Annotated in this window: 45 protein-coding genes (1 of these 45 cut by a window edge); 27 read left to right on the forward strand and 18 right to left on the reverse strand. The window is 54.4% G+C overall.

What is annotated here, in order from left to right:
- Window positions 1-50: 50 nt before the first annotated feature.
- Window positions 51-158 carry a type I toxin-antitoxin system toxin Ldr family protein gene (locus JM656_RS00820; protein ID WP_162382610.1) on the forward strand — a complete coding sequence of 36 codons (108 nt, stop codon included), beginning with the start codon at window positions 51-53 and terminating at the stop codon, window positions 156-158.
- A gap of 83 nt (window positions 159-241) precedes the next feature.
- Here the strand turns inward: JM656_RS00820 and bcsG are convergent, their stop codons facing one another.
- The 3 genes from bcsG to bcsE are packed head-to-tail and all read right to left on the reverse strand — an operon-like array spanning window position 242 to window position 3,665.
- Complete coding sequence (bcsG, locus tag JM656_RS00825) at window positions 242-1,921, reverse strand: cellulose biosynthesis protein BcsG (RefSeq protein WP_203359639.1); 1,680 nt, start codon at window positions 1,919-1,921, stop codon at window positions 242-244.
- Window positions 1,918-2,109, reverse strand: a complete 192-nt coding sequence (gene bcsF, locus JM656_RS00830; RefSeq protein WP_192614165.1) for a cellulose biosynthesis protein BcsF — start codon at window positions 2,107-2,109, stop codon at window positions 1,918-1,920. The genes bcsG and bcsF overlap by 4 nt, the downstream gene beginning before the upstream one ends.
- Window positions 2,106-3,665, reverse strand: coding sequence for a cellulose biosynthesis c-di-GMP-binding protein BcsE (bcsE, locus tag JM656_RS00835; protein WP_203359640.1), 1,560 nt, complete (start codon window positions 3,663-3,665; stop codon window positions 2,106-2,108). Before bcsE ends, bcsF begins: the two co-directional genes overlap by 4 nt.
- Window positions 3,666-3,954: 289 nt before the next feature.
- Here bcsE and bcsR point away from each other — a divergent pair, with 289 nt between their 5' ends.
- The 9 genes from bcsR to JM656_RS00880 all read left to right on the forward strand — a co-directional run bounded on the left by bcsR (window position 3,955) and on the right by JM656_RS00880 (window position 19,713).
- Complete coding sequence (gene bcsR, locus JM656_RS00840) at window positions 3,955-4,143, forward strand: cellulose biosynthesis protein BcsR (protein ID WP_162382606.1); 189 nt, start codon at window positions 3,955-3,957, stop codon at window positions 4,141-4,143.
- Between the two features lie 11 nt (window positions 4,144-4,154).
- Window positions 4,155-4,907, forward strand: coding sequence for a cellulose biosynthesis protein BcsQ (gene bcsQ, locus JM656_RS00845; protein ID WP_203359641.1), 753 nt, complete (start codon window positions 4,155-4,157; stop codon window positions 4,905-4,907).
- The gene (bcsA, locus tag JM656_RS00850) at window positions 4,904-7,522 is read left to right on the forward strand and encodes a UDP-forming cellulose synthase catalytic subunit (RefSeq protein WP_203359642.1); all 2,619 of its coding nucleotides are present in this window, start codon (window positions 4,904-4,906) and stop codon (window positions 7,520-7,522) included. The genes bcsQ and bcsA overlap by 4 nt, the downstream gene beginning before the upstream one ends.
- 10 nt (window positions 7,523-7,532) lie before the next feature.
- On the forward strand, window positions 7,533-9,884 hold the full coding sequence (gene bcsB, locus JM656_RS00855) for a cellulose biosynthesis cyclic di-GMP-binding regulatory protein BcsB (protein ID WP_203359643.1): 2,352 nt from the start codon (window positions 7,533-7,535) through the stop codon (window positions 9,882-9,884).
- Between the two features lie 6 nt (window positions 9,885-9,890).
- Window positions 9,891-10,997: a cellulose synthase complex periplasmic endoglucanase BcsZ gene (gene bcsZ / locus JM656_RS00860; protein ID WP_203359644.1), complete on the forward strand. Its 1,107-nt coding sequence runs from the start codon at window positions 9,891-9,893 to the stop codon at window positions 10,995-10,997.
- A complete protein-coding gene (gene bcsC / locus JM656_RS00865) occupies window positions 10,979-14,461 on the forward strand; it encodes a cellulose synthase complex outer membrane protein BcsC (RefSeq protein ID WP_203359645.1) in 3,483 nt (1,160 codons plus the stop codon). Before bcsZ ends, bcsC begins: the two co-directional genes overlap by 19 nt.
- An 81-nt stretch (window positions 14,462-14,542) precedes the next feature.
- Window positions 14,543-16,549, forward strand: coding sequence for a biofilm formation regulator HmsP (gene hmsP, locus JM656_RS00870; RefSeq protein WP_203359646.1), 2,007 nt, complete (start codon window positions 14,543-14,545; stop codon window positions 16,547-16,549).
- 157 nt (window positions 16,550-16,706) lie between these two features.
- Window positions 16,707-17,993 (forward strand): dicarboxylate/amino acid:cation symporter, encoded by a 1,287-nt coding sequence (locus tag JM656_RS00875; protein ID WP_203359647.1) that lies wholly within the window; start codon window positions 16,707-16,709, stop codon window positions 17,991-17,993.
- 223 nt (window positions 17,994-18,216) lie between these two features.
- Entirely contained in the window at window positions 18,217-19,713 is a 1,497-nt protein-coding gene (locus tag JM656_RS00880) for a pitrilysin family protein (RefSeq protein WP_203359648.1), read from the forward strand.
- Window positions 19,714-19,810: 97 nt separating this feature from the next.
- On the opposite strand, the gene JM656_RS00885 is transcribed toward JM656_RS00880, so the two are convergent.
- Complete coding sequence (locus JM656_RS00885; RefSeq protein WP_203359649.1) at window positions 19,811-20,740, reverse strand: sugar kinase; 930 nt, start codon at window positions 20,738-20,740, stop codon at window positions 19,811-19,813.
- A gap of 232 nt (window positions 20,741-20,972) precedes the next feature.
- On the opposite strand from JM656_RS00885, the gene pdeH reads away from it, so the two are divergent.
- The 3 genes from pdeH (at window position 20,973) to JM656_RS00900 (ending at window position 25,040) form a co-directional block, all read left to right on the forward strand.
- Window positions 20,973-21,740 (forward strand): cyclic-guanylate-specific phosphodiesterase, encoded by a 768-nt coding sequence (gene pdeH / locus JM656_RS00890; RefSeq protein WP_203359650.1) that lies wholly within the window; start codon window positions 20,973-20,975, stop codon window positions 21,738-21,740.
- Window positions 21,741-21,861: 121 nt separating this feature from the next.
- Window positions 21,862-23,910: an AsmA family protein gene (locus JM656_RS00895; RefSeq protein ID WP_203359651.1), complete on the forward strand. Its 2,049-nt coding sequence runs from the start codon at window positions 21,862-21,864 to the stop codon at window positions 23,908-23,910.
- Between the two features lie 533 nt (window positions 23,911-24,443).
- Window positions 24,444-25,040 carry a hypothetical protein gene (locus JM656_RS00900; protein WP_203359652.1) on the forward strand — a complete coding sequence of 199 codons (597 nt, stop codon included), beginning with the start codon at window positions 24,444-24,446 and terminating at the stop codon, window positions 25,038-25,040.
- Between the two features lie 67 nt (window positions 25,041-25,107).
- On the opposite strand, the gene JM656_RS00905 is transcribed toward JM656_RS00900, so the two are convergent.
- The 3 genes from JM656_RS00905 to JM656_RS00915 form a co-directional block, all read right to left on the reverse strand.
- Complete coding sequence (locus JM656_RS00905) at window positions 25,108-26,430, reverse strand: MFS transporter (RefSeq protein WP_203359653.1); 1,323 nt, start codon at window positions 26,428-26,430, stop codon at window positions 25,108-25,110.
- A 273-nt stretch (window positions 26,431-26,703) separates the two neighbouring features.
- Entirely contained in the window at window positions 26,704-27,732 is a 1,029-nt protein-coding gene (gene yhjD / locus JM656_RS00910; protein WP_203359654.1) for an inner membrane protein YhjD, read from the reverse strand.
- Window positions 27,733-27,812: 80 nt separating this feature from the next.
- Entirely contained in the window at window positions 27,813-28,712 is a 900-nt protein-coding gene (locus JM656_RS00915) for a LysR family transcriptional regulator (protein ID WP_203359655.1), read from the reverse strand.
- A gap of 119 nt (window positions 28,713-28,831) precedes the next feature.
- Here JM656_RS00915 and JM656_RS00920 point away from each other — a divergent pair, with 119 nt between their 5' ends.
- Window positions 28,832-29,590, forward strand: coding sequence for an SDR family NAD(P)-dependent oxidoreductase (locus JM656_RS00920; protein ID WP_203359656.1), 759 nt, complete (start codon window positions 28,832-28,834; stop codon window positions 29,588-29,590).
- A gap of 63 nt (window positions 29,591-29,653) precedes the next feature.
- Here JM656_RS00920 and JM656_RS00925 read toward each other — a convergent pair whose 3' ends face one another.
- On the reverse strand, window positions 29,654-30,181 hold the full coding sequence (locus JM656_RS00925; protein WP_203359657.1) for a GNAT family N-acetyltransferase: 528 nt from the start codon (window positions 30,179-30,181) through the stop codon (window positions 29,654-29,656).
- Window positions 30,182-30,445: 264 nt separating this feature from the next.
- Here JM656_RS00925 and JM656_RS00930 point away from each other — a divergent pair, with 264 nt between their 5' ends.
- A complete protein-coding gene (locus tag JM656_RS00930) occupies window positions 30,446-32,032 on the forward strand; it encodes an STY4199 family HEPN domain-containing protein (protein WP_203359658.1) in 1,587 nt (528 codons plus the stop codon).
- 8 nt (window positions 32,033-32,040) lie between these two features.
- Here the strand turns inward: JM656_RS00930 and JM656_RS00935 are convergent, their stop codons facing one another.
- The 3 genes from JM656_RS00935 to JM656_RS00945 form a co-directional block, all read right to left on the reverse strand.
- Window positions 32,041-33,690 (reverse strand): alpha,alpha-trehalase, encoded by a 1,650-nt coding sequence (locus JM656_RS00935; RefSeq protein ID WP_203359659.1) that lies wholly within the window; start codon window positions 33,688-33,690, stop codon window positions 32,041-32,043.
- A gap of 277 nt (window positions 33,691-33,967) precedes the next feature.
- Window positions 33,968-35,320: a glutathione-disulfide reductase gene (gene gorA / locus JM656_RS00940; RefSeq protein ID WP_203359660.1), complete on the reverse strand. Its 1,353-nt coding sequence runs from the start codon at window positions 35,318-35,320 to the stop codon at window positions 33,968-33,970.
- A 71-nt stretch (window positions 35,321-35,391) separates the two neighbouring features.
- The gene (locus JM656_RS00945; RefSeq protein ID WP_203359661.1) at window positions 35,392-36,234 is read right to left on the reverse strand and encodes a 23S rRNA (adenine(2030)-N(6))-methyltransferase RlmJ; all 843 of its coding nucleotides are present in this window, start codon (window positions 36,232-36,234) and stop codon (window positions 35,392-35,394) included.
- A gap of 292 nt (window positions 36,235-36,526) precedes the next feature.
- On the opposite strand from JM656_RS00945, the gene prlC reads away from it, so the two are divergent.
- Both prlC and rsmJ read left to right on the forward strand, forming a co-directional pair.
- The gene (prlC, locus tag JM656_RS00950) at window positions 36,527-38,569 is read left to right on the forward strand and encodes an oligopeptidase A (protein WP_203359662.1); all 2,043 of its coding nucleotides are present in this window, start codon (window positions 36,527-36,529) and stop codon (window positions 38,567-38,569) included.
- Between the two features lie 7 nt (window positions 38,570-38,576).
- Window positions 38,577-39,329 (forward strand): 16S rRNA (guanine(1516)-N(2))-methyltransferase RsmJ, encoded by a 753-nt coding sequence (rsmJ, locus tag JM656_RS00955; protein ID WP_203359663.1) that lies wholly within the window; start codon window positions 38,577-38,579, stop codon window positions 39,327-39,329.
- Between the two features lie 155 nt (window positions 39,330-39,484).
- Here rsmJ and JM656_RS00960 read toward each other — a convergent pair whose 3' ends face one another.
- Complete coding sequence (locus tag JM656_RS00960) at window positions 39,485-40,687, reverse strand: NAD(P)/FAD-dependent oxidoreductase (RefSeq protein WP_203359664.1); 1,203 nt, start codon at window positions 40,685-40,687, stop codon at window positions 39,485-39,487.
- A gap of 219 nt (window positions 40,688-40,906) precedes the next feature.
- Here JM656_RS00960 and JM656_RS00965 point away from each other — a divergent pair, with 219 nt between their 5' ends.
- Window positions 40,907-41,410: an Rrf2 family transcriptional regulator gene (locus JM656_RS00965; protein ID WP_203359665.1), complete on the forward strand. Its 504-nt coding sequence runs from the start codon at window positions 40,907-40,909 to the stop codon at window positions 41,408-41,410.
- 35 nt (window positions 41,411-41,445) lie between these two features.
- Here the strand turns inward: JM656_RS00965 and dtpB are convergent, their stop codons facing one another.
- Both dtpB and uspA read right to left on the reverse strand, forming a co-directional pair.
- Window positions 41,446-42,918 (reverse strand): dipeptide/tripeptide permease DtpB, encoded by a 1,473-nt coding sequence (gene dtpB, locus JM656_RS00970; RefSeq protein WP_203359666.1) that lies wholly within the window; start codon window positions 42,916-42,918, stop codon window positions 41,446-41,448.
- A 280-nt stretch (window positions 42,919-43,198) separates the two neighbouring features.
- Window positions 43,199-43,633 carry a universal stress protein UspA gene (gene uspA / locus JM656_RS00975; protein ID WP_125400568.1) on the reverse strand — a complete coding sequence of 145 codons (435 nt, stop codon included), beginning with the start codon at window positions 43,631-43,633 and terminating at the stop codon, window positions 43,199-43,201.
- A gap of 391 nt (window positions 43,634-44,024) precedes the next feature.
- On the opposite strand from uspA, the gene uspB reads away from it, so the two are divergent.
- The gene (gene uspB / locus JM656_RS00980) at window positions 44,025-44,360 is read left to right on the forward strand and encodes a universal stress protein UspB (protein ID WP_162383686.1); all 336 of its coding nucleotides are present in this window, start codon (window positions 44,025-44,027) and stop codon (window positions 44,358-44,360) included.
- Between the two features lie 76 nt (window positions 44,361-44,436).
- On the opposite strand, the gene pitA is transcribed toward uspB, so the two are convergent.
- Complete coding sequence (pitA, locus tag JM656_RS00985; protein WP_203359667.1) at window positions 44,437-45,933, reverse strand: inorganic phosphate transporter PitA; 1,497 nt, start codon at window positions 45,931-45,933, stop codon at window positions 44,437-44,439.
- A 230-nt stretch (window positions 45,934-46,163) separates the two neighbouring features.
- Here pitA and JM656_RS00990 point away from each other — a divergent pair, with 230 nt between their 5' ends.
- The 8 genes from JM656_RS00990 to JM656_RS01025 all read left to right on the forward strand — a co-directional run bounded on the left by JM656_RS00990 (window position 46,164) and on the right by JM656_RS01025 (window position 55,980).
- A complete protein-coding gene (locus JM656_RS00990; protein WP_203359668.1) occupies window positions 46,164-47,363 on the forward strand; it encodes an NAD(P)/FAD-dependent oxidoreductase in 1,200 nt (399 codons plus the stop codon).
- 264 nt (window positions 47,364-47,627) lie between these two features.
- Window positions 47,628-49,103, forward strand: a complete 1,476-nt coding sequence (locus tag JM656_RS00995) for an MFS transporter (protein WP_203359669.1) — start codon at window positions 47,628-47,630, stop codon at window positions 49,101-49,103.
- Window positions 49,100-50,644, forward strand: a complete 1,545-nt coding sequence (locus JM656_RS01000; RefSeq protein ID WP_203359670.1) for an FGGY family carbohydrate kinase — start codon at window positions 49,100-49,102, stop codon at window positions 50,642-50,644. Before JM656_RS00995 ends, JM656_RS01000 begins: the two co-directional genes overlap by 4 nt.
- Window positions 50,641-52,320, forward strand: a complete 1,680-nt coding sequence (locus JM656_RS01005; protein ID WP_203359671.1) for a glycerol-3-phosphate dehydrogenase/oxidase — start codon at window positions 50,641-50,643, stop codon at window positions 52,318-52,320. Before JM656_RS01000 ends, JM656_RS01005 begins: the two co-directional genes overlap by 4 nt.
- Window positions 52,317-53,873, forward strand: coding sequence for an FAD-binding oxidoreductase (locus JM656_RS01010; RefSeq protein ID WP_203359672.1), 1,557 nt, complete (start codon window positions 52,317-52,319; stop codon window positions 53,871-53,873). The genes JM656_RS01005 and JM656_RS01010 overlap by 4 nt, the downstream gene beginning before the upstream one ends.
- Window positions 53,873-54,448, forward strand: coding sequence for a glycerol-3-phosphate responsive antiterminator (locus JM656_RS01015; RefSeq protein ID WP_203359673.1), 576 nt, complete (start codon window positions 53,873-53,875; stop codon window positions 54,446-54,448). The genes JM656_RS01010 and JM656_RS01015 overlap by 1 nt, the downstream gene beginning before the upstream one ends.
- A 17-nt stretch (window positions 54,449-54,465) precedes the next feature.
- Complete coding sequence (locus JM656_RS01020) at window positions 54,466-54,780, forward strand: putative quinol monooxygenase (protein WP_203359674.1); 315 nt, start codon at window positions 54,466-54,468, stop codon at window positions 54,778-54,780.
- 33 nt (window positions 54,781-54,813) lie between these two features.
- Entirely contained in the window at window positions 54,814-55,980 is a 1,167-nt protein-coding gene (locus JM656_RS01025; protein ID WP_203359675.1) for an iron-containing alcohol dehydrogenase, read from the forward strand.
- Window positions 55,981-56,031: 51 nt separating this feature from the next.
- On the opposite strand, the gene nikR is transcribed toward JM656_RS01025, so the two are convergent.
- The 3 genes in view from nikR to nikD are tightly spaced (at most 15 nt apart) and all read right to left on the reverse strand, a layout consistent with a single transcriptional unit that may run on beyond the window.
- The gene (gene nikR, locus JM656_RS01030) at window positions 56,032-56,433 is read right to left on the reverse strand and encodes a nickel-responsive transcriptional regulator NikR (RefSeq protein ID WP_203359676.1); all 402 of its coding nucleotides are present in this window, start codon (window positions 56,431-56,433) and stop codon (window positions 56,032-56,034) included.
- Window positions 56,434-56,448: 15 nt separating this feature from the next.
- Window positions 56,449-57,246, reverse strand: a complete 798-nt coding sequence (gene nikE / locus JM656_RS01035) for a nickel import ATP-binding protein NikE (protein WP_203359677.1) — start codon at window positions 57,244-57,246, stop codon at window positions 56,449-56,451.
- On the reverse strand, window positions 57,243-57,671 hold the 3' portion of the coding sequence (gene nikD / locus JM656_RS01040; protein WP_203359678.1) for a nickel import ATP-binding protein NikD. 336 nt of this gene lie beyond the right edge of the window; only the last 429 of its 765 coding nucleotides appear in the window; its start codon lies beyond the right edge, outside the window; its stop codon occupies window positions 57,243-57,245. Before nikD ends, nikE begins: the two co-directional genes overlap by 4 nt.

The raw sequence follows: 57,671 nt of genomic DNA on the forward strand, positions 1-57,671 counted from the left end.
ACAACTCAAGGATAGCCGTGAACAGTTGCCATTGCAACACAGGCGGCTCTATGACGCTCATGCAGTTGGGCACGGCCTTCTGGCACGATCTGGCGGCTCCGATCATCGCTGGCATTATTGTCAGCCTGGTAGTGAACTGGCTACGTCACCGGAAGTAATGTGCCTTGTGGGTGTCTGCCTGCCGTGATGGCAACATGCGCCCGAACCAGGCCGCAGGGGAGACTCTGCGGCCTTTTTCGGTTTACTGCGGATAAGGAACCCAGTCGCCGCCATTCAGGCGCACATACGGTTTACCCTGATACTGAATGACCACCGCGTTGGCGTTCTCGGAGACCGGCGCAGTCTGCGGCAGTCCACCCGTCAACTGGTTCCAGTTAACGTTGTCTTCTGTAAACAGCTTCCCGTCAAGCGCACGCACCACCAGTTCGGAGATCGCCTGGTAGCTGCTCGGCTGGTTTATATCGATCGGCGCACCCTGGTGAGGGGCTTTCATACCGAAGAATTTCACCGCAGCCGGTACGTTGGTAATGGAAGGGCTCGGGATATCACGCAGACCGGAGACCTGCATTCTGTCGCCCTTCAGCGCACCGCCGTGTTCCGGCACCATCACTACCATTACTTTACGGCCAGATTTTTCCAGCTCAGTGAAGAAGGCATCCATCTCATCGAACAGTTTTTGGGCGCGAACTTTGTAATCCGCCGTTTTGCTGACGCCAGGGAAGTGGTTTCCGTCGTGCAGCGGCAGGGTGTTGTAAAACGTCGCGCTCCGTGAGTTTTGATCTTTCTCGGTGGTTTCGAGCCAACGATCGAGAACTGCGGTATCGTCATAAACCGGGGAGCCATCAAAGCCCAGAAGGGTGACAGGCAGACCTTTCTGGTCCATAAGCTCGCTCTGCATACCGCCATTCTCACGAACTTCTTTCAGGAAGCCGCCAAATTCGCCGTTATGCCCCATCATCAGGTGTTGTGTGAAACCCAACTTCGACAAATTATCGAACAGGTAGCAGTCATTACCCGCGGGTTGATACAAGTTCGTATGCGAAGGCTGACCGCAGCTGGCGCGCAGCAGGCGAATTGCCGCCGGGCCGCTGTAAGAAGTCGCGGAGTTAAAGTGTTTGAACAGAATGTCGAAATGCGCCCACAGCGGATGCGACGCCAGTCCTGCGGCTTCAACATCAGACCAGGAGAGCGAACAGATGTTGATCACCAACAGTTCGAACGGTTGAGCATCTGCAGGAAGTGAGCTCGGGAACGGCGTTTTCCGTTTCGATTCGGCATTGTAGAAGGTATTCAGCCAGGCACTCAGATTCGCGGTGGTTGGCGGCGCCGTCTGGGCCGGAATATCACCCACGACTGGCGTATCGCCCGCAGTGGCTACGGTCGCTGCCGCCGAGCCGCCGGTAGTCGTGACCGTACTGGTGGGTTGACCTGCTGGCCACAGAGAGAAGTTCGGCCCCGCCAGCGTCAGTACGTTAAGCCAAACGAGGATCGCGACGACGAAAACTGTCACCCGAATCCACTGCGACAGGAACAGCCAGGCGATCAGCAGAACGAATATCGCGCCGATCATCTGCCAGTTGATAAAACGGGTCACCAGATCGAGCATATAGTCGGCACTAAATCCGGCAACCTGCGAACCCTGGCTCATAATGCTTTCCGGGCCAGGTAGCCAAGTGTCATGCCAGAAAAGCGCAAAACCAATCGGAATAGCAATCCAGTGGCGAATGCGATGCAAACTGTACCTTGGTATTGGCATGAGCAAAAAGGCCATGAATACCAGGTTCTGTAATGGGTGGAAATTGAGATAGCCAGCCCAAAGCAGACCGAATTTCACCAGGAAGTAAAAATTCCAGCCAGAAAGCCCACGCCAGTATTGCCATAACGGCGAAGGCATTGATGAGGATTGAGTATACTGAGTCATTTGTTGTCTGCCTTGACTTTCGAAGCGCGGCGCAAGGTTCCGGCTGGTTTTACATAGCGAGGTTTGGCAAATAAAAGCCGGGCTGTGTCCCGAATACGGCGAAGCGAATGGCGTGCCAGATAGCCCAGCGGGAAGAAAATCAGTGCGCAGAAGACAATGATTTGAATGATATCATTGATATTCATCATGATGTTCGCTCCACGGCATCATCCTGCAGTCGCAATGGTTTCGGAATACGCCGCCAGACTCGCCCATCGTGTTCAGCGTTCAGTACGGGGTTCGGCCCTTGTGTTAGCGGCAGCGGTTTGCCCCACATCTCTGGCGACAGTAAGCGCATTTGCACCAGTTCGGCGCTGATCAGGCTGTCTTCGAACCAGACCATACGGTTGGAGAAAATATCGCCTGTCGGCAGCGGGAAAATATGGTTCAACGCGGTGTCCAAATCATTAACCCGGCAGAACGACAGAAACAGCACCAGACGATTGCCGCCAATGGTCATGATGTCGCCGGTACGGTTGGGACGGCATAATGTGAGCGCCTGCTCGACACGGATGCCGGGTACTGGTCGCAACGCCACCATGACGCCTTTCCCATCTGCGGGAAGCAGCGTATTAGCCATCATGTTATGCACTGCTTCGCAGAAGACATCCCATTTTTGAAAGCCACGCAGTTTTAGCGGTTGTGTCATGGAGAGAAGCGTGGTGATGTCTTCCGGTACATAACGGCTAAATTGTTGCCCCTGAACGCTTTCAATTAACGTCAGGCAGCGGGAGAGCGGTGCATTCCACGGGACGACCATGTTGGCGCCGCAGCCTAATAGCAGACGTTCGTCGGTGGCGCGTAAACTGGCGGTGTTTTCCCGCACAATGATTTTCAGCGCGCTGCCTCGCTGGCGACGCAGCGTGTGAATGCTGCGTGCCATCGGTTCGATCTGGCTATTCTGGGCCAGAGAGAAAATGATTGTCGCCGCCTGAGCGGTACGCGCTTCGTTGAATAAGGTTTCGTTATTGTCGAAAAGCATCCAGTGCTCAGAGAGCGGAGGAGCGCCTTCGAGTACGGCAACGTTGCTGAGGATCCGTTTTTCATCGCTACGGGGCTGGATCGCCGCTTCTTCCTGCTGAGCCAGTTCCCAGCGATTATCCTGATGGCGCAAGGTGAGTTGCTGACGTGCGCTGACCCCTTTTTCATTGCACCAGAATGCGATATCGAACAGATGCTGATCGCCTTGAAAACGCAAACTGGCGAGACCGAAAAGTGAGCGATATTCTCCCATCAACAATGATGACTGTTTGTCATTATTGCTCCCAGGGTTAATGACCAGCAGTGAACAGTGATGGCGTTGGGTCCATTTATTCATTTTTTCCAGCCACTGACGCAACCGCTCGGAGGATATATTTTGCCACGCGTTATTTGCGCAAATAAGGATGAAAAGATAATGAGTGGGTTGGAGGGAACAAAGTAAATCGCGGGGCAAGGAGTATAGTCCCTTTTCAGAGTTCGGCATGGAAAATAACTGAATTTTTTCCGGGCCGTGAGCCTCATCTAATTTGACCGATTTTTCCAGATCGTTCCCCATGCAAATGACCGCGACTTTCGCGTTGCCCGTTTGAGATGCAATCGTTTGATTCACCATGCTGAGGGCGTCTTCATTGCGATCAGCGTTAAGCCACCAGACACCGCCGGCTGGCATATGGCGCAGTTCATCCCATAATGATGAGATACCGATAGAAAATACGGGGTCCACAGTGTCCCTCTTGTCACTATTTTATCTGCTTATCAGTTTACTAGCGAAAGCACAGAAATAAACCTAACATTGAAATTAAAACGCATCAGATTTAGCATGTAAATCCATCCGTCAGGCAGGAAGCCTTGCGACATCGGTCTCTGAGTTTTCATTTTCATTATAAATTGCGCACCAGGAAGTTCAAAAAATGAACAATTCTCTGTGCTGAAGATTAACGATGGGAAGGGACGGAATGCTGCCAGAAAAATGTCTGAAGCGTGGCGAGTATATTCAAAAGGGATAAATCAGAATGTATAACAATGAACCAGGTACTCAGTCTGATTCAGCTTTGGGCTATACCTTCCAAAATGATTTTCTGGCCTTAAGTCAGGCATTTTCGCTGCCTGAAATAGATTACACCGATATTTCCCAACGCGAGCAGCTCTCTGCGGCGATTAAACGCTGGCCGTTGCTGGCTGAATTTGCGCAACAACAATAAGGGAGCCGTGGATGGCTATTCTGGGATTGCAGGGCGTGCGCGGTGGTGTGGGTACCACGTCGATCACTTCGGCACTCGCCTGGGCGTTGCAGATATTAGGGGAAAACGTACTTGTCGTGGATGCCAGTCCCGATAATTTGTTGCGCCTGTCATTCAACGTGGACTTTGTTCATCGTGAAGGGTGGGCGAGGGCGATACTGGATAACCGCGACTGGCGTGATGCCGGAATGCGCTACACCTCGCAACTTGATCTGTTGCCATTTGGTCAACTGAGTGCACAAGAGCGTGAAAACCCTCAGGAGTGGCAGGATCGCCTGGGCGGTATTTGCGAGGGGATCTCCGCGCTGAAAGAGAGCGGACGCTATTCATGGATTTTGCTGGACCTGCCCTCTGACACCTCTCCGGTAACCCGCCAGTGGGTGAATCTTTGCGATCATACGCTGGCCGTAGTGAAAGCAGATACCAACTGCCATATCCGTCTTCACCAGCAGGCGCTGCCTACCGGCGCGCATATTCTGATTAATGACTTACGTATTGGCAGCCAGTTGCAGGATGACCTGTACCAGATTTGGCTGCAAAGCCAGCGTCGTCTGCTGCCGATGATCATTCATCGGGATGAAGCGATGGCGGAGTGCATGGCATCGAAACAGCCGCTGGGAGAATATCGCAGTGATTCGCTGGCGGCAGAAGAGATCCTGACGCTGGCAAACTGGTGTCTGTTGCATTATGCCGATCATAAAACGCCTGTCGGGAGCCCATCATGAGTCTCCTGTCCCGGTGGTTGCTCATTCCGCCGGTTAGCGCGCGCCTGAGCGAGCGTTATCAGGGGTATCGTCGTCATGGCGCGTCATGTTTCAGCGCCGCGATGGGCTGTTTTTGGGTGATTCTGGCATGGGTGTTTATCCCGCTTGAACATCCGCGCTGGCAGCGTATTCGCGGTCAGCATAAAGCGCTGTATCCGCATATTAACGCCACCCGCCCACGCCCTTTGGATCCTGCCCGCTACGCCATTCAAACGCTCTGGCTGATGGCAACCGCACAGCGAAAAGAAAATAAACAACCGCGCTGGCGGTCGTTTGCCCGTTTCCATGGTGTACGTGGCCGCTATCATCAATGGATGGATGCGTTACCTGAGCGTGTGAGTCAACGCACTCACCACCTGGACTCGCAGAAAGAGTTAGGGCATCTCAGTACTGGGGCACGTCGATTCATTCTGGGTATTATCGTGACGTTTTCGCTGATTTTAGCGGTGATTTGTATTACCCAGCCGTTTAACCCGCTATCGCAGTTTATCTTCCTGATGCTGTTGTGGGGGGTCGCGTTGTGGGTGCGCCGACTGCCGGGACGTTTCTCGGCTCTGATGCTGATTGTGCTGTCGCTGACGGTGTCTTGCCGTTATATCTGGTGGCGCTACACCTCGACGCTGAACTGGGATGACCCAGTGAGTCTGGTTTGCGGTCTCGTTTTACTGTTTGCTGAAACCTACGCCTGGATCGTACTGGTGCTGGGTTACTTCCAGGTGATTTGGCCGCTTAATCGTCAACCTGTCCCGCTGCCAAAAGATATGGCGCAATGGCCGACCGTCGATATTTTTGTGCCTACGTACAACGAAGATCTCAGCGTCGTGAAAAACACCATTTATGCGTCACTGGGTATCGACTGGCCAAAAGATAAGGTGACGATCTGGATTCTGGATGATGGCGGGCGAGAAGAGTTCCGCCAGTTTGCTCAGACCGTCGGGGTGCAATACATCGCGCGTACCACTCATGAACATGCGAAAGCCGGGAACATTAACAACGCGCTGAAGTATGCGAAGGGCGAGTTTGTGTCGATCTTTGACTGTGACCACGTGCCGACGCGCTCATTCCTGCAAATGACAATGGGCTGGTTCCTCAAAGAGAAACAGCTCGCGATGATGCAGACGCCTCACCATTTCTTCTCGCCGGACCCGTTTGAACGCAACCTGGGACGTTTTCGCAAAACGCCGAACGAAGGGACGCTGTTCTATGGGCTGGTACAGGATGGCAACGATATGTGGGATGCCACTTTCTTCTGCGGTTCGTGCGCGGTGATCCGCCGTAAACCGTTAGATGAGATTGGCGGCATCGCCGTAGAAACTGTGACCGAAGACGCCCATACTTCGCTGCGTTTACACCGCCGTGGTTATACCTCTGCGTATATGCGTATTCCGCAGGCGGCAGGGTTGGCGACAGAAAGTCTGTCGGCGCATATCGGGCAGCGTATTCGCTGGGCGCGTGGGATGGTGCAAATCTTCCGTCTGGACAATCCGCTCACCGGTAAAGGCTTAAAACTGGCGCAACGGTTGTGCTACGTGAACGCCATGTTCCACTTTTTGTCTGGTATTCCCCGGCTTATCTTCCTCACGGCGCCGCTGGCCTTCTTGCTGTTACACGCCTATATCATCTATGCCCCTGCGCTGATGATTGCGTTGTTCGTGTTACCGCACATGGTCCACGCCAGCCTGACCAACTCGAAGATTCAGGGGAAATACCGCCACTCGTTCTGGAGTGAAATCTACGAAACGGTGCTGGCCTGGTATATCGCCCCACCGACGATGGTGGCGTTGATCAACCCGCACAAAGGGAAGTTTAACGTAACGGCAAAAGGCGGGTTGGTTGAAGAAGAGTACGTGGACTGGGTTATCTCCCGGCCTTATATCTTCCTGGTCTTGCTCAACCTGTTGGGCGTAGCGGTAGGCGTCTGGCGTTACTACTACGGCCCTGAAAACGAAATACTCACCGTGATCGTCAGCCTGGTATGGGTTTTCTACAACCTGATTATTCTCGGCGGCGCGGTGGCCGTCTCCGTGGAGAGCAAACAGGTCAGACGGGCGCATCGTGTTGAAATCTCAATGCCTGCCGCCATTGCCCGTGAAGATGGTCATCTGTTCTCGTGCACCGTACATGACTTCTCCGACGGCGGTCTGGGGATCAAGATCAACGGGCGGGCGCAGGTGCTGGAAGGGCAGAAGGTGAATTTATTGCTCAAACGCGGCCAGCAGGAATATGTCTTCCCGACGCAGGTCGTGCGCGTGCTGGGTAATGAAGTGGGGCTGCAACTGATGCCATTGACCACGAAACAACATATTGATTTTGTACAGTGCACGTTCGCCCGGGCAGACACCTGGGCGCTTTGGCAGGACAGCTTCCCGGAAGATAAACCTCTGGAAAGCCTGTTGGATATTCTGAAGCTGGGCTTCCGTGGTTATCGGCACCTCGCCGAGTTTGCCCCGTCTTCCGTCAAAGTAATTTTCCGGTCTCTGACGACGCTGATTTCCTGGATTGTGTCGTTTATTCCACGTCGCCCAGAGCGGGGCGTGGCGGTACAACAGCCGGATCAGGTTATGGCTCAACAATGATGATAACGCGATGAAAAGAAAACTTTCCTGGATTTGTGCAGTGGCAATAGGGATGAGCGCTTTCCCTGCTTTCATGACGCAGGCGACGCCTGCAATGCAACCACTGGTAAATGCTGAGCCAGCAGAGGCGCCAGCTGTGCCTGCGCCGGCAGATGAAAATCAGCCTGTCGGGCAGGTGATGCCGGGTGTGGCAGGGGCAAACGCGCCTATTGTCGCGCAGAATGCGCCTTCCCGTGACGTGAAGCTCACCTTTGCGCAAATTGCGCCGCCGCCGGGCAGCATGGTTCTGCGCGGCGTCAATCCGAACGGGGGGATTGAGTTCGGGATGCGTAGCGATGAAGTGGTTTCGAACGCGGTGTTGAACCTCGAATACACCCCTTCCCCGTCGCTGTTCCCGATACAGTCTCAGCTAAAGGTTTATCTGAATGATGAATTGATGGGCGTATTGCCTATCACCAAAGAGCAACTGGGTAAAAAAACACTGGCCCAGATGCCGATCAACCCGTTGTTTATCACCGATTTTAACCGGGTGCGTCTGGAGTTTGTCGGGCACTACCGTGATGTCTGCGAAAACCCGGCCAGCAGCACGTTGTGGCTGGATGTCGGTCGCAGCAGCGCACTGAATCTGACCTACCAGACGCTGCCGGTAAACAACGATCTCTCGCACTTCCCGATCCCGTTCTTTGACCCGCGAGATAATCGTCCTGTTACCTTGCCAATGGTATTTGCACAATCACCGGACCGGGAACTGCAACAGGCGGCGTCGATCGTCTCTTCCTGGTTTGGTTCGCGTTCGGGCTGGCGCGGCCAGCAATTCCCGGTGATGTATAACAAACTGCCGGATCGTAATGCGATTGTCTTTGCCACTAACGACAAACGTCCTGACTTCCTGCGCGAGCATCCGGCGGTGAAAGCGCCGGTTATCGAGATGATGAACCATCCGGATAACCCGTATGTGAAACTGCTGGTGGTCTTTGGCCGTGATGACAAAGACCTGTTACAGGCAGCGAAAGGGATCGCTCAGGGGAATATTCTGTTCCGTGGCGATAGCGTAGTGGTCAATGAAGTGAAACCGCTGCTGGCACGTCAGCCCTATGACGCGCCGAACTGGGTACGTACTGACCGCGCGGTGACCTTTGGTGAGCTGAAAACCTATGAGGAGCAGTTACAGTCAACGGGGCTGGAGCCTGCGCCGATCAATATGTCGCTGAACCTGCCGCCGGATCTTTATCTGTTACGCAGTACCGGTATTGATATGAACCTCAACTACCGTTACACCACGCCGCCGCAGAAAGACAGTTCGCGGATGGATATCAGCCTGAATAACCAGTTCCTGCAAGCGTTTAGTCTGAACAGCGCGCAGGAAAGCAATCGCCTGTTACTGCGTCTGCCAGTCCTGCAAGGGCTGCTGGACGGCAAAACGGATGTCGCGATCCCGGCGTTGAAACTGGGTGCGATGAACCAGCTGCGCTTTGACTTCCAGTATATGAACCCAATGCCGGGGGGATCGGTTGATAATTGCGTCACTTTTCAACCGGTACAGAACCATGTCGTGATCAGCGACGATTCCACTATCGACTTCTCGAAGTATTACCACTTTATCGCGATGCCGGACCTGCGTGCTTTCGCGAATGCGGGTTTCCCGTTCAGCCGTATGGCTGACCTGTCCGAAACCATCATGGTCATGCCGAAAACCCCGAACGAAGCGCAGATGGAAACGCTGCTGGATGTGACTGGGACGATAGGGGCGCAAACCGGCTTCCCGTCAATTAACCTGAACATCACCGACGATAGCAGCCAGATTCAGGGCAAAGACGCCGACATTATGTTAATCGGCAGCATCCCCGATAAGCTGAAAGATGATAAGCGAATCGATCTGCTGGTGCAGGCGACGCAGAGCTGGGTAAACACCCCGACGCGCCAGACTGCATTCCCGAGCATTATGCCGGATATGGCCGATCGCGCGGCGGATGTGCGTACGACCCTGACCTCCTCTGGCCCTATGGCGGCCGTGGTGGGCTTCCAGTCGCCGTTTAACGATCAGCGAAGTGTGATTGCGTTGTTGGCCGATAGCCCACGCGGTTATACGTTACTGAACGAAGCGATGAACGACAGCGGAAAACGGGCGGCGATGTTTGGTTCTGTTTCAGTGATTCGTGAGTCCGGTGTTAACAGCCTGCGGGTAGGGGATGTTTACTACGTCGGGCATTTACCGTGGTTTGAACGTCTGTGGTATGCCCTGTCGAATCACCCGGTACTGCTGGCCATTCTGGCGGCGGTGAGCGTCGTGCTTCTTGCCTGGGTGCTGTGGCGTCTGCTGCGTATCATTAGCCGCCGCCGTCTTGATCCGGACAATGAGTAATTAACGATGAACGCGCTTCGTGGATGGACGTTAACGGTGTTAATGGTGACCGCCGTGAATGTGCAGGCAGCCTGCACATGGCCTGCCTGGACACAGTTCAAAAAAGATTACATCAGCCAGCAAGGGCGGGTAATCGATCCCAGCGATGCGCGTAAAATCTCCACCTCGGAAGGGCAAAGCTACGCGTTGTTCTTTGCCCTCGCCGCGAATGACCGCCCGGCGTTTGATCTCCTGCTGGACTGGACGCAGAACAATCTGGCGCAAGGCGCTTTGCAGGAGCATCTGCCTGCCTGGCTCTGGGGGCAAAAAGATCCGAAAACGTGGAGCGTGCTGGACAGTAACTCCGCGTCTGACGCCGATGTCTGGATTGCCTGGTCTTTACTGGAAGCGGGCAGACTGTGGAAAGCGCCGCGCTATACCGACATCGGCACTGCGCTGTTAAAACGGATTGCCCGTGAGGAAGTGGTCACCGTGCCGGGGCTGGGCTCCATGCTGTTGCCAGGTAAAGTGGGTTTCGCGGAAACGGCAAGCTGGCGCTTTAATCCAAGCTATTTGCCGCCGCAACTGGCGCAGTACTTTACCCGTTTTGGCGCACCGTGGACCACTCTGCGCGAAACCAATTTTCGTTTGCTGCTGGAAACGGCCCCGAAAGGCTTTTCGCCGGACTGGGTGCGTTATGAGAAAAACAAAGGCTGGCAGTTGAAGCCGGAAAAAACGCTGGTCAGCAGCTACGATGCCATTCGCGTCTATATGTGGGCGGGCATGCTGCATGATGGCGACCCGCAAAAAGCGCGTCTGCTCGCGCGATTTAAACCGATGGCTACCCTGACAACAAAAAACGGCCTTCCGCCGGAGAAAGTGGACGTCGCCAGCGGCAAAGCGCAGGGCAATGGCCCGGTAGGCTTCTCTGCCGCTATGCTGCCTTTCCTGCAAAACCGCGATGCGACAGCGGTGCAGCGACAGCGTGTGACCGACGACTTTCCTGGCAGCGATGCCTATTACAGCTACGTGCTGACCCTTTTTGGACAAGGCTGGGATCAGCATCGTTTTCGCTTCACCCTTCGTGGTGAGTTACTACCTGACTGGGGCCAGGAATGCGCAAGTTCACACTAAGTTTACTCAGTATATCGCTCGGCCTGACGTTAATGCCGATGGTTCATGCTGCGCCTTCCGCGCAACAGCAACTGCTGGAGCAGGTGCGGCTCGGCGAAGCCTCGCACCGTGAAGATCTGGTTCGCCAGTCTTTGTACCGTCTGGAACTGATGAACCCGAATAATCCGGACGTGATTGCCGCCCGTTTTCGCTATTTACTGCGTCAGGGCGATATCGCAGGGGCACAGAAGCAGCTCGACCGACTCTCCCAGTTAGCGCCGAGCTCCACCGCGTATAAATCGTCCCGCACGACCATGCTGCTCTCCACGCCGGAGGGAAGACAGTCCTTGCAGGAGGCGCGCCTGCAGGCCACCACCGGGCATCCGGAAGAGGCGATTACCGCTTACGATAAGCTGTTCAAGGGAAATCCGCCGGACGGTGAACTGGCGGTCGAATACTGGACAACAGTGGCGAAATTACCCGCGCGGCGCAATGACGCCATTAATCAGCTCAAAAAAATCAATGCCAGCAACCCGGGCAACAACGGTTTACAAAACTCACTGGCGCAGCTGATGTTTGACAACGGACGGCGCGAAGAAGGGTTTGCGGTATTAGAACAGATGGCGAAATCCAGCAGCGGACGCAACGCGGCGGCGGATATCTGGTATAAGCAGATCAAAGATTTACCAGTGAGTGAATCCAGCGTGCAGGCACTGCAAAAGTACCTGACGGTGTTCAGCGAAGGCGACAGCGTCAATGCGGCGCGCGGCAAGCTGAATGATCAACAAAAACAGCTGGCCGATCCCGCTTTCAGAGCAAGAGCCCAGGGGATGGCTGCGGTTGACGCCGGACAAGGCGGCAAAGCCGTGTCGGAATTACAGCAGGCGGTCAGCGCAAACCATAACGACAGCGAAGCCGTTGGCGCGCTGGGTCAGGCCTATTCACAGCGTGGCGATCGCGCGCGCGCCGTGGTGCAATTTCAGAAAGCCCTTGAGATGGACCCGCAAAGCAGTAGCCGTGATAAGTGGGAAAGCCTGCTCAAAGTCAACCGTTACTGGCTGTCAATTCAGCAGGGTGACGCCGCCCTGAAAGCCAATAATCCAGACCAAGCAGAGCGTCTTTATCAGCAGGCGAGAAACATTGATAACGCCGACAGCTATGCGGTGTTGGGGCTGGGTGATGTGGCGATGGCGCGCAAAGATTACGCCGCCGCCGAACGGTACTATCAACAAACGCTGCGCATGGACAGCAGCAACAGCAACGCAGTGCGCGGGTTAGCGAATATTTATCGGCAGCAATCTCCGGAGAAAGCCTCGGCATTTATCGCCTCGCTCTCCACCAGCCAGCGTCGCAGCATTGATGACATTGAGCGCAGCCTGGAAAACGATCGCCTGGCGCAACAGGCAGAAGCGCTGGAAAATCAGGGAAGTTGGGCACAAGCCGCTGAACTTCACCGTCGCCGACTGGCAATGGATCCGGGCAGCGTCTGGGTCACTTATCGTTTATCACGCGATTTATGGAGCGCCGGGCAGCGCAGTCAGGCCGATGCGCAAATGAGCGCGCTGGCGCGCCAGAAGCCCAATGACCCGGAACAGGTTTACGCCTACGGACTTTACCTCTCCGGTAACGATCAGGATCGTGCGGCAATGGCGCATATTAACAGCCTGCCGCGCAGCCAGTGGAACAGCAACATTCAGGAACTGGCAGACCGGTTGCAAAGCAATCAGGTGCTGGAAACCGCTAATCGTCTGCGTGACAGCGGCAAAGAGCGGGAAGCGGAAGAGTTACTCCGACAGCAACCCGCCTCCACACGTATTGATTTAACGCTTGCTGACTGGGCGCAGCAGCGCCGGGAATACACAACCGCACGCGCGGCGTATGAGGCGGTTCTGGCTCGCGAGCCGAATAATGTTGATGCCCGTCTTGGTTTGACGGAAGTCTATCTCGCTCAGGGGGATAAAGCGGCGGCACGCGCCGAACTGGCAAAACTGCCGGCGACTGGAGCTGGAGAAACCCCGTCCATCAACATGCAGCGTCGTATCGCGCTGGCGCAGATGCAGTTGGGCGACACTGCGAGCGCGCAGCAGACGTTCAATAAAATTGTGCCGCAGGCGAAATCGCAGCCGCCGTCAATGGAAAATGCGATGGTGCTGCGTGACGCTGCCGCGATTCAGACGCAGGCGGGCGAACCAGAGCAGGCGCTCGACACTTACAAAGATGCGATGGTCGCTGCGGGGATCACGCCAACGCGTCCCGAGGATAACGATACATTTACCCGTTTGACGCGCAACGACGAGAAAGACGACTGGCTGAAACGCGGCGTACGTAGCGATGCGGCGGATTTATATCGTCAGCAGGATCTCAACGTCACCCTTGAGCATGATTATTGGGGTTCGAGCGGCACCGGCGGGTATTCTGACCTGAAAGCGCACACCACCATGCTGCATGTGGATGCGCCGTATTCCGACGGACGCATGTTCTTTCGTACTGACATGGTCAACGTGAACGTGGGTAGCTTCTCTGATGATGCTAACGGGCAATACGATGACAACTGGGGTACCTGTACCTTGTCCGACTGTAGCGGCAGCCGCAGTCAGTCGGATCGTGGCGCCAGCGTCGCCGTGGGTTGGGCGAATGACACCTGGAGCTGGGATATTGGCACCACGCCAATGGGCTTCCAGGTTGTTGATGTCGTGGGCGGCGTGAGTTACAGCAACGACATCGGTCCGTTGGGCTACACCCTGAACGCGCACCGTCGTCCTATCTCCAGTTCCCTGCTGGCCTTTGGCGGGCAGAAAGATGCGCCAAGTAATACCAACAAAACATGGGGTGGTGTCCGTGCGGACGGAGGCGGAGTCAGCCTCAGCTATGACAAAGGCGAAGCGAACGGCGTCTGGGCATCGCTGACTGGCGATCAGCTCACCGGGCAGCATGTGGAAGACAACTGGCGCGTACGCTGGATGACCGGTTACTACTACAAGATCATTAACGAGAATAATCGTCGTGTCACCATCGGTCTGAACAACATGATTTGGCACTACGACAAAGACCTGAGCGGATACTCGCTGGGTCAGGGTGGTTACTACAGCCCGCAAGAGTATCTCTCATTCGCCGTACCGGTGATGTGGCGCCAACGCACAGAGCACTGGTCGTGGGAGCTGGGCGGTTCCGTGTCATGGTCGCATTCGCGCACCAAGACGATGCCGCGTTACCCGCTGATCAATTTGATCCCAGAAGATTTTCAAGATGAAGCCCGCACCCAGACCAACGATGGCGGTAGCAGTCAGGGCTTTGGCTACACGGCGCGGGCGCTGATCGAACGTCGCGTCACCTCTAACTGGTTTATCGGAACGGCGATAGATATTCAGGAGGCGAAGGACTACACCCCGAGCCATTTCTTGTTGTATGCGCGGTACTCTGCCGCAGGCTGGCAGGGCGATATGGATTTGCCGCCACAGCCGCTGGTGCCTTACGCCGACTGGTAAGTTTTCAGATACCGCCTCTCTTAATGCCGTCACGATCGGGTATACTCTGGCGGCTTTTAAAGATATCCCTGGAGAGTCAATTTGCGCGTCAGTCGCTCGTTAACAATTAAGCAGATGGCGATGGTTGCGGCCGTTGTCATGGTGTTCGTTTTTATATTTTGCACCGTTTTGCTGTTTCATCTGGTACAGCAGAACCGCTATAACACGGCTACGCAACTGGAAAGCATCGCTCGCTCTGTTCGGGAACCTTTGTCTGCGGCAATACTCAAGGGCGATATCCCCGAAGCGGAATCTATTCTTGTCAGTATTAGACCTGCCGGAGTGGTCAGCCGCGCCGATGTCGTATTGCCTAATCAGTTTCAGGCGCTGCGCATCAGCTTTATTCCCGAGCGCCCGGTGCCGGTCATGATCACGCGCCTGTTCGAGCTGCCGGTACAGATCTCGCTACCGGTTTATTCGCTTGAACGCCCGGCCAACCCACAGCCGCTGGCGTATCTGGTGCTCCAGGCCGACTCGTTCCGCATGTATAAGTTTGTCATGAGTACCGTCTCCACGTTAGTGACCATTTACTTACTTTTGTCGCTGGTGCTCACGGTGGCCATCTCCTGGTGTGTGAACCGCCTGATTTTGCACCCGCTGCGTAACATTGCGCGTGAGCTCAATAACGTTTCGCAAGAAGACCTGATTGGGCATCAGCTGACGCTACCACGCCTGCATCAGGATGATGAAATTGGCATGCTGGTGCGCAGTTACAACCTGAACCAGCAGATTTTGCTGCGTTACAACGAAGAACAAACGGACAACGCGATGCGTTTTCCGGTTTCAGAGTTGCCGAATAAAGCGTTCCTGATGGGAATGCTGGAGCAGGTGGTGGCGCGCCAACAGACGACGGCATTGATGATTGTGACGTGCGAAACACTGCGGGATACCGCTGGCGTGCTTAAAGAGACGCAGCGGGAAATCCTGCTGCTGACGCTGGTGGAAAAGATGAAATCCGTGCTGGCGCCGAGGATGGTGCTCACCCAGGTGAGCGGTTACGACTTTGCGATCATCGCCCACGGCGTCAAAGAGCCGTGGCATGCGATAACATTAGGTCAGCAAGTGCTCACTATCATTAATGAGCGGCTGCCGATCGAAAGCATACAACTGCGCCCCAGCTGTAGCATTGGTGTTGCGATGTTTTATGGCGATCTGAGCGCGGAACAGCTGTACGGTCGCGCGGTGTCCGCCGCCTTTACCGCGCGGCGAAAAGGCAAAAATCAAATTCAGTTCTTTGATCCGAAACAGATGGAGCTGGCGCAGCAACGCCTGACTGAAGAGAGCGATATTCTTAGCGCGCTGGATAATCACCAGTTCTCCATTTGGTTACAGCCGCAGGTGGAGATGTCCAGTGGCAAGGTGCTGAGCGCAGAAGCGTTGTTGCGTATGCAGCAGCCGGATGGAAGCTGGGAGCTGCCTGAAGGGTTGATTGAACGCATTGAATCCTGTGGCCTGATGGTGACGGTCGGCCATTGGGTGCTGGAAGAGTCTTGCCGCCAGCTTTCAGCCTGGCAAGAGCGCGGTCAGATGATGCCGCTTTCCGTGAATCTCTCCGCGTTGCAGCTCATGCACCCGAGTATGGTGTCGGATCTGCTGGAGTTATTAAACCGTTACCGTATTGAGCCGGGCACATTGATTCTGGAGGTGACAGAAAGCCGCCGGATTGACGACCCTCATGCCGCAGTGGCGATCTTACGCCCATTACGTAACGCAGGCGTCCGTATTGCGCTGGACGATTTTGGTATGGGATACGCGGGGTTACGCCAGCTACAACACATGAAGTCGCTGCCGGTCGATGTGCTTAAAATCGATAAAATGTTTGTTGATGGGTTACCGGAAGATAACAGCATGGTCACCGCAATTATCCTGATGGCGCGTAGCCTCAATTTACAGATGATTGCAGAAGGCGTGGAGACGGAAGCGCAGCGTGACTGGCTGGCAAAAGCGGGTGTCGAAGTAGCGCAAGGTTTCTTATTTGCCCGTCCTGTTCCTGCTGAAGTGTTTGAAGATCGTTACCTGAAAGACGTATCGCCTGATTACAAAAGTTAAAAAAGGTCGGGCTTGTGCGAGCCAGTTCAAACTTTTTAACATTTTTGTTTCAATTATGATCCAGGTACATTTCTGTCATGTTGTCGGGGTGTTATTTTAAGGCCGCAGGTCAATCATAACCTTACAAGGCCTGTGGTTTTTACTTCAAGGACACCCTATGAAAACCTCTCTGTTCAAAAGCCTTTACTTTCAGGTCCTGACAGCAATCGCCATTGGTATACTCCTTGGCCATTACTACCCTGAATTAGGCGCTCAAATGAAACCGCTTGGCGACGCGTTCGTTAAGCTCATTAAGATGGTCATCGCTCCTGTCATCTTCTGTACTGTCGTGACCGGCATTGCAGGTATGGAAAGCATGAAAGCCGTTGGCCGCACAGGTGCGGTTGCGCTGCTGTACTTTGAAGTCGTCAGTACTATCGCGCTGATCATCGGCCTCATCATTGTTAACGTGGTGCAACCTGGCGCCGGGATGAACGTCGATCCGGCAACTCTGGATGCCAAAGCTGTCGCGATTTACGCTGAGCAGGCGAAGGACCAGGGGATCGTGGGCTTCCTGATGGATATCATCCCGGGCAGCGTTATCGGTGCATTTGCCAGCGGTAACATCCTGCAGGTCTTGCTGTTTGCCGTGATGTTCGGTTTTGCTCTCCATCGTCTGGGCAGCAAAGGACAGATGATTTTCAACGTGATTGAAAGCTTCTCGCAGGTCATCTTCGGCATCATCAATATGATCATGCGTCTGGCGCCTATCGGTGCGTTTGGCGCGATGGCCTTTACCATCGGCAAATACGGCGTGGGGTCGCTGGTGCAGTTAGGGCAGTTGATCATCTGCTTCTATATCACCTGTATCCTGTTCGTGGTGGTAGTACTGGGTGGGATCGCCCGTGCAACCGGCTTCAGCATTTTCAAATTTATTCGCTACATCCGTGAAGAGCTGCTGATTGTACTGGGGACCTCTTCTTCCGAGTCTGCGTTGCCGCGTATGCTCGACAAGATGGAAAAACTGGGCTGTCGGAAGTCGGTCGTCGGGTTGGTTATTCCAACCGGCTATTCATTCAACCTGGATGGCACATCCATCTATCTGACCATGGCGGCGGTGTTCATCGCGCAGGCGACGAACAGCCATATGGATATTTTCCATCAGATAACGCTATTGGTGGTGTTGCTGCTATCCTCAAAAGGGGCCGCAGGGGTTACCGGAAGTGGCTTTATCGTTCTGGCTGCCACCATCTCCGCCGTCGGGCATTTACCGGTTGCGGGTCTGGCGCTGATCCTTGGTATCGACCGCTTTATGTCTGAAGCCCGTGCGTTGACCAACCTGGTCGGTAACGGCGTGGCGACAGTCGTGGTCGCCAAATGGGTGAAAGAACTGGACCACAAAAAACTCGACGATGTGCTGAATAATCGTGCGCCGGAAGGCAAATCGCACGAAATATCCTCTTAATCTCGCCTCTAATGCCCGCAGTCCCTTCCAGGACTGCGGGTGTTTGCGCATAATTGACCCCTGCACCAGAATCGCCTTATCGGGCGGCTTCGGTTTTTTTACACTTCATCCGTGACATTTCCATGTTCTTGCGGTCTAACACGAAGTGTTTTTAACGTCATATTCAGATAAGCCTTTTTCAGGATTGTCTTTTTATTACCAGGATTGTTGATCAGGGGTTCACATGCAGGGCACAAAAATTCGACTTTTAGCGGGCGGTTTGCTGATGATGGCCGCTGCCGGCTATGTGCAGGCTGATGCGCTCCAGCCCGATCCAGCATGGCAACAGGGGACGCTGGCAAATGGTTTACAGTGGCAAGTATTAGCCACTCCGCAGCGCCCGAGCGACCGCATTGAGGTTCGCCTGCTGGTCAATACCGGTTCTCTCGCCGAGAGCACACAACAGAGCGGTTTCAGCCATGCTATCCCGCGTATTGCGCTGACGCAAAGCGGCGGCCTGGAGGCCGCGCAAGCACGTTCACTTTGGCAGCAAGGGTTTGATCCTAAACGCCCGATGCCGCCAGTTATCGTTTCCTATGATTCCACGCTGTATAACCTCAGCTTGCCGAATAGCCGTAACGATCTGCTTAAAGAAGCACTCTCTTACCTGGCCACTGTCTCAGGTAACCTAACGATCACGCCGGAAACGGTGAATTACGCGCTGAACAGCGAAGATATGGTCACGACCTGGCCGATGGACACCAAAGAAGGGTGGTGGCGCTATCGTCTGAAAGGGTCGGCATTGTTAGGCCATGACCCCGCAGACCCGCTGAAACAGCCGGTCGATGCGGCGAAAATTGAAGATTTCTACCAGAAATGGTACACCCCGGACGCGATGACGCTGATTATTGTCGGCAACGTTGATGCGCGTTCGGTTGCAGAGCAAATCAACAAAACCTTTGGCGAATTAAAAGGCAAGCGTGAAACGCCTGCGCCAGTACCGACCCTTTCACCGTTACGTGCGGAAGCGGTCAGTATTATGACGGATACCGTACGCCAGGATCGTCTTTCCATTATGTGGGACGCGCCGTGGCAACCTATCCGCGAATCCTCCGCATTGCTGCGCTACTGGCGTGCTGATTTAGCCCGTGAAGCGCTGTTCTGGCATGTTCAGCAAACGTTGAGCAAGAACAATGCGAAAATTGGTCTGGGCTTCGACTGCCGGGTACTGTTCCTGCGCGCCCAGTGCGCGATCAACATCGAGTCAGCCAACGACAGGCTGAATGCGAATCTGGGGATGGTGGCGCGTGAGCTGGCGAAAGTTCGCAACGATGGCCTGCCGGAAGAGGAATTTAACGCGCTGGTGGCGCAAAAGAGTCTGGAATTGCAGAAGCTGTTTGCGACCTACGCGCGTACCGATACTGACATCCTGATTAGCCAACGCATGCGTTCGCTGCAAAATCAGGTGGTGGATATCGCCCCTGAGCAGTATCAGAAACTACGCCAGGATTTCCTCAACAGCCTCACTGTTGAAATGCTGAATCAGGATCTTCGTCAGCAGTTATCGCAGGATATGGCACTGATTCTGCTGCAACCGAAAGGCGAGCCAGAGTTCAACATGAAGGATCTCCAGGCAACATGGGATCAAATCATGGCACCTGTCGCTTCCGCGGCAGCCACGACCAGCGTAGAAATGGATGAGTCGCATCCTGAAGTGACTGATATCCCGGCGGCACAGTAGGCAGGATAAGGCGTTAACGCCGCCATCCGGCGATGGTGTGATGCCTGATGGCGTTACACTTATCAGGCCTACGGTCTTGTAGGCCTGATAATGAGCATTACTGAGGCATTGCGTCGCGTGGGATGATTGCCCCGCGATGCTGGATGACGGTGCTGGCGGTCAGATGTCCGCGTTTTGCTGCATCAACCGCAGTGCCGCCAGTCAAACGCACAGCCAGATAGCCTGCGCTGAAAGAGTCGCCCGCAGCGGTAGTGTCAATCACCTTCTCTTTCGGCAGTTTCACCGCCGCGACATCGATCAGTTCTTCACCCTGAATTGAGACCAGGCAAGAGTCCGCACCGCGTTTTACCACCACTTCCTGTACGCCCGCCGCATGGGTGCGTGCAAACACGTCCTCAACCGGTTTTACGCCCCACAGCGCGTCTTCATCATCCAGCGTCAGGAAGGCGATGTCGGTGCATTCCAGCATTTGCTGGTACACCTGCTGCGTCTCTTCAATACTTGCCCACAGGCGAGGACGGTAGTTGTTGTCAAAAATCACTTTTCCGCCGTTGGCGCGACACTCGCGCAGCAGGGTCAATAACTTCTCGCGGCTGGTTGGACTCAGGATTGCAAGACTGATGCCGCTCAGATACAGGTAATCGAATGTCGCCAGCTCCTCGCAGATCGCGGCAGACTGCTCGCTCTCCAGCCAGAATTTCGCGGCGGCTTCATTACGCCAGTAGTAGAACGTGCGCTCGCCAGTGCTGTCGGTCTCAATGTAGTAGAGACCCGGCAGACGGTTCTCCATGCGTTGCGTCAGGGAGGTGTCGACGTTTTCACCCTGCCAGGAATCCAGCATTTGCTGGCTGAAATTATCAGTGCCCAGTGCTGTGACATAGTGAACGGATAATGCCGCAGAATCGACCTGGCGGGCGATATAAACGGATGTATTCAACGTGTCGCCACCGAATCCGCGCTGAACGTCTGCGCCTTTCTGTGACAGCTCAATCATGCATTCGCCAATCACGGCAATCTTTTTGGACATAGTCGTGAACCTGCTCTGAAAATAATAGCGGTAGTGTGCGCTGTGGGTGTTTAGTGGTCAACCATATTAAAACAACGTTCCATTATTTTTTTGAGCCAACGCGTATTCTGTGATGATTTTTTGGCGATCTGTTTTTTATTTTGCAAGGGACTGAACATAAAGTTCTCCGCTTAAGCGCCGATAACCTTTGACGAGTCCGGGCAGTCACACTCTCACACACAGGACATCTGAGATGATAAAGCAGGTTATCCAGCAGCTAAGCATTCCTGATGCAAGCATCGAAAGCTTGCAGGAGCGGCGCTTTTGGCTGCAGTGCGAGCGGGCTTATACCTATCAACCGATTTATCAGACCAGCGGACGATTGATGGCTGTCGAACTGCTGACGGTGGTGACACATCCTGATAATCCCGCTCAACGTCTGGCCCCGGATCGCTATTTTGCCGAAGTGACGGTGCGACACCGTATCGATGTTGTAGAAGAGCAACTCGCTCTGCTGGAAAAGAATGAACGCTTTTTCCGACAGCATGATTTGCTGGCCTCGGTGAACGTCGACGGCCCGACGCTGATCGCCATGCGCCAACAAAGCGATATCCTCAAAACGATTGAACGTCTGCCCTGGCTGCGCTTCGAGCTGGTAGAGCACATCCGCCTGCCAAAAGATTCATCGTTTGCCTCAATGTGCGAGTTTGGCCCGCTCTGGCTGGATGACTTTGGGACCGGAATGGCAAACTTCTCCGCGCTCAGTGAAGTGCGTTACGACTACATAAAAGTCGCCAGGGATCTGTTTGTCATGCTGCGGCAAACCCCAGAGGGGCGAAATCTGTTCACTTTGCTGCTGCAACTGATGAACCGTTATTGCCGTGGTGTCATTGTCGAAGGCGTTGAAACACTGGAAGAGTGGCGTGATGTGCAGAACTCGCCAGCGTTTGCCGCGCAGGGCTATTTCTTGTCGCGCCCGGTCGCGCTGGACACCCTCGAAGAGGTGATTTTGACGCTGTAATGCTGGGCTGTCTCCCGTAATGTCGCGTGGTTGACGCGGTATTCCCGGACACTGCCTGCCTCCTTTTTCGCCTGCTGGACTATCTTTAGGACAGGCAAGGAAAGAAGCGAGGACGTAACCTATGACGAAAGCAGGCAAAATAACGGCTGCAATATCAGGGACTTTCTTGTTGTTGATCGCAGTGCTCATCATTCTGATCGCGACATTTGACTGGAATCGCCTCAAACCGACCATCAACCAGAAAGTCTCTACCGAACTCAATCGACCCTTCGCCATACGGGGCGACCTCGGGGTGGTGTGGGAACGTCAGCCGCAGGAAACAGGCTGGCGTAGCTGGATTCCGTGGCCGCACGTCCACGCAGAAGACATTATTCTCGGTAATCCGCCGGATATCCCGGATGTCACCATGGTGCACCTGCCGCGCGTTGAAGCCACGCTGGCGCCTCTGGCGTTATTGACCAAAACCGTCTGGCTTCCGTGGATCAAACTGGTGAAACCGGATGCCCGCCTCATTCGCCTGTCTGAACAAAACAATAACTGGACGTTTAATGTAGCGGGCGACGATCGCAACGATCCGTCTGCACCGCCGTCGGGCTGGTCTTTCCGGCTGGATAATATTCTGTTTGATCAAGGCCGTGTCGCGATCAACGACCAGGTGAGCAAGGCTGACGTCGAGATCCTGGTCGATCCGCTGGGCAAACCGCTGCCCTTTCATGAACTGACGGGTGCGAAAGATAGCCACACCACCGCCAGGGTTGGGGATTATGTTTTTGGCCTGAAGGTACTAGGGCGCTACAACGGCGAGCCGCTTACAGGAACAGGTAAAATTGGCGGCATGCTGGCCTTACGCAGCGAAGGCACGCCGTTCCCGGTGCAGGCCGACTTTCGTTCGGGCAACACCCGCGTGGCATTGGTGGGCGTAGTGAACGATCCTGGCAGGATCGGCGGAGTCGATCTTCAGCTCAAATTTTCCGGTGATTCGCTGGGCGAATTATACGACCTGACAGGCGTACTGCTGCCCGACACCCCGCCGTTTGAAACGGACGGGCGGCTGGTGGCGAAAATCGACGCGGAGAAATCCTCTGTCTTTGATTATCGCAACTTTAACGGGCGGATTGGCGACAGCGATATTCATGGCTCGCTGACCTATACCACTGGCAAGCCGCGACCAAAACTGGAAGGCGATGTGGAATCGCGCCAGCTTCGGCTGGCCGATCTCGGCCCGTTGATTGGCGTGGACTCCGGTAAAGGGAGCCGAACTGAACAACGCAAAGGTGAGAAAGACCTTCAGCCTGCGGGCAAAATCCTGCCTTATGACCGCTTTGAAACCGATAAATGGGATGTGATGGATGCCGATGTGCGTTTTAAGGGGCGGCGCATTGAGCACGGTAGCAGCCTGCCGATTAGCGATCTTTCCACACACATCATCCTGAAGAACGCCGATTTGCGCCTGCAGCCGCTGAAATTTGGTCTGGCGGGCGGCAGCATCGTCTCCAACATTCATCTGGAAGGGGACAAGAAACCCATGCAAGGGCGGGCGGAAATCCAGGCGCGTCGCCTTAAGCTCAAGGCATTGATGCCTGACGTGGAATTAATGCAAAAAACTCTCGGCGAGATGAACGGGGATGCCCAGATTCGTGGCAGCGGGAACTCCATCGCGGCGCTGTTAGGCAACAGTAATGGCAATCTGAAACTGTTGATGAACGACGGTCTGGTCAGCCGGAATCTGATGGAAATTGTTGGATTGAACGTAGGTAACTTTATTGTTGGGCAAATATTTGGCGATGACGAAGTGCGAGTGAATTGCGCGGCGGCGAATCTCGACATTACCAATGGCGTAGCACGCCCACAACTCTTTGCTTTTGATACGGAAAATGCAGTGATTAACGTCACCGGAACGGCCAGTTTTGCCTCTGAACAACTTGATTTAACCATTGATCCGGAGAGTAAAGGGATTCGTATCATTACTCTGCGTTCACCGCTGTACGTGCGTGGGACGTTCAAGAATCCACAGGCGGGCGTGAAGGCCGGCGCATTGATAGCACGAGGTGCGGTTGCCGCGGCGCTGGCAACCTTAGTGACCCCCGCTGCCGCGCTGCTGGCGCTGATTTCGCCTTCCGAAGGCGATGCTAATCAGTGCCGGACGATTCTGTCGCAGATGAAGAAGTAGATAAGGGCTAAACAGGCCGTCATATAACCAGGCCTGTTTTCGTTCCAGGAATTTTTTGGGATATCGACAGGAACCTGTGAATGTTTAGATATTTATTTCGCAAAATGCTGTTAATGATATTTTTAATATCTTAGCAATATCGCTGTCTACCATATGATAATTTATCAGAGAAAGAATTATTAATGTGTAAAACAAAAGGGTTGATCGTCAGACGCATAATAAGAAAAGTTTAGGTGTACCAGAAAATATGCGTTCACCTTTCTTCGTAAGGCGATGATCATATCTGTCGGAAGATGCAATAGGGTTTTAGTGGTTTTTGGAATAGCAAATTCATTCTAATTTACTATGTATCAGCCGTTGTTTTAACTCTATAAATTAACCAGGCACGCAATTTCTTAAGCGTGGGATACAATTATTTTATTAAATATCAGTGTATTGAAAATGGAATGTGTGTTTGTGGCCTCAGGTTCATAAGCAGATGATAAGGCTACTTATGAACACCTCCGGGAAAATCTGTGACTGGAGATACGTCAATGACAGACCAACACGACAGTTTTCTTAAAGATGAATACTTAAAGCTACAGGATCAATATGAAGATTATGACCGAAGAGCCTTGCTTATAAAAGGCTGGATAGGTGCAGGATCTATTGCCGGGTTTGCGTTAGGAACCAATGGCGATAAACCCATCACCTTTCTGACACTTTTTTCAATTGCACTGATCGCCTGTTGCTTTTGGTATCTTGAAGCTAAATGGAAAACATTCCAGTACGCTATCGCGAGTCGTATCAGAGTTATTGAAGCGCATTTTCGAAAAGACCCTGATATTTTATTTAAAAACCCCGCACCATTTCAGATTTATAATTGGTGGTTTAAGTCCTATGCAAAGAATAACCCTATTTATAAGTATGAACGATATTATAAGCCGGTAAGCCGTCTTGTTCGCTTAAAAAAGGCCGCCTTTCAGGATTTTGTTCATTTGCCCTATTCCCTCATTATTGCACTGTGCCTGTTAATGGGGTTAATTAACCTGTTTTCCGGTAAGCCAGCACCTTCGCCATGTAAGCCTGTCGTGGTGGTCGCGCAAACATTAACCCCGAACTCCAGCGTTGTGTGCGTACCTGGCTCATAATTCAGAGATAATGTTGCCCCTGGACGATAGCGTCCCGGGGCAACATGTCGCTTATCCGGCACTCACATTACAGCGACTGGTGGCGCGTCTCATGCGTTAACAGGAGTGCTATCAGCGTCAGCCCCGCCATTGATGCCAGGTAAATCCCCACCGCCGCCAGACCGTAGTTTGCCTGCAACCACGCGGCAATATAGGGGGCGACAGAGGCACCGAGAATCGACGCGACGTTATAGGAGAACGACGCACCGGTGTAGCGTACCTCGGTCGGGAACAACTCCGGCAGCAACGCGCCCATCGGACCGAAAGTCAGCCCCATCAGACTCAATCCCAGCAGCAGGAAGGCGAAGACCAGCACCGGATTACCGGAACCCAGCAGCGGTTTAAAGGCGAACAGCGCAAACAGAATGATCATCGTGGTGATAATGACCATGCTTTTACGACGCCCAAAGGCATCGGCCAGCAGACCCGCAACTGGCACCATCACGCCGAATCCAATGACGGCCATCATCAGCATCCACAATACGTCGTTACGCGACATACCGAGGCCCACAGGGGCGGCAGCGGTACTGAAGGTCATGGAATAGACAGTCATGATATAAAACAGCGTATAGGTCGCCAGCATGATAAATGTGCCAAGCACCGTGACGCGCACATGTTTTGTCAGCAGGGTTCCCAGCGGAATTTTTACCTGTTTTTTGGCGGCGGCGACTTTCGCGAATACCGGCGTTTCGTGCAAAGAGACACGCACATACAGACCAATAATCACCAGCACCGCAGAGAAGATAAACGGTACACGCCAGCCCCAGCTCATGAATTGCTCATCGGTCAGTAACCAGGAGAGCAACAGGAACGTACCGTTGGCAAAGAAGAAACCGATAGGCGCGCCCAACTGAGGGAAGGAGCCGTACAGCGCGCGTTTGCGCGGCGGCGCATTTTCCGTCGCCAGCAGCGCCGCGCCGCCCCATTCACCGCCAAGACCCAGCCCCTGGCCAAAACGTGCCAGCGCCAGCAGCAGCGGGGCGAAAATACCGATCGTCGCGTAGCCGGGCAGCAGACCAATGATGACGGTGGAGATCCCCATTGTCAGCAGTGAAGCTACCAGCGTCACTTTGCGGCCAACGCGGTCGCCAAAATGGCCGAATACGGCGGAGCCAATCGGGCGCGCCACAAAGGCGATGGCGAAGGTGGCAAGCGACTGTAGCGTGGCTGCCGCAGGATCGCCCTGTGGGAAGAAAATATGGGGGAACACGATCACGGCGGCGGTGGCGTAAATGTAAAAGTCGAAAAACTCAATGGCGGTGCCGATGAGTGATGCGATGACGACTTTATTACGCGAATTGACCGGTGTGTGTTCCTGTTCGTTGTCGAGTGTTGTGGCGGTTGCTTGCATAGTATTTTCTTATTTTTTGGCGAACGAATGGCCATATTACGCACAGCAAAAGAGACATTTCAATATGTAACAAAATGGGATTTTGCTCAGAAAAGCGACAAAAAGGGGATAATTTTTAGGTCAGCGATTTCGCTTCTATGAAATGCTTCACAGATTTTTAAACTTAGATAATAAAACTGGTTTTTGGTTAAATAAAAGTTAAGGACTGGATTTATATTCTGAAATGGCGAGCGGGGCTGATATTTTTTGTTTTTCATCAGCCCCATGAATGATTTAACGGTGTGTTTTGCCCGGCATCCGTGGATCGTCTTTGTATTGCGCGGTGGCAATCCAGGCCGCGCAGAAGAGCGTCAGGCGGGCGAAGAAATAGAAGAACGCCATCAGACCCAGCACTGAGCCAAATGCGGCGCCGGAAGGGGATTTCACCAGTGCGGGCAGGGTCCACGTCATGATGATTTTGATGACTTCAAAGCCGATGGCAGCAATAAATGTTCCGCGAATCAGCGCTTTCTTACGCGGGCGATGGCGCGGCAATCGCCAGAAAATCCAGAAGAACAACAGGTAGTTGGCAAAGATTGAAATGACCAGTCCGATCAGCCGCCAGGCGGGTTTCAGCCATTCGATACTGTCGAGATACAGCGCCGAAATGATCATCTGCTGGGCGGACCCGGCGATGGAGGTGATGGAGAGGGTGACAATCAACGCGACCAACAGGCCAATCAGGGAGATAAAGTCACGCAGGTATTTTATCCAGATTTTTTCCTGATCCTGCGGCGTGCGTTCCCACACGTCCCGCGACTGGGCGCGAATCGCTTCCCGCAGATTCCCCATCCAGTTGATGCCGGAATAGAGCGCGATCCCCAGACCGACCAGACCGACTGTGGTACGCTGCTGAACGGCGGTATTGATGGTGCTTTTCAGGGTAGCGGCTAAGGTGGGGTCGCTGACGTTCTGCAGAATTTTTTCGAAGATATCCTGGAGCAGCGTGGGGTGCGACGCGAGAATAAAACCGGCGGCGGCGAATGACACCATCAGAATGGGGATCATCGACAGAAACGAGAAGTAGGTAATGGCCGCGCCGAACTGGTTTCCCAGTCGGTCATTAAAACGTTCTGCTGCACGGATAAGATGGGCAATCACGGGCTGGCGTTGGATCTTTTGCGCTGTCGTGGTGACGGTTTTCAGCGTCTTGTGGGCTTTGCCGCTTTTCTCTGACGCTTCATGCGCGTCAGTCTCTGTTGTTTGAATCGGGTCGTGCTCCAGTTCCTGATCCGGGCGTTTTACGTCATTTTCCTGCATCATCAGGTCGATAGTCCTTTTTTTGTCTGCTATCGGGTTAGTATAGTCTCTCAGGGCGGCTTCCCGAAAAGTGCGGCCAGACGCTAATCCACATAACCTTTCATCACCCCGGTTAACCACTCCATAAACAGATGAACCCGGCGGGAAAGGTTGCGACGGTGTGGATACAGTAGTGATACCGGCATGGTGTCGGCGCGATACTGCGGTAACACTTCAATGAGCGTTCCTGCGCGCAGCGCATCGCGCACCCCAACGCGCGGCACCTGAATGATGCCCAGACCCGCCAGGCAAGCCGCATAATAGGTCTCGGTGCTGTTCACCGTTAATATGCCGCCCGTTTTAATCCACTGCGTTCCATTGGCCGTTGCGACTTCGAAACCCTGCGGCCGTGTGCCCAGATTCAGGGAATAGTGCACCACTGCGTGTGAGGCCAGGTCTTCCAGACTCTCCGGATAGCCAAAGCGCGCCAGATACTGGGGGCTGGCGCAGTTAATAACCGACAGCTTCCCCAGCGGGCGGGCGATCAATCCAGAATCTTTCAGCGCGCCAACGCGCACGACGCAGTCAAAGCCCTCGCGAATTAAATCGACCAGGCGGTCGCTGCTGCTGAGTTCCAGTTCAATCCCCGGATACTGATGCAAAAATTGCGGGAGCTGCGGCATGACCAGGTTTTTGGCAATGCCCACCGGCATATCCACTCGCAGTTTACCGCTGATGCTTTTGGGGTCGTGCTGAAACAACCCGTCCAGCTCATCAAGATTGCTCAGCAGATCTTTGGCGCGCTCGTAATAGACCATACCGTCCTGCGTGAGCTGAACGCGTCGGGTGGTCCGGTGCAGTAGCTGCGTCCCGAGCAGGTTCTCCAGCGCCTGAATCTGGCGAGATACGCTACCTTTAGGGAGGCCGGATGTCTCGGCGGCGCGCGAAAAACTCTCCAGTTCCGCGACGCGAATGAACAACTGCATTGCGTGAATTTTATCCATCCCGACCGCCTATTGTTGTTCCGTGTGAAACAGTGATGCGCATCTGGCTATATTTATTGTTTTTCTATCACCTAATAAGCTCTTTCTCAATCTTCACAACAGCTGAAATGAGGTTTCTTATGACACAACGTATCGCATTAGTGACCGGCGGCAGCCGTGGACTGGGTAAAAACGCGGCGTTGAAGTTGGCAGACAAGGGAACGGATATTATTTTCACCTGGAATAGCCAGCAGCAGGCGGCGCTGGATGTTGTCGCTGAAATTGAGCAAAAAGGGAGGAAAGCGGTGGCAATACAGCTGAACGTCAGTGATATTGCCAGTTTTTCGACATTCACCCGCGACGTCAAAACACAACTGAAAAGTGTCTGGAATCGCGAGACGTTTGATTATTTAGTGAACAATGCCGGTATTGGCCTGTATGCGCCGTTTGCAGACACGCCGGAAGCCATGTTTGATGAATTATTGAGCATCCATTTTAAAGGCCCTTTCTTCCTGACCCAGCGCCTGTTACCGCTGATTAAAAATGGGGGACGGATCCTGAATGTCTCAACGGGGCTGGCCCGTTTTGCCCTGCCGGGGTACGCGGCCTACGCCTCAATGAAAGGGGCGATGGAAGTGCTGACACGCTATCAGGCCAAAGAGTTAGGGGAGCGTGGGATCACAGTGAACAGCATTGCGCCTGGCGCGATTGAGACTGATTTTGGCGGCGGCAGACTGCGAGACAACAAAGAACTGAACGCCTACGTTGCGTCGCAAACTGCGTTGGGACGCGCAGGCTTGCCGGGGGATATTGGTGATGCCATTGCCGCATTACTCAGTGATGAACTGGGGTGGATGACGGCGCAGCGGATCGAAGTGTCAGGCGGCATGTTCCTGTAAGCGTGGGGTCGATGCGATCCGGCGGGTGAGGTTGTCCGCCGGAGTAGCATCGGCGAGCGAATATCAGCGCCACTCATGCTTTAACAGGCCAAAGAGCCAGTCATCCTGCCAGCGTTGCTGCAACCAGTAGCTTTCGCGCAGCGTCCCTTCCAGCACAAATCCTGTTTTCTCCAGCAACTGGCGAGAAGCCTGATTACCTGCGGTGACGCAGGCTGTCAGTCGCCGCAGACCGCCCGTGGAAAAAGCATAGTCGCAGACGGCGCGTAAAGACTCTGCCCCATAACCTTTTCCCTGAGCTTCGGGAGCCAGCAGGAACCCGACTTCGGCGCAATCTTTCCCGCGATGAATATAACCGTTGATGCCAAGCGGCTTGCCCGTTTCGTTGTCGCAAAGGATCAGACACAGCCAGTGAGGGCTTCCAGGCTGCCATTCGGGCAATCGGGAGTCGAAGGCCTCGCGAATGTCTGCTTCGCTACGCGCATCGTCCACATAGCGCATCACGTCAGGGTGTTGCTGTAGCGAGAGAAAAAAGGGCCAGTCGGCAGGCTCAATCGGGCGACAGGTCAGGCGAGAGGTTTTCAGTACGGGCACAAGCATACCTCCGAATAATTTTCTCAATGTTCACGTCGTGGTCACTGTTATATATGTTTAACTTGTTATATCTATAAAAACAGATAATTAAAATGAATATTACGAACCCTCTGGAGGTAACACCGTTAGTTTAAGACCGAGATATCCGGGGCGACCACCGGGTTTGGCGTCCCTCCGGGAACCAAATCCCGGTGTTTCCCCTCATTCATTGGCTGAAGTGAACGGTGTTACCCCAGGTGGGCGTTTTTTAAATTAAGGATGATAATGACGATCAGCGTTTTACAGACGACAAGCACTACCTTTGAGCACTGTCTGGGTATTATCCGCCACGCATCGGTAGAAATTTTGCTGTTGTTAGGGGTCCATGCCTCCGAAGGGAAAGATCCGCGCTGGTTTCTCGAACAACTGGATCAGGCCCGTTTGAACCTCGGCGGCTGGAATGCCATCGCAAAACGACTGCATATGGATGACGCACAACTCAGCCAGTTTACCCTACGGTTGCGCCATCTCCAGCAATGCGTACCGCAATATGAAAACGGACAGGCCGTAAGTGAGAATCAGCTCATTGCCGCGCTGCGTTTCGTCACCGCGCTGGAACAGTTACGCCAGTGCCAGCCGCTGCTCACATATCTCACTGACGTAGACGCCAGCGATGAAAGCCAACAACGGCGTGCAGAGCGCCAGCTTCGCGTGATTGAGCTGGTTTTAAAAGGGCTGGTGGCGCAGGTCTGGCCGGACAGCCAGTCACTGAATGCGTATTTAAAACAGCACTTTGGCGGCGATCGTCTCAGGCGCTGGATTAAACAGGGTGATGGCCAGGAAGCGCTCAGTGGAATGTGTTTTAGTGAACTGGCGCTGATGGTCGTCGATAAAAAGAGCTTCGCCCGCCACTACGCCGGGGTGTTTAACGACACCTCGGTACTGACACTGTTTGTTGAACCCCGTGCGACGCTACGGCAATTTCTTGACGACTGTCGACAGGCGCGTAATGGCGTGATTGCCGGAGAACCGCTCACGGCGGCGCAGTTGACGCTGCTCTCCTGCCAGTATCAGCAGATTACCCGCCCGGTACAGCGGGCGTTTGAGCGCGGGCGTACGCGGGTGAATCCCGCCTCGTTATTGATTGTCAATGACGCGCCACTGGAACAGTATTGGGAACGTGCGCGGCATATTAATCACCAGGCGGGTGGCGAGCAGCAAGAGATCGGTGAAACGATAGAACCCCCGCGCAAACGGCCGCAACGTACCGCTGAAGAGCGGGAACAGCTGATCTCCGGCACCCTGTGGGGCGCTGTCGGCGTCATGGTGCTGGCGATACTGGGGGGCGGAATTTGGTTATTCAGTTCGCAAGAACCGCCCACTGCGGCGGGTGTTGAGAGCGTACAGAATGAGCCAAAACGGGAAGCGTCTTCACCGCGGGAGAGCCTCACGCAGAAGGGGATCACCTGGGATGCCTTTAACATGCGGGCGGCTATTGACAGGAATGACACCCATGTCACAACCCTGTTTTTACAGGGCGGGATGAACTGGCAGTTAGCCTGGACCGAGCAGGCTTTCTCACTGGGAAATACTGACGTGCTGCAATTGTTGCTACGTTACCCTTCGCAGATGGATGAGCTTAAACCCTGTCGGCGGTTTATCAATACCCTGGGACACGCCATGTCGAACGGCGCGACGCTGACCGCCGAACACGCCTTGTATCTGCAACGTTTTTGCACGGTGCCTGCGGTCGTGGCGCGCCAAAAACATGAGGCTGAGCAGGCGACATTACGTGTCCGCGCCGAACCCAGCGCGGACAACAAGAAATGGCTGAAGATCCAGACCGCCATTTATAAGGAGATTCGCGGATAGCGGGGGAGCTACGGCTCCCCGTACAATCCAATCAGGCGACGCACCACGCCGTTGGTCCAGCCGAACCCATCCTGTAAGGGATATTCACCGCCGCCGCCTTCACGCGGCGTGCCGCCCGCGATATGGTATTTTTCAATAAGTTTATGATGATGCTGGTAAAAATGGTTCACCGTTTGTAGCCAGCTACGGGCAATCTCATCACCAAGGGCATCATCGCCATACATCTTGAACCCCTGAATAGCCATCCACTGTAGCGGCGCCCAGCCGTTGGGTTTATCCCACTGTTCGCCGGTTTCGTATTCGGTCGCCATAATCCCACCGGGCGTCAGTAAGCGGCTGCGAACCGCGCTGCTCAGGCGATCGGCCTGTTCATGGGTCGCCATGCCGACATACAGAGGTACAATGCTGGCGGCGGAGAACAGGGCCATCTGCTCGCGCCGCCAGTCGTAGTCCCGATAGCAGCCATTATCGTCATCCCACAGGTAGCGGTTCACGGCGGCACGACGAACGCTTGCCTTCTGGCGAAAAAGGGTCTCAGTTTCCCGGTCGCCTTTTAGCGCAGAAATATTGGCAATGGCGCTCTCCAGTTTGAACAAAAAGGCGTTGAGATCGACCGGGATAAACTGGGTGGTGCGAATACTTGCCAGTCGCGCTGTATCGCGCAGCCAGCGGGATGAGTAATCCCAGCCGGAAGCCGCGCCAGCACGCAGATCGCGATACACCTCATTGGGAGGGCGACCGGAATGTTTGGCGGTTTCCACATCCTCCAGCCACGACTCGTCACGCGGGGTGTCGCGATCGTCCCAGTAACGGTTAAGCAGCGAACCGTCAGGCATGCGGACGACGTGACGATACGCCTGATTGAGCATCAGTGATTCCGCGCCGTCCATCCAGAATGCGTACTCCATCTTCAGATGGTCCAGGTAGCGCCGCGCGCCGCGGACGCCATCTTCTTCAAACAGTTCGACCATCAGGGCAAACACCGGCGGCTGTGAACGACTCAGATAGTAGGTACGGTTGCCGTTCGGAATATGGCCGTAGTTCTCAATCATCCAGGCGAAGTTGTCCGCCATACATTTCAGGAGATCTCCGCGACCGCTTTCTGCCAGCCCCAGCATGGTGAAATAGGAGTCCCAGTAGTAGGTTTCGCTGAATCGCCCGCCAGGCACAATGTAGGACTGCGGTAACGCCAGCAGCGAAGACCACGGAATGTGATCCTGCGGCTCGCGCGTCAGCACGGGCCAGAGCTGGTCGATATGTTCTTTCAGCGAATTTTCCGGGTTAGAGACATATTCCGTGGAGCACACGTCCGGCAGCCAGAAGTGGTTTTCCACAAACTGTCGCAGGTTGAAATCACGGTGTCGTCTGACTTTCCGGTAGCGGATCAGGATATCGAGCGGATCCATTTTCGGCGCGCAGTCCGGGAAAGTTTTGCTGTCGGCAAAGATTCGGGCGGATTGCACATGCTCGAACAGTTCGAGGTATCGATCGGCTGGCGTAAGCGCGTCGGAGGCGGGAAGCCCCTCAATCATCTCGGGTTCCGGCTCTGCCTCGATCATTTCATCCAGCTTTAACTCGTGCGGATCCGTTTCATAAATCAGATCAACCTCGATCGTCATTTCGTCGGATGGAACGTGTTGCAGTTTCTGGTTGAGCATAATAAGAAGGACCTCCGGATTGCGTCGTAAAAGATACGGGTGTTGCCCGGCTGTTTTTTAAGCGTAGACATTCGCTTCGGTGCGCGGGGTGCAAAGTGTGCGGTGGTTCACATTTATGGCCGAGGGGAACGCGTGCGTATATCTCGTGACTTGATGATTTATAAGCCGTTATCGCCAGAGGGATTTACAACAATAGCGGACAAAAAATCAGAGTATTCGTTTGAAAGCGACTGATGAAGGGTAAAAAAATGCCCCTCCGGGGAGGGGCATTCGAAACTTAACGCATAGTAACGAATTCTTCTGACGCGGTGGGGTGGATGGCGACAGTGTTGTCGAAGTCTTTTTTGGTTGCGCCCATTTTTAGCGCCACCGCAAAGCCTTGCAGCATTTCATCCATACCGAAACCGATACCGTGGATACCGACAATCTTCTCTTCCGGCCCCACGCAAACCAGCTTCATGCGGCACGGCTGACGGTGAGAGGTCACCGCCGTGTACATCGCGGTAAATGACGATTTGTACACTTTTACCTGATCGTCGCCATACTGCTCGCGCGCCTGGGGTTCGGTCAGACCCACGGTGCCAATCGGCGGGTGGCTGAAGACCACGGTCGGAACGTTGCTGTAGTCCAGATGCTCGTTCGGTTTGTTGTTAAACAAACGCTCAGAGAGACGACGACCTGCCGCCACTGCCACTGGCGTCAGCTCTACGGCGCCGGTGTTATCGCCCACCGCGTAAATGCCATCCACATTCGTATTCTGGAATTTATCGACGACGATGTAACCTTTTTCACTGGTTTTCACGCCCGTTGCCGCCAGATTGAAGTTATCGGTTGCCGGTTCGCGACCGATAGCCCAAATCAGGCAATCAACGGTTTCGCTGCGACCATCTTCCAGTTGCAGCGTCAGGCTGCCGTCGGCGTTTTTGACCACTGCTTTCGGGATGGCGTTGGTGTGAAGCTGAGGACCTTCGGCATTCATCACTTCGACCAGCGTCTCGGTGATCATCGGGTCAAAGTTGCGCAGCGGCGCGTGTTTACGCACGAACAGATGCGTTTTAGCGCCCAGACCGTTGATCACACCCGCCAGTTCAACCGCGATGTAACCTGCCCCGACGACCGCAACGCGTTCCGGCAGCGCGGGCAATTCAAAGAAGCCGTCTGAGTCGATACCGTATTCCACGCCCGGAATATCCGGGTGGCTCGGGCGACCGCCGGTAGCAATCAGAATATGGTCGGCAGTGATCGTTTCGCCATTCACTTCAATGGTTTTCGCATCAATGAAACGGGCAAAGCCTTTGATCACATCAACCTTATTTTTGCCCAGTACGTTATCGTATGAGGTGTGGATACGGTCGATGTAGGCGCTACGGCTGGCGATTAACGTGTTCCAGTTGAACGCGTTAATGGTGGTGTCAAAGCCGTAATCCGGGCCATACAGGTGGATCGCTTCACGAATCTGCGCGGCATGCCACATCACCTTCTTCGGTACGCAGCCGACGTTCACGCAGGTGCCGCCTAACTCTTTGGCTTCAATCAGCGCACATTTCTGGCCGTACATGGCCGCGCGGTTAATGGAGGCGATACCACCGCTGCCGCCGCCGATAGCGATGTAATCATAGTGTTTGGTCATGACTTTTGTCCTTAATCGTTGATTGCTGCGATTGTAGCGCGAGACTTAAAAGGTTCCACCGATGGCTGTGATTACTCTGGCACTACCCAGTTTACCGAGGTATGACCGGTGCCTGCCGGAACCAGCTTGCTGTGCAGCCATGGCAGTACGGCATTCATCTGTTGTTCCAGCTTCCACGGCGGGTTGATCACAATCATGCCGGATGCCGTCATACCCCGTTGATCGCTGTCCGGGCGGACTGCCAGCTCAATTTGCAGAATACGGCGAATACCGGTGGCTTCCAGCTCTTTGAGCATGCGTTTGATTTGTGCACGCAGGACGACCGGATACCACAGCGCGTAGGTGCCGGTGGCAAAACGTTTATACCCTTCGTTGATCCCGCTGACGACGGCCTGATAGTCCGTTTTCATTTCATAAGGCGGATCGATGAGGATCAGTCCGCGACGGGAAACCGGCGGTAATTTCGCTTTCAGCTGTTGATAGCCGTCGGCGCGCGCCACACGGGCGCGTTCATCTTTCTGAAACTCGGAGCGCAGCAGGGGGAAATCGCTCGGGTGCAGTTCGGTCAGTTGCAGGCTGTCTTGCTCACGCAGCAACTGACGGGCAATCAGTGGCGAACCAGGGTAATAACGTAGCTGACCGCTGCGGTTGAAATGCTGCACGACGGAGATGTACGGCTCCAGCTCAGTCGGTAAATCATCCTGCTGCCAGATGCGCGCGATGCCTTCCAGATACTCCCCGGTGCGCTCAGCATGCTCGCCACTCAGTAGATACCGGCCAGCGCCCGCATGGGTGTCCAGATAGAGAAACGGTTTTTCTTTCTCTTTGAGCGACTCGATGATCAGGCTCTGAACGGTGTGTTTAAGGACGTCGGCGTGGTTGCCAGCGTGATAGCTGTGGCGATAACTGAGCATGGGTAAAGGAGTTCCAGGTTAAAAGCGTAGGCACGATAAGCGAAGCGCCATCGGGCGAAAATAGAGCATATCGGCACAGTATACAGAAAAGTCGCCATCGCCGCGAAAGGACAACGCGCAGCATTGAAATTCACTACACTTAACCCCATGCTACTGAGTATGACGTGCCGGATGGCGGCTGACGCCTTATCCGGCCTACAAATGATGAAACCTGTAGTCCGGATAAGACGCTTCGCATCCGGCGAAAACGCGTGACGCGTTTCGTTCCCCCTTTTTAACCAGGACTGTGCATATGACGAATCCATTACTGACTCCCTTCGACCTGCCGCCGTTTTCCAAAATTCAGCCCGAGCATGTAGTTCCCGCCGTTACTCAGGCGTTGAACGACTGCCGCGAAAATGTGGAACGCGTGGTCGCGCAGGGCGCACCGTACACCTGGGAAAATTTATGCCAGCCGCTGGCGGAAATGGATGACGTGCTGGGACGTCTTTTCTCGCCGGTAAGCCACCTGAACTCGGTGAAAAACAGTCCGGAACTGCGTGAAGCGTATGAGCAAACCCTGCCGCTGCTGTCTGAGTACAGCACCTGGGTTGGGCAGCACGAAGGGCTGTACCAGGCCTATCGCGACCTGCGCGACGGCGATCACTACGCCACGCTCTCCACCGCGCAGAAAAAAGCCGTGGATAACGCGCTGCGTGATTTTGAACTCTCGGGTATTGGTTTACCGAAAGAAAAACAGCAGCGCTACGGTGAAATTGCCACCCGCCTGTCTGAACTCGGCAACCTGTACAGCAACAACGTCCTTGACGCCACGATGGGCTGGACGAAGTTAGTGACGGATGAGGCCACGCTTGCCGGGATGCCGGAAAGCGCGCTGGCAGCCGCCAAGGCTCAGGCCGAAGCGAAAGAGCAGGAAGGGTATCTGCTGACGCTGGATATCCCGAGCTATCTGCCGGTGATGACCTACTGTGACAACCAGGCATTGCGTGAAGAGATGTATCGCGCCTATGTGACCCGCGCCTCCGATCAGGGGCCGAACGCGGGCAAATGGGATAACAGCCCGGTGATGGAGGAGATTCTCGCCCTGCGCCATGAGCTGGCGCAACTGCTGGGCTTTGAAAGCTTCGCCTTTAAATCGCTGGCCACCAAAATGGCGGAAAACCCGCAGCAGGTGCTCGATTTCTTAACCGATCTGGCGAAACGCGCCCGTCCACAAGGTGAGAAAGAACTGGCGCAACTGCGCGCTTTCGCAAAAGCGGAATTTGGCGTTGACGAGCTACAGCCGTGGGATATCGCTTACTACAGCGAAAAACAGAAGCAGCATCTGTACAGCATCAGCGACGAGCAACTGCGTCCGTACTTCCCGGAAAACAAAGCGGTTAACGGCCTGTTTGAGGTCGTGAAACGTATTTATGGCATTACCGCGAAAGAGCGTACGGATGTGGACGTGTGGCATCCGGAAGTGCGCTTCTTCGAACTGTATGACGAAAACAACGAACTGCGCGGTAGTTTCTATCTCGACCTGTACGCCCGCGAAAACAAGCGCGGCGGGGCGTGGATGGATGACTGCGTGGGTCAGATGCGTAAAGCTGACGGCTCGCTGCAAAAACCGGTCGCTTACCTGACCTGTAACTTCAACCGCCCGGTCAACGGCAAACCGGCGCTGTTTACCCACGACGAAGTGATCACCCTGTTCCACGAGTTCGGTCATGGCCTGCACCATATGCTAACCCGCATTGAAACCGCCGGTGTTTCTGGCATCAACGGTGTGCCGTGGGATGCGGTCGAGTTGCCGAGCCAGTTTATGGAAAACTGGTGCTGGGAGCCGGATGCGCTGGCGTTCATCTCCGGTCACTATGAGACTGGCGAACCGTTACCGAAAGAACTGCTGGATAAAATGCTGGCGGCAAAAAACTATCAGGCGGCGCTGTTTATTCTGCGTCAACTGGAGTTCGGTCTGTTCGACTTCCGCCTGCATGCCGAATTTAGCCCAGATCAAGGGGCGAAAATCCTCGATACGCTGGCAGAAATCAAGAAACAGGTTGCTGTGGTGCCGGGGCCGTCATGGGGCCGCTTCCCGCATGCATTCAGCCACATCTTTGCCGGGGGTTATGCGGCGGGTTACTACAGCTATCTGTGGGCTGATGTGCTGGCGGCGGACGCTTTCTCCCGCTTCGAAGAAGAGGGGATTTTCAACCGCGATACCGGACAGTCGTTCCTCGACAACATCCTGACCCGTGGGGGTTCTGAAGAACCGATGGAGCTGTTCAAACGCTTCCGTGGCCGTGAACCGCAGCTGGATGCGATGCTGGAGCATTACGGGATCAAAGGTTAGTCCACGAGTGAAAATCTGCTTAATTGATGAAACGGGCGCCGGAGACGGCGCCTTATCTGTTCTTGCTGCCCGCTGGGGGCTGGAACACGATGAAGATAATTTGATGGCGCTGGCGCTGACCACGGAACATCTGGAGTTGCGTAAGCGTGATGAACCGAAGCTTGGCGGCATTTTCGTGGACTTTGTCGGTGGGGCGATGGCGCACCGCCGCAAATTTGGCGGTGGTCGTGGCGAGGCGGTCGCGAAAGCGGTCGGCATCAAAGGCGATTATTTGCCGGACGTGGTGGATGCCACGGCAGGGCTGGGGCGTGATGCCTTCGTGCTGGCGTCGGTGGGTTGCCGCGTGCGAATGCTGGAACGTAATCCGGTGGTGGCGGCGCTGCTTGATGACGGTCTGGCGCGTGGCTATGCCGACCCGGAAATCGGTCCGTGGCTGCAAGAACGGTTGCAGTTGATCCACGCCTCCAGCCTGACGGCGTTGACCGATATCACTCCGCGTCCGCAGGTTGTTTATCTCGACCCGATGTTTCCGCACAAGCAGAAAAGCGCGCTGGTGAAAAAAGAGATGCGCGTGTTTCAGTCGCTGGTGGGGCCAGATTTAGACGCCGACGGGCTGCTGGAACCTGCGCGGCAGCTGGCGACAAAACGGGTGGTGGTGAAACGCCCGGACTATGCGCCGCCGCTTGCCGATGTCGCTACCCCCAACGCGGTGGTCACCAAAGGACATCGGTTTGATATTTATGCAGGGACGGCGGAATAGATTTTTCGCCGCCGAATCGATCGCGCCGTCTTCTGTAGGCTGGATCAGGCGCTTGCGCCGCCATCCGGCAATGGTGCAAAAATTGCCGGATAGTGCTGCGCTTATCAGGCCTGGAGCACCGTGCTCGTTGTCCGCTTGGTAATGCGTTGACTTAGCTACACAAACGGCGCGTACGGATCCGCCATCTCAAACGCCACCGCTCTTTCTGCCTTCGGCGGGTAAATCAGCTCGCGGGTAATCGACATCTTCAGCGTCTTGGCTTCTTCGCGCGTCAGTTTCACCTGCTGATCCCAGCCTTCGGTATAGACCGCGCCCCAGGCGCCGAGGTCCAGACAGGTGACATACATCTCCTGACGATACGGCGACGGTTCCACATTCAGCAAGCTGGCTGCCGCGTTGTTCCCGGCGAATTTACCCAACAAAATCGCATGCTGACAGGTCATCAGCGCGTGGTTGCCTTTGTCATCGGTGGCGGCACAGGCGACATCGCCGGTGGCGTAGATATTGTCATAGCCTTCCACCTGCAGATTCGCATTCACATGCAGACGGCCCTGACGATCGCGCGGGGCGTTAATCTGCGCCGTCAGGTCACTTGCCTGGACACCCACGGTCCAGATAACCGTCGAAGCGGCGATTCTCTGCCCCTCTTTCAGCGTCACGCCTGAGGCATCAACAGATTCCACTTCCGCATTCACCAACCACTCGACGCCCAGTTCGGCGGAGGCGTCGATGATGACATTGCGCAGTTCTTCGCTGTAGCGCGAACCAGGCTGTGGGCCGCGTTCAACTACGACTACTCTGGTCTTAGCATTTGAGCCGAGGATTTCGCGCAGGCGACCCGGCAGTTCCATCGCCATCTCAATACCCGTGAAGCCGCCGCCGCAAACCACGACCGTATTGCGCGCCTCACTTTCTGGTTGACTGGCCAGTGATTTCAGCTGTTTCTCTAAAATGGCGGCGCTTTCCAGTTGATCAAGGTCGAAGGCATGCGCCTCTACACCTGAGACAAATGAACGGTTTACGTGGCTGCCGCTCGCCAGAATCAGGCGATCATAGTGGTGCTGATGGGTTTCGCCGTTGGCATCTTTCCAGCTCACACTGTGTGAGTCAGGATGGATGTTTGATACGGAGCCGCGCAGGAATTTCACACCGGTGACGTCAAACAGCGGCTGTAACGGAGAGACCAGCGTTTCAACGTGACTCTCATAAAAACGTGGACGTACGCGAAGCTCCGGCTGTGGTGCAATCACTGTAATATCAATGGCCTGGTTGTCATGTTTGTCGGCCAGACGTGCCGCGCTCAGGGCGGCCCACATGCCCGCAAAACCGGCACCTACGATCAGAATTTGTTTACGCATTGCTCTTTCACTCTGTTAACTCCGATTAGTTGACTCGGATTTTATTGGTCGTAGTTAGGAAATGCAATGCGAAAAGTGATAGCGCTGATTGTTTTTCGTTTATGACATTGATTAATAATTATTTATTTCTTAAGTAGAGCCTGTCTGAAAGGAACGGTATGGCATGGCGAGGGTGAAATAGCTACAATAACTCAGAATTATTTTGGCTGAGATTAGAGAATGGCATTTTACAGTTCCGGGGTTGAGTACGGCATCCATAGCCTGATGTGTATGGTCGATAGCAAAGGTGATGCCCGCGATATGAGCGTACGAGAGATTGTCGCGCTGCAAAGTGTCCCCTATGACTACCTGGCCAAAATCTTTACGCGTCTGTCAAAGGCCGGACTGGTGCGCAGCATTGAAGGTAAGGGCGGTGGATTCCAGCTGGCCAGGCCTGCTGAACACATCACGGTACTTGATGTAGTCAACGCGATTGATGGTGACAAGCGTATTTTTGAATGCCGTGAAATCCGCCAGCGACTGGCTGTGTTTGATGAGCAACCGCCAGAATGGGCGTGCGAGGGTATTTGCGGAGTACGGTCAGTGATGGATATGGCGCAACAGCGGATGGAAGAGGCGCTCAGCCAGCATACGATCCTCGACCTTGCGCGCAAAATGTACCGCAAAGCGCCGGAGACGTTTGTGGTTGAAGTTCAGGAGTGGATTGCCGCGCGGAAAAGTTAACCTCAGCCAGCGTTGGCTGACTGAGGTTATTGCCGTTATTTGCTGCTATCCGGCGTATTGATCATCCGGTTCAGCCACGGCACCATAATTGCCATCACTATCGTCACGGCCATTGTAACCAGCCCGATTTTACTGAACACGCCTGTGTAGATGGGCAGCGTCTGCAACGGATCGGTAATGTTCTCCGGTACGGCAGTGAATGTTGCCACATATCCCCCCATCAGGAACGCTGCGGCCTGCGTCAGGAACCACATCCCAAGGATAAAGCCCATCAGGTGTTGCGGCACCAGGGCGGCAACCATGGCCAGTCCCAGGGCGCTAATCAGCAATTCACCCAGACTCTGGAACAGATAAACCAGCACGATAAACCACGGTGACGTCAGCCCCTGTGCATCGGCAAACCACATCCCCGCCGCAGCGGCAGTCAGAAAGCCCAGCGCACACAAGAACATACCGAGCGTAAATTTCATCGGCATGGTCAGGTCTTTGCCTTTGTTCCCCAGACGGGTGTAGATGGCTGCCAGCACCGGACTGGCGAGCACGACCCAGAACGGGTTCAGCGCCTGGAAGCTGACCGGGTTAATGGTGATGCCGAGGATCTCATGGTGTACGTTGTTGATCGCAAAGAAGTTGAGCGAGGTCGGCATCTGCGCGTAAAGAATATAAAACAGCACCGCTTCCAGCATCAGAATGAAGGCGACAAACATCTTGTTGCGCCCGGTTTTATCCAGCTTGAACGCTTCGCGAAAGAAGATAATCGTAACGACAAGCGACAGCACGATCAGCACCAGGTTGGCGATTTTGACGTTGTGCATCAGCCAGGCGCACAGGAACACCATCGCCACCGTACCAACTAACACACACAGCAGGTTACGCAGACTCAACGGCTTGTGGTCGGGCTCTGAACCGATATCTTTCACCATACCGCGGCAGGCCAAATAGACCAGCAGAGCGATGATCAGACCCGCGCCGCACAGGTTGTAGGTGACGGCATAGCCAAATTTTTCGGCAATGACCGGCGCCAGCGACAGCGACAGCAGGGAACCGATGTTAATCGACATATAAAACAGGGTGAATGCGCCATCAAGACGGGCATCCTTCGGCGGATAGCATTTAGATAGCAGGCTTGCCGGGTTCGCCTTAAATAACCCGTTACCGACGGCAATGGTGCCAAGTGCAATAAAGATCAGATCGGGGTTGAGCAGTGACATCCCGGTCATGAAGTAACCCAGCGCCAGGACGATCGCGCCGAGCACCAGCGTACGTTTGGTTCCCAACAAGTGATCGCCAACGTAGCCACCAATAGAAATCAGGCCATAGACCAGTGCGGCAAACGCGCCAAAGGTAATGAACGCCTGTTCCTGAGAGAACCCAAGCTGTTTAACAAAAAAGACCGCCAGGATGCCCTGAACGCCGTAATAGCCAAATCGTTCCCATAATTCTACAAAAAAGATCATGAAGAACGGACGAGGTTGCTGCAGCAAACCCGTAGGTGCAGTTGTATTCATATTCCTTCGCCTTTCAATGCCATCCTGAAAAGTATGAACGCGTATGCTAAAACGCGCCGAAAAAGTCTGACTCTGTTATAGACTGCGGTCATTAACCGGATGGGTAGAGTATTATATTGAGTGGTTTCGATCTAACTAGATGATCACACTATTTATGATTTATGGGCTGGAGTGATGTACTAACCATTTAAAAAACAGAAATAAAAACGCCCGCATAAGCGGGCGTAGTGTATCGACGATTTACCGGATAAGGCGTCAGATGCCCTCCGGTTCAGGGCTCTTATTCTTCTTCGTCACGCAGCGGAACAATCAGCATGTCAACGTGAACGGTGTTGATCAACTGGCGTGCGGAAGACATCAGCTTGCTCCAGAAGTCCTGGTGGTGGCCGCAGACGACCAGATCCATGTCGTATTTCTTGATAGCATCAACCAGCACCTGGCCAAGATCGCCGCTGCCGCTCAACGTTTCAGTGATCGGATAGCCCGCATTGCTGGACAGCTCGGTCAGCGCATGGTGGGTTTCTTCAGAAATGCGTTTCTGCATATCGCCGAGATTGACGTCGATAAGCCCGGTGTACAGGTCAGAGTAGTTCACGTCCACGTGGATGAGGGAGACTTTCGCGTTGTAAGGACGCGCCATAGAAACCGCTTTCTCTACCAGAACTTTGCTTTCCGGGGAAAGATCAACCGCGATAAGAATGTGTTTGTAAGCCATAGTGTTACTCCTTCCATAAAGTTGTCGATGACTAGCCAGCTAGCGTTTCTTTGCCGTCGCGTCACCCGCGTCCTGCGAACTATATGCGCGGGGCTAGCCCAGCCGTAAAGATGGATCGTTTAGACTATCATTACATTATAGCGACCAGGATAATCCGTCAATCCGCCTTGGTTGCCAACCAGTTAAACAAATTTTTCTGTTAAATGCATTGATAGCGGTTAACGTTCTGGCAAAAAAATTAACTGATCTCCTACAATATTTAAAGAGCCGTTCGGATGCAGAGCATCCTCATCATGGCTTAGTAGGTCTTTTTCATTGAACTGTCTGGCAGGGTATCGGGGAGCGATTGTCCCGGAGAGGAGCTCCGTGGGTGGGTCGCCGGGGAGGTGGTATGATAAGCACCGTCGCATTATTCTGGGCTTTATGTGTCGTTTGCATTGTGAATATGGCGCGTTATTTCTCGTCATTACGTGCACTGTTAGTGGTACTCCGTGGTTGCGATCCATTGCTCTATCAATATGTCGATGGAGGGGGTTTTTTTACCTCGCATGGCCAACCCAACAAGCAAATGCGTCTGGTGTGGTATATCTATGCCCAACGCTATCGGGATCATCACGATGATGAGTTTATTCGCCGTTGTGAACGTGTTCGCGGCCAGTTCATCCTCACCAGCGCGTTATGCGGTCTGGTGATTATCAGTATGGTAGGGTTGGTGATTTGGCATTGAGCCATTTGGGCGTATCGCACAGGCAAAAAAAAGCGGGCCAGTTTCCTGGACCCGCTTTTTTTACAGACTAACCCGCTTAGATAAGCTTCAGGGAGAGCCAGTACAGCCCCCCGGAAAGCACAATCGCTGCAGGCAGGGTAAAGACCCAGGCCATCAGAATACTGGTAACCGTTTTACGCTGCAGACCGCCACCGTCAACGACCATCGTCCCCGCAACAGAGGAAGAAAGTACGTGGGTGGTGGAAACAGGCATACCGGTGTAACTCGCCAGACCGATAGACACAGCGGCAGTCATCTGCGCAGACATCCCTTGCGCATACGTCATGCCTTTCTTACCGATCTTCTCGCCGATAGTGGTTGCCACGCGACGCCAGCCAATCATCGTACCAAGACCCAGCGCCAGTGCGACGGCCATGATAATCCAGACCGGTGCGTACTCAATGGTGCTCAGCATATCGGTTTTCAGTTTCTTCAGCAGACGCTTGTCGTCGTTGCTTACGCCAGGCAATTTCACCACTTTATCGGTGGTGTCAGAGATGCACAGCATAATGCGACGCAACTGACCACGTTGGTCAACGCTTAACTTGTCGTAAGTTTCCAGATTCGCCAGCATGCCCTTCACGCGATCGAGCGCATTCAGGGTGTTTGCCGGGTGGCAGTGGAACTCAGTCTGTGTCGTTGTCGCGGTTTCCACAGGCGGAACCTGCTGATCAACGCCGGTCACTTTTTTCAGCATATCAGGATGCTGCTGGAAGTAAGTTTCGACGTTGTTGATGGCGTCACGGGTACGGGTGATTTCATAGCCGGAAGCGTTCATATTGACCACGAAGCCCGCAGGCGCCACGCCAATCAGAACCAGCATCACCAGACCAATGCCTTTCTGTCCATCATTAGCGCCATGGGAGAATGCGACGCCGATAGCAGACAGAATAAGAGCGATACGCGTCCAGAATGGCGGCTTTTTCTTGCCGTCTTTCTTTTCACGTTCCGCTGGGGTCAGGTGAATACGCGCCCGCTTTTTGGTGCCGCTCCAGTAGCGACGTAACAAAAAGATCAGACCGCCAGCAAACACCAGGCCGACAATGGGGGAAATAATCAAAGAACCAAAAATATTGATAACTTTCGGTATGTTAAGTGCATCCACTACCGATGTGCCGGTCATCAAAGCATTGGTCAAACCAATACCAATGATGGCGCCAATCAGCGTGTGAGAACTGGAGGCCGGAAGACCAAAGTACCAGGTACCCAGGTTCCAGATAATTGCCGCCAGAAGCATGGAGAACACCATGGCGAGGCCATGTGAGGAACCCATGTTAAGCAGCAGATCCGTTGGCAACATATGCACAATGGCATACGCTACGCTGAGACCGCCCAGCAAAACACCAAAGAAGTTGAAGACCGCCGCCATGATAACCGCGAGTTGCGAACGCATTGCGCGGGTATAAATCACGGTTGCGACTGCGTTTGCCGTATCATGGAAGCCGTTAATCGCTTCGTAGAACAGCACAAAAGCCAGAGCAAGCAATAGTAAAAGCCCGGTATGCAAATCCAGGCCAGCAAACAAATGTAGCATAGGACGTTACGCCATTTTGAGGACATGAACGCGGCGCATTATCAGGGACTTTGGCGACGCGGGCAAAGTGAAATATAGACTTTTTTTGATTTGTCTCCTGAATTGTTTTCCCCCACTAAAGAATTATCTTATAGATTTCAAATAAATAATTGTTTTTCACGATCTTGTCGCTGGTACGGTCACTGAGGAAACTTTACAATTCACGCCCAGATTTAAGAGAGGATCGCAAAGTGGAAAGGTTTGATACCGTTATTATAGGCGCTGGCGCGGCGGGTATGTTCTGCGCCGCACAAGCAGGGCAACGGGGTAACCGCGTGTTGCTCATTGATAATGGTAAAAAGCCGGGACGTAAAATCCTCATGTCCGGCGGGGGACGCTGTAACTTTACTAATCTTTATGTGGAACCCGCGGCGTATTTAAGTCAAAACCCTCATTTCTGTAAATCAGCGTTGGCGCGCTATACCCAGTGGGACTTTATCGATCTGGTCGGTAAACACGGAATCGCCTGGCATGAGAAAACGCTCGGCCAGCTATTTTGCGACGATTCTGCCCAACAAATCGTCGACATGCTGGTGGCAGAATGCGAGAAGGGTGGCGTCACCCTGCGGTTGCGCAGTGAAGTGCTCAGCGTTGCCCGTGATGATGAGGGGTTCACCCTCGAGCTGAACGGTATGACGGTCAGTGCACCAAAACTGGTGATTGCCAGTGGCGGACTCTCGATGCCGGGCCTGGGGGCAACGCCGTTTGGTTATAAAATTGCCGAGCAGTTTGGCCTGAATGTGCTGCCGACGCGCGCGGGTCTGGTTCCCTTTACATTGCATAAACCGTTGCTGGAACAGCTCCAGGTACTGTCAGGCGTTTCCGTTTCTTCGGTTATTACGGCGCAGGACGGCACGGTATTTCGTGAAAATCTGCTCTTTACGCACCGCGGACTTTCAGGTCCGGCCGTTTTGCAAATTTCGAGTTTTTGGCAGCCCGGAGAGTTTGTCAGCATTAATTTATTGCCAGATATCGATCTGGACGCTTTCCTCAATGAGCAGCGTAGCGCGCACCCGAATCAGAGTCTGAAAAACACTCTGGCGATGCAGTTGCCGAAACGTCTGGTGGAATGTCTGCAAGCATTAGGGCAAATCCCCGAGCTTTCTCTGAAACAGCTCAACGCACGCGACCAACAACAGTTGGTGGAGACGTTAACGGAATGGCGCGTGCAGCCTAACGGCACGGAAGGATACCGTACGGCGGAAGTCACGCTGGGCGGCGTCGATACCAATGAGCTTTCCTCCCGCACGATGGAAGCGCGTAAGGTGCCAGGTCTCTACTTTATCGGCGAAGTGATGGACGTGACCGGCTGGCTGGGCGGGTATAATTTCCAGTGGGCATGGTCGAGCGCCTGGGCCTGTGCGCAGGATCTAGCACCAGCTCACGCGTAACCCAGCATAAGCGACAGGTAAACGGTGGAAGGCGTTGTCTCTATCGTTTTACCTGATAGCCTTGTTAAATAATCATTAACAATCGTGCTACATATCACAAAATAACGTTCCAGCTGAAAAGTCGCTTTGACACGCTTTTCCTTCCCTTCTAGAGTGAAACTTACAGATTTTAGATAAGAGACTATCTGTGCTATTAAGATGGTCTCTTATTGCTTTTTTTTAGCTATTGGCGACCTTCTTCCTAATATTATGAAGGGGAACGCCATGTCCGCATGCTCATTCTCACATCCTGTAAAAATCCGTGGTGTTGATGATGTTATTAATTTCATCGATGCCAGGACGAATATTTCCGGCAGAGCCAGTGTTATTTGGTGGTTAGCATTAGGTGGCCTTTTTCTTGATGCGTTTTCAAATTCAGCGCTCAGTGCTGGATTAAACCCAATGACGCGTAATTTAAATCTCAGTGCAACGGAAGTCGCGCTGTTGACCTCTTTTTCATCGTGGGTTGCTATCTTATTTAATCCGATTGGCGGCTGGATTGCCGATCGCTGGGGTCGGGTTCCTCCATTGATTATCGCCAAGCTGATGGCCGTTATCGGTGCGCTGCTGGTGATGTTCTCCGCTGATTTTGGCACGATAATACTGGGGCGCTTCTTCGTTGGTGTCTCTTATGGAATGGATTTTGCCGTCGCGATGGCGATGCTAGCCGAATTCACCCCCGCGAAACTCAAGAGCCGATTAAACACCTGGCAAGGGGTCTGGTATGTCGCTGTGTGTTTAAATCTGGCACTGGCCTTAATGTTTTATTCATGGAATGTCGGTGATGCTATCTGGCGTTATTCTATTGCCGTAACCGCATTATGTGGATTAATTATCCTGTTTTTCCAGTCCCGCTATTTGGTTGAAAGTCCGATATGGTTAGCAAGAAAATCACGCCTTTCTGAAGCAACGGTAGCCATGAATAAAATATACGGTGATCAATTTATTCTGGCGCCAACGGCAGAACAAAAACCTGTTATTGGGCAGGCGCAGAAGGGTGTTAAAAATGTTCTTCTGATTTTTCGTGGTGTTTATTTACCCCGTACAATTCTGGCCTCTACGGTACAAGTGTGCCAGTCGATACAATATTTTGGTGTCGACTGGTATTTACCCGTGATCAGCGCGGCGATGTTTGGTAAAAACTTTGTCTACGCAACTTTGTGTTCACTATTTTTTAACGTTTTCGGGATTGTCGGGGGATTCCTGTCACCCGTGATTGGTCGTCGTCTTGGTTTGCGTCGGGCCTCTGCAATGGGTTTCGCCGTCGCGTTCCTCGTCCTGCTCACGCTGGGGCTATTCAGTGACAGCATGCCGCTGTGGGCCTCTTTGTTGGTACCCGCGTTATTTATCCTTTGCCACTCGGGCGGTCCCGGCGCGAACGGGAAGAGCCTGTCATCGCTGTCGTTTCGTAGCGAATTACGCGCTGGCGCAAACGGTGTGGTCGGGGCTCTGGGGGCCATCGGCGCGGCGCTGGGGCTGTTTATCTTCCCCGTATTCCGTGAGCTGTATGGCCTGCAAACGACGTTCTTAATCATGTCGGTCGTCCCTCTTTTTGCCAGTGTTGTCTGCTTTGTCATCCCGTGGGACCCAACGCGTACCACGATTCAACCGGATAACGAGCCGGGCGCGCCGCAATTTGAATCGCGTACCTCCCCCTATCCTGAGTCAATGGCACCGGAGTCCAGCAGGAGTTCTAAATGACAGAATATAAAGATGTAATTTTGGCGATTGATGAGGGAACGTCGGGCACGCGTGCTGCGGTAGTCACCCAGAACAGTCAGGTTCACTGCCTGGAATACCAAACGCTACAGGTGAGTAGCCCACGGCATGGCGTTGTTGAACAAGATGCTGATGAAATTCTGTGCGCTACCGTGGCCGTTTGTCGAAAAGCGATTGCCAGCGCGCAACAGCAGAATATGCGTATCGTTGCGCTGGCGATTGCCACCCAGCGTTCAACGGCGGTGCTCTGGGACTCGCAAACAGGAAAAGCGCTAACCCCTGCGATGGTCTGGCAAGATTCGCGTTTTACGGATGTTCTTGCCGAACTGGCTCCGGAGTGGGATGCGAAACTGATCCCGCAGATTGGTCGTCCGGTAGGGATTCGTTCGCCTTATCTGTGGGCAGCGCACCATATTGCGAATACGCCCGCGGTGGCGAAAGCGCATCAGGCGGGAACATTAGTTTTTGGCACTGTCGACAGCTGGCTGTTGTGGCATCTGGCGGAAGAAAAAAAATGCGTCACGACGCCAACGAATGCGACGTCAGCAGGCGCTTACCGTCTCAAAGACCACCAGTACCACGCTGAATGGCTCCAGACCCTTAATTTTCCTGCCTTATTGCTGCCTGAACTCCGTGACGACGCCGATAACTTTGGCGCAACGAGTCAAAAAATTCTGGGCATTCACGTCCCTATCCTTGCCTGCGCGGGCGATCAGTTTGCCGGTGCGATTGGGCTCGGCTGCACAGAGCGCGGACACGCTTTCTGTATGCATGGCACCGGCAGTTTTGTCGATCTGATGGTGGGGCCGCAGGTTCCGGCGCTGAACCCTGTCTGTGAGAGTACGCTCACGATGACCGCGCGCCGTCAAAAGGGTCTTTCGCATTACTCCGTCGAAACCTTTGTGCCAACCACCGGTTCGGCGCTGAACTGGGTGTGCGAAAAGCTGCGCTGGTTTGACTCGCCGGAACAGATCAGCGAGCTGGCATCGCAGGCGATAGATTCCGGCGGCGTCAGTTTCATTCCGGCGTTAACCGGGCTGCGGGTGCCGCATCTCCAGCCGCAGGCGCGCGCATCGCTTAACGGCATCTCTATTTCAACGACACGTTCGCAGGTGGCGTACGCCGTCCTGGAAGGTATCGCACATTCGGTGGCGGCCTGTATGCGGGCCAATGAAGCGGCGACCGGGATAGCGGTAAAAGAGCTGGTGGTCGGGGGAGGTCTCTCCAACAGCGACACATTGCTGCAAATTCAGGCCGATCTGAGCGGGGTTCCTGTTCGCCGGATGGCGGAAACCGCCAGGGCCAGTCTTCGCGGCGCGGCTTTTTTGGCTGGTTCCGCTGGCCTGCTGTGGGATTCGCTATCCGATGCCTGCGCCACGCTAAAAACGGCGCAACTGTTTGAACCCCGCATTGACGATCGCTGCCGTGAACAGAAGCTCGCCCAGTGGGAGTCCCGCATTGCGCTCGAAATGGAGACGGCTTCCCGTCACACCTCTGCTACTCAGGAGTCCACCCGCTCATGAAGTTTTTCCCCTCGCGAAAGCCAAATAAATCCCGCAGTGAAATGTACGGCGCACAACCGTTGCGCCTTCACCGCTCTGAACAACTGGGCATGCTGGAGAGCGATACCTTCGACATTCTGATTGTTGGCGGTGGCGTGACCGGTGCCTATGCCGCGCTCGATGCCAGTTTGCGCGGCTATCGGGTGGCGCTGGTCGAGAAGAGCGACTTTGCTTCGGGTACGTCGTCGAAGTCATCAAAAATGGTCCACGGCGGGTTGCGCTATATCGAACAAGGGAATCTGGGACTGGTTCGCCATTCTCTCCTTGAACGCCAGCGTATGCGGCGAAACGCGCGCCACCTGGTGCAACGGCTTCCGTTTTTGTTTCCCGTGCTCGACAAAAACGGTGTCTTTGATAAGCGGCTGTCTTCGGCGTTTGAAAGTCTGCTCTGGACCTACGATCTCGCCGGCGGATGGCGTGAAGGCATCCTGCATCAAAAATTAACGCCAGCGGAGGTGCTTTCGCACTGCCCGACGCTGAAAGAGGAGCAGTTATCCGGCGGGTTTATGTATTTCGATGCCCGCGTGGACGATGCCAGGCTGACGCTCGCATTGATCCGCACGGCGGCTTTTCATGGCGCGGTGGTGACTAACCATGCCGAGGTGATCGCCACCACGCGCGACCCGCATGGCAAGGTGAACGGAGCCGTGATACATGCCGATCGCAGAGAGATTCAGGTCAAGGCGCGGGTGGTCATTATGGCCACCGGCGTCTGGCTGCGCGACTGGAGTGGGCTGAAGAAAGGCGAGGCGTCGCCGCTGCATATCCGTCCTGCAAAGGGAGTTCACGTCGCGATTCCGTGGATGAAGATTCGCAACGACTGCACGGTGACGATCCCGGTCGCCGGGCGCAGTCGCCGCGCCACCATTACGCGCTGGGGCAACGTTTCTTATCTGGGAACGACGGATGAAGATTACCAGGGCGATCTCAATGATGTGCACTGCAATCGTTCTGAACTGGACTTTCTGTTAGAGGGGGCAAATTCGGCGTTGAAAACAGATCTTCGCCCCGAGGACGTGGTGGGGAGCATTGCCGGTTGTCGCCCTCTGGTCGGAACGGCTGGCGGGAAGACGGTGGAGATGAAACGTAACCATGAAATTACCGTCTCCCCGGATGGGCTGATCACCATTGTTGGCGGCAAGCTCACCACATCGCGTCATATGGCGGAAGAGACGATTGATGTGGCCAGCAAGATCCTGGGGCGTAAAAAAGCCTGTTCAACGAAAACGGCGTACCTGTTAGGTGCCGCAGGGTACGACTCGCAGGCCATTCTGGCATCCGGCGGGCTTTCCGCACATTTGGGCGAGCGCTACGGCACGGAGGCCCATTTCGTGAGCGACATTATCCAGAGCGATCCCCGTTTGCTCACTCCTATCGTTGAAGGGCTTCCGTATACCGAAGCTGAGGTGGTGTATGCCGTGCGTCACGAGCTTGCCAGCACCGTGGATGATGTGCTGTCGCGCCGAATTCGCGCGCGGTTAATGGCCCGGGATGCGTCAGCCAGCGCCGCCGAGCGTGTCGGTGAAATTCTGCAAAAAGAACTCAAACTGCAACCGGAACAGGTCGCAGAACAGGTCGCCAGCTATCGGGCGGCAATTAAACATGAAAAATCCGAACTGATGGGGACATCTGAATGATCAGCAAAGAAGCGATAAAACGAGGCTATAACCGGGGCAATTACACTGTTGGCGCACATACGCGTCCGGGATGGGCAACCGAAATCGACAGCAGTAACGGTGCAAAAGGGATGCAGATTGATCCCATCGTCATGAGCGAGGCGGTCATTGACCGGCTGCGGGTGATTGCCGATGAGGTGATGACGGCAGAGGCTGATGTCATCACCTGGACCCGCGACTGGTGGGCGGGTTCCATGATTGCGGAAACGCAAGGCGCGCCCGCCACGCCAAAAGGGGCGATTGTTCGCGTCTCGACGGTGGAACAGATTCAGGACGTGATGCGCCTTGCGAGCGAATCTGCTATTCCGGTCACGGTGTCGGCAGGGCGTAGTAATGTCACGGGGGCGGCTCTGCCGTTGCGCGGCGGGATTGTGCTGGATGTGTGCGAACTCAATAAATTGATCGGTTTTGATAAAGAGAGCCAGATTGTTGAGGTCGAAGCGGGCATGTTTGGCGATATTTTCGAGCAAACGATCCAACAAGAGTATGGCATGACCCTTGGACACTGGCCGTCATCCTTCGGGATCAGCACCGTCGGGGGATGGGCGGCTTGTCGCGGCGCAGGCCAGCTTTCCACTCGATACGGCAAAATGGAAGATATGGTGTTTGGTATGGATGTCGTGCTCGCGGATGGACGCTTAATCACCGTCGGCGGTTATGCGCGAAGTGCGACGGGGCCGGATTTACAACAGATGTTTATCGGCTCGGAAGGCACGCTGGGCGTGATTGTCCGCCTGCGTTTGAAACTGCACCGCCTGCCTGATTATGGTCGTGCAATTGCCTGGGGTTTCTCCAGTTTCGCCAGCGGGTTAGACGCCTGTCGCGAAATCCTACAGCATGGCGCGAACCCTGCCGCGCTTCGCCTGTACGATAATCTGGAAAGCGGCGTGCAGTTTGGCCTGCCTGACACAAATGTCCTGTTAATTGCAGATGAAGGCGAACCGGAAATTGTTGATGCCGTGCTGGCGATCAGCGAGCGCGTTTGCCAGCGTAGCGGGCAAAAACTTGATGGCGATACGCTGTTCGAGCGTTGGCTGGACACCCGGTATCTGACCGGAAAAAGTGCCGAAGGCTTCAAGAAAAGCCCAGGGCTGGTGGCGGATACGCTGGAGATGGTAGGGCCCTGGCGCGATCTCAGTATCGTCTATGATGATGTGGTGGCGGCGATTAACGCGGTACCGGGGACACTGGCCGGTTCCGCGCACCAGTCCCATGCTTATGTTGATGGCGCCTGTCTCTATTTTTCTTTGCGTGGGGACGTGGCCGTCGAGCAACGTGCCGCCTGGTACCTTGCGGCGTGGGATGCAGCGAATGCCGTATTAATTCAACACAATACGTCACTCAGTCATCACCATGGCGTGGGATTGCTGCGCTCACCCTATATGCAGGCATCGTTGGGCGAAACGCTCACGGTTCTGGCTGATATTAAGAAAGCGCTCGATCCGCAAAATATCCTTAATCCAGGAAAACTGGGGCTGAGCGCCACACTTTCACCCCATCAGGCAGGTGAGTAATGATCAAAAATCTTGGCGCGCTTCTGGCGCGCCAGCCCGTCATCATGGCGATTTACGGTATTGAGCAGTTGAAAACTGCGCTCTCCAGTACAGCCGAAGTGTGCATTATCGCCAATATTGACCTCATTAAGCTGCAACCGGTCATCGAAGTGCTCTCGAAGGCGGGGAAGTACGTCATCGTGAATATCGACAGTTGCAACGGCTTGTCGCAGGACAAAGGCGGCATCGATTATGTCGCTGAAACCGGTGCGATGGGGCTGCTCTCAACGCGTTTGCAAACGGTGCAACGGGCGAAGAAATGCGGGTTGGTCACAATGCAAAAAATCTTTGTGACTGACCGCTCTGCATGGTCACGAAGTCTGCATGCGGTTGAGCAAAGCGAACCGGATTATGTGCAACTGATGCCGGCGCAGATGTTGCCGCTCCTGTCACAAACCGATCGCAATGTGTTGCCGCCGATAGTGGCCTCCGGGTTTGTATCTAATGAAGAACATGCCCGAACCGCCTTACAACACGGGGCTGTCGCTGTTTCAAGCAGTGACAGCGCGTTGTGGAATCTGAATATTCAACGTTAGAAAAGCGGGAGTCAGGAATGGGGAACACGCATCTACAGGTGATTGCCTGGTATTTTGTCCGTGAATCAATGGGCGATAAGGTTGATGAGGCGCTCAGGGCGCTTGCTGACGCATCACGCCGGGAGCCTGAAAACCTCTCGTATGAATTTTTCCGCTCGACGGAAGACCGCGATCGCTTTGTTATTCTGGAAACCTACCGCAGCGCCGACGGCCTTGAACTTCACCGACAAACGGACCACTTCCAACGGATTGGCGTTGGGGTCATCACGCCACTTCTGCTGCGTAAAGAGGTGAAAAGTTTTCTCGTCAATGCCGACGATCCGCGAGGTTAAAAAACGCATATTGTGCAAGCAAGGAATACCTGAATGAATAATGTCATTAAGCCTTTTGAATTTGCGACCGTGGCGGAAATCATTGTTGAGTGGGCGGGCGCGGAGCGACTCGGAGAGATACTGCAAACGCGTTTGCGTGCCCGCAATGCGCTGTTAGTGACCGATCCCGGCCTGGTGAAAGCGGGGGTTCTCCCACCGGTTCTGTTTAGCCTGCGGGAAGCTGGTTTTCAGGTCACCCTTTATGACCAGGTTCAGGCCGATCCTCAGGAGTGTATTGTCCGCAAGGCGACGCGTGTGGCGCGGGAACATCACTGTGACATGGTGATTGGCCTGGGCGGCGGCTCCTCCCTGGATGTGGCTAAACTGGCGGCGGTATTAATCCCCTCAGAACAAGAAGTACAGGATCTGTATGGCATTGGGAAAGTGAGCGGACAGCGTCTGCCGCTGGTGCAGATCCCGACTACCGCAGGGACCGGTTCTGAGGTCACCAATATTGCGATTCTCACCACCGGTGAAAACAGCAAAATGGGGGTTGTCGACAGACAGCTCTATTGCGATCTGGTGCTTCTGGATGCGCAACTGACGCTGGGTTTACCCCGTGTTCATACGGCTGCCGCAGGAATCGATGCCATGGTGCACGCCATTGAGGCGTATACCGGTAAGCACAAGAAAAACCCGATTTCGGATGCGCTTGCCCGTGAGGCGTTATGCTTGATAAGCCGCCATCTGGTCACCGCGTGCCATGACGGACAAAACCGTGAAGCGAGGGAAAGTGTCCTGTTGGGCGCGTTGCTGGCGGGTCAGGCTTTTGCGAACTCGCCCGTTGCCGCCGTGCATGCCTTAGCCTATCCGCTGGGCGGGCGGCATCACATCCCTCACGGCCTCTCGAATGCGCTCATGTTGGTTCCTGTGCTGCGGTTTAATGCTGCGGTGGCGGCGCCGCTCTATGCGGAACTTGCCGCGGTGGTTGGGGTCGGGGGAACCGGTAATGTCGAACAGGATGCGCAGGCGTTTATCGACGAGATGCAACGGATTATCGTGGCTAGCGGCGCACCGCAGCGGCTTCGTGATGTTGATATTCAGCAGGGGGATCTGCCTGTGCTGGCGCATGACGCGATGCAGCAAACTCGCTTATTGGTGAATAATCCGCGGAAACTGAGTGAAGCTGACGCTCTGCAGCTTTATCAGCAGGCATTCTGAGACGAAAACGGATGGCTGATACGCCCGACGGTTTGCCTGTCGGGCGGGATATCACTCTTCCTTCGGCAGACACTGCAAATGACCATGACGCACGCCGCGCTGGGCGATGACATCATCGGCAAAATGTTGGACGTCGCCCATGTCGCCTTTCAGGACGGCAATCTCCAGACAGTCATCGTGATTGATGTGCACATGCAAGGTGGCGACGGACAAATCGTGGTGGTGGTGCTGCGTGGAGACAATGCGGCTGGCTAAATCGCGCTTCTCGTGCTCATAAACGTATGAAAGCACTGCGAAACCCTGGGTGCCGTGCTCTTGCGTCGTCTCCTGCGACAGCGCGCCGCGCAGAATATCGCGGATCGCTTCCGAGCGGTTATTGTAGCCACGGCGCTGACTCAGGCTGTCCAGCGTTTCCAGTAAATCGTCATCGAGGGTGATGGTGACACGTTGCATCTGAGTTAAACCTTATTATTTCCGGCTGCGGCGCACGGGGAATGCGGGAAGTACCGCATTTTGTAGCACACGTCCGGCATCCGTGGAAAACGTTAATGCGTCGCCCACATCCTGCGTCTCCACAATTTTGCCGTCTTCCATCACCATCACGCGATGGCAAAAGCGTTCTACCAGACGTAAATCGTGCGTGATAAACAGACAGGCGGTGCCAAACTGCTGCTGCAATTTTTTGAGCAAGCGGATCACGCCCGCCTGCAATACCAGGTCGAGGTTAGAGACCGCCTCATCAAGAATCAGCAGTTTAGGTTCAACTGTCAGCGCCCGTGCCAGGCAAACACGCTGGAGCTGCCCGCCGCTGAGCTGCGGCGGCCGCTTGTCGAGTACGCTGTCGTCCAGATCCACCGCGTTGAGCATTTCACTGGCGCGGGCCATTTGCTCAGATTTGTTCAGCGACAGCAGATGACGCATCGGCTCGCGCAGGATCTCACGGACGGTTTTGCGCGGGTTCACCGCGCTGATGGAGTCCTGAAACACCATCTGAATATCACGGCGAAACGCTTTTTGCGCCGCGCGGTTAAGCTGGGATAACGGTTTTCCCTGCCAGCACACCTCACCCTGCGTCGGGGATTCTAAACCGACCAGCAGACGCGCGAGGGTGCTTTTGCCACAGCCGCTACGGCCAAGCAGTGCCACGGTTTCGCCCTTTTTCAGGTGCAATGACACCTCTTTCAACACCGCCTGATGCTGATGTTTGCCGCTCAGGTTTGAGTGCGCATACTGGTGCGAAAGGTCAGAGACGGTGAGTAATGTCATGATGCCAGCTCCATACCGTACAGGGCGAGATGCGCCGACACCAGATTACGGGTGATGCTGTGCTGTGGCGCGTTGAACACGGTTTCGACGTCGCCCTGTTCCACGATATTCCCGTTGTCCATGACCGCCACATCGTCCGCCAGCCGCGCGACGACGCCCATATCATGGGTGACCAGCAGCATACCGGGCGCCCGGCGTTGCATAATGCTCTCCAGCAGGTCGAGAATGCGCGCCTGCGCGACAACGTCCAGGTCGGTGGTCGGTTCGTCGGCGACGATAAACGGCGCGTCGCACAGCACCGCCATCGCGATCATCATGCGTTGTAACATCCCGCCGCTCATCTCGAACGGGTAAAGCTTCAGGACGCGCTCCGCGTTCTCCAGCCCCACAGCCTCCAGCGTCTGGATAAGCGTGGCGTCGTCAGC

This window comes from Citrobacter sp. R56 (genome assembly GCF_016811995.1).
Taxonomy (GTDB): domain Bacteria; phylum Pseudomonadota; class Gammaproteobacteria; order Enterobacterales; family Enterobacteriaceae; genus Citrobacter_D; species Citrobacter_D enshiensis.

What these genes read in the sequence shown, in the direction of transcription:
- JM656_RS01015 (WP_203359673.1), top strand. Translation starts at nt 53,873, where the DNA reads ATGATCAAAAATCTTGGCGCGCTTCTGGCGCGCCAGCCCGTCATCATG.
- JM656_RS00885 (WP_203359649.1), bottom strand. Translation starts at nt 20,740, where the DNA reads ATGTCCAAAAAGATTGCCGTGATTGGCGAATGCATGATTGAGCTGTCA.
- JM656_RS01020 (WP_203359674.1), top strand. Translation starts at nt 54,466, where the DNA reads ATGGGGAACACGCATCTACAGGTGATTGCCTGGTATTTTGTCCGTGAA.
- JM656_RS00905 (WP_203359653.1), bottom strand. Translation starts at nt 26,430, where the DNA reads ATGCAAGCAACCGCCACAACACTCGACAACGAACAGGAACACACACCG.
- JM656_RS00930 (WP_203359658.1), top strand. Translation starts at nt 30,446, where the DNA reads ATGACGATCAGCGTTTTACAGACGACAAGCACTACCTTTGAGCACTGT.
- bcsQ (WP_203359641.1), top strand. Translation starts at nt 4,155, where the DNA reads ATGGCTATTCTGGGATTGCAGGGCGTGCGCGGTGGTGTGGGTACCACG.
- bcsA (WP_203359642.1), top strand. Translation starts at nt 4,904, where the DNA reads ATGAGTCTCCTGTCCCGGTGGTTGCTCATTCCGCCGGTTAGCGCGCGC.
- JM656_RS00875 (WP_203359647.1), top strand. Translation starts at nt 16,707, where the DNA reads ATGAAAACCTCTCTGTTCAAAAGCCTTTACTTTCAGGTCCTGACAGCA.
- bcsF (WP_192614165.1), bottom strand. Translation starts at nt 2,109, where the DNA reads ATGATGAATATCAATGATATCATTCAAATCATTGTCTTCTGCGCACTG.
- JM656_RS00900 (WP_203359652.1), top strand. Translation starts at nt 24,444, where the DNA reads ATGACAGACCAACACGACAGTTTTCTTAAAGATGAATACTTAAAGCTA.
- JM656_RS00945 (WP_203359661.1), bottom strand. Translation starts at nt 36,234, where the DNA reads ATGCTCAGTTATCGCCACAGCTATCACGCTGGCAACCACGCCGACGTC.
- gorA (WP_203359660.1), bottom strand. Translation starts at nt 35,320, where the DNA reads ATGACCAAACACTATGATTACATCGCTATCGGCGGCGGCAGCGGTGGT.
- uspB (WP_162383686.1), top strand. Translation starts at nt 44,025, where the DNA reads ATGATAAGCACCGTCGCATTATTCTGGGCTTTATGTGTCGTTTGCATT.
- dtpB (WP_203359666.1), bottom strand. Translation starts at nt 42,918, where the DNA reads ATGAATACAACTGCACCTACGGGTTTGCTGCAGCAACCTCGTCCGTTC.
- pdeH (WP_203359650.1), top strand. Translation starts at nt 20,973, where the DNA reads ATGATAAAGCAGGTTATCCAGCAGCTAAGCATTCCTGATGCAAGCATC.
- bcsG (WP_203359639.1), bottom strand. Translation starts at nt 1,921, where the DNA reads ATGACTCAGTATACTCAATCCTCATCAATGCCTTCGCCGTTATGGCAA.
- JM656_RS01010 (WP_203359672.1), top strand. Translation starts at nt 52,317, where the DNA reads ATGATCAGCAAAGAAGCGATAAAACGAGGCTATAACCGGGGCAATTAC.
- JM656_RS00995 (WP_203359669.1), top strand. Translation starts at nt 47,628, where the DNA reads ATGTCCGCATGCTCATTCTCACATCCTGTAAAAATCCGTGGTGTTGAT.
- bcsZ (WP_203359644.1), top strand. Translation starts at nt 9,891, where the DNA reads ATGAACGCGCTTCGTGGATGGACGTTAACGGTGTTAATGGTGACCGCC.
- yhjD (WP_203359654.1), bottom strand. Translation starts at nt 27,732, where the DNA reads ATGATGCAGGAAAATGACGTAAAACGCCCGGATCAGGAACTGGAGCAC.
- bcsB (WP_203359643.1), top strand. Translation starts at nt 7,533, where the DNA reads ATGAAAAGAAAACTTTCCTGGATTTGTGCAGTGGCAATAGGGATGAGC.
- JM656_RS01025 (WP_203359675.1), top strand. Translation starts at nt 54,814, where the DNA reads ATGAATAATGTCATTAAGCCTTTTGAATTTGCGACCGTGGCGGAAATC.
- JM656_RS00915 (WP_203359655.1), bottom strand. Translation starts at nt 28,712, where the DNA reads ATGGATAAAATTCACGCAATGCAGTTGTTCATTCGCGTCGCGGAACTG.
- bcsR (WP_162382606.1), top strand. Translation starts at nt 3,955, where the DNA reads ATGTATAACAATGAACCAGGTACTCAGTCTGATTCAGCTTTGGGCTAT.
- JM656_RS00895 (WP_203359651.1), top strand. Translation starts at nt 21,862, where the DNA reads ATGACGAAAGCAGGCAAAATAACGGCTGCAATATCAGGGACTTTCTTG.
- prlC (WP_203359662.1), top strand. Translation starts at nt 36,527, where the DNA reads ATGACGAATCCATTACTGACTCCCTTCGACCTGCCGCCGTTTTCCAAA.
- JM656_RS01005 (WP_203359671.1), top strand. Translation starts at nt 50,641, where the DNA reads ATGAAGTTTTTCCCCTCGCGAAAGCCAAATAAATCCCGCAGTGAAATG.
- nikE (WP_203359677.1), bottom strand. Translation starts at nt 57,246, where the DNA reads ATGACATTACTCACCGTCTCTGACCTTTCGCACCAGTATGCGCACTCA.
- JM656_RS00965 (WP_203359665.1), top strand. Translation starts at nt 40,907, where the DNA reads ATGGCATTTTACAGTTCCGGGGTTGAGTACGGCATCCATAGCCTGATG.
- uspA (WP_125400568.1), bottom strand. Translation starts at nt 43,633, where the DNA reads ATGGCTTACAAACACATTCTTATCGCGGTTGATCTTTCCCCGGAAAGC.
- nikR (WP_203359676.1), bottom strand. Translation starts at nt 56,433, where the DNA reads ATGCAACGTGTCACCATCACCCTCGATGACGATTTACTGGAAACGCTG.
- pitA (WP_203359667.1), bottom strand. Translation starts at nt 45,933, where the DNA reads ATGCTACATTTGTTTGCTGGCCTGGATTTGCATACCGGGCTTTTACTA.
- JM656_RS00820 (WP_162382610.1), top strand. Translation starts at nt 51, where the DNA reads ATGACGCTCATGCAGTTGGGCACGGCCTTCTGGCACGATCTGGCGGCT.
- JM656_RS00935 (WP_203359659.1), bottom strand. Translation starts at nt 33,690, where the DNA reads ATGCTCAACCAGAAACTGCAACACGTTCCATCCGACGAAATGACGATC.
- JM656_RS00920 (WP_203359656.1), top strand. Translation starts at nt 28,832, where the DNA reads ATGACACAACGTATCGCATTAGTGACCGGCGGCAGCCGTGGACTGGGT.
- JM656_RS00880 (WP_203359648.1), top strand. Translation starts at nt 18,217, where the DNA reads ATGCAGGGCACAAAAATTCGACTTTTAGCGGGCGGTTTGCTGATGATG.
- bcsC (WP_203359645.1), top strand. Translation starts at nt 10,979, where the DNA reads ATGCGCAAGTTCACACTAAGTTTACTCAGTATATCGCTCGGCCTGACG.
- JM656_RS00960 (WP_203359664.1), bottom strand. Translation starts at nt 40,687, where the DNA reads ATGCGTAAACAAATTCTGATCGTAGGTGCCGGTTTTGCGGGCATGTGG.
- JM656_RS01000 (WP_203359670.1), top strand. Translation starts at nt 49,100, where the DNA reads ATGACAGAATATAAAGATGTAATTTTGGCGATTGATGAGGGAACGTCG.